Annotated in this window: 55 protein-coding genes, 1 pseudogene and 1 riboswitch; of the genes and pseudogenes, 35 read left to right on the plus strand and 21 right to left on the minus strand. The window is 71.5% G+C overall.

The window, feature by feature from the left end; genetic code table 11:
* Window positions 1-238: 238 nt before the first annotated feature.
* The 10 genes from ACIA8D_RS34870 to ACIA8D_RS34915 all read left to right on the plus strand — a co-directional run bounded on the left by ACIA8D_RS34870 (window position 239) and on the right by ACIA8D_RS34915 (window position 10375).
* The gene (locus ACIA8D_RS34870; protein WP_385768954.1) at window positions 239-847 is read left to right on the plus strand and encodes a CDP-alcohol phosphatidyltransferase family protein; all 609 of its coding nucleotides are present in this window, start codon (window positions 239-241) and stop codon (window positions 845-847) included.
* A 112-nt stretch (window positions 848-959) separates the two neighbouring features.
* On the plus strand, window positions 960-3455 hold the full coding sequence (locus tag ACIA8D_RS34875) for a sugar phosphate nucleotidyltransferase (RefSeq protein ID WP_399238261.1): 2496 nt from the start codon (window positions 960-962) through the stop codon (window positions 3453-3455).
* A gap of 88 nt (window positions 3456-3543) precedes the next feature.
* Entirely contained in the window at window positions 3544-4449 is a 906-nt protein-coding gene (locus ACIA8D_RS34880) for a DUF881 domain-containing protein (protein WP_399238262.1), read from the plus strand.
* On the plus strand, window positions 4446-4778 hold the full coding sequence (locus ACIA8D_RS34885; protein ID WP_266722032.1) for a small basic family protein: 333 nt from the start codon (window positions 4446-4448) through the stop codon (window positions 4776-4778). Before ACIA8D_RS34880 ends, ACIA8D_RS34885 begins: the two co-directional genes overlap by 4 nt.
* Before the next feature lie 5 nt (window positions 4779-4783).
* Window positions 4784-5752, plus strand: coding sequence for a DUF881 domain-containing protein (locus ACIA8D_RS34890; RefSeq protein ID WP_399238263.1), 969 nt, complete (start codon window positions 4784-4786; stop codon window positions 5750-5752).
* An 83-nt stretch (window positions 5753-5835) separates the two neighbouring features.
* Window positions 5836-6729 carry an FHA domain-containing protein gene (locus ACIA8D_RS34895; protein ID WP_399238333.1) on the plus strand — a complete coding sequence of 298 codons (894 nt, stop codon included), beginning with the start codon at window positions 5836-5838 and terminating at the stop codon, window positions 6727-6729.
* A gap of 27 nt (window positions 6730-6756) precedes the next feature.
* Window positions 6757-7485, plus strand: a complete 729-nt coding sequence (locus tag ACIA8D_RS34900; RefSeq protein WP_399238264.1) for a MerR family transcriptional regulator — start codon at window positions 6757-6759, stop codon at window positions 7483-7485.
* Window positions 7486-7571: 86 nt separating this feature from the next.
* The gene (locus ACIA8D_RS34905; RefSeq protein ID WP_005475662.1) at window positions 7572-8045 is read left to right on the plus strand and encodes a bifunctional nuclease family protein; all 474 of its coding nucleotides are present in this window, start codon (window positions 7572-7574) and stop codon (window positions 8043-8045) included.
* A 193-nt stretch (window positions 8046-8238) separates the two neighbouring features.
* Window positions 8239-8898: a MerR family transcriptional regulator gene (locus tag ACIA8D_RS34910; RefSeq protein ID WP_399238265.1), complete on the plus strand. Its 660-nt coding sequence runs from the start codon at window positions 8239-8241 to the stop codon at window positions 8896-8898.
* Window positions 8899-8944: 46 nt separating this feature from the next.
* Complete coding sequence (locus tag ACIA8D_RS34915; RefSeq protein ID WP_399238266.1) at window positions 8945-10375, plus strand: DNA polymerase IV; 1431 nt, start codon at window positions 8945-8947, stop codon at window positions 10373-10375.
* On the opposite strand, the gene ACIA8D_RS34920 is transcribed toward ACIA8D_RS34915, so the two are convergent.
* Window positions 10318-10692 carry a PRC-barrel domain-containing protein gene (locus ACIA8D_RS34920; RefSeq protein WP_399238267.1) on the minus strand — a complete coding sequence of 125 codons (375 nt, stop codon included), beginning with the start codon at window positions 10690-10692 and terminating at the stop codon, window positions 10318-10320. The genes ACIA8D_RS34915 and ACIA8D_RS34920 overlap by 58 nt on opposite strands.
* Before the next feature lie 123 nt (window positions 10693-10815).
* Window positions 10816-10912, plus strand: a riboswitch (glycine riboswitch).
* A 185-nt stretch (window positions 10913-11097) separates the two neighbouring features.
* Between ACIA8D_RS34920 and gcvP the strand changes: the two genes are divergently transcribed.
* Window positions 11098-13983 (plus strand): aminomethyl-transferring glycine dehydrogenase, encoded by a 2886-nt coding sequence (gene gcvP, locus ACIA8D_RS34925; RefSeq protein ID WP_399238268.1) that lies wholly within the window; start codon window positions 11098-11100, stop codon window positions 13981-13983.
* Window positions 13984-14034: 51 nt separating this feature from the next.
* Here gcvP and ACIA8D_RS34930 read toward each other — a convergent pair whose 3' ends face one another.
* Window positions 14035-14235 carry a DUF5999 family protein gene (locus tag ACIA8D_RS34930; RefSeq protein ID WP_326023112.1) on the minus strand — a complete coding sequence of 67 codons (201 nt, stop codon included), beginning with the start codon at window positions 14233-14235 and terminating at the stop codon, window positions 14035-14037.
* Window positions 14236-14593: 358 nt separating this feature from the next.
* Entirely contained in the window at window positions 14594-15184 is a 591-nt protein-coding gene (locus ACIA8D_RS34935) for a hypothetical protein (RefSeq protein WP_399238269.1), read from the minus strand.
* Between the two features lie 537 nt (window positions 15185-15721).
* Between ACIA8D_RS34935 and ACIA8D_RS34940 the strand changes: the two genes are divergently transcribed.
* Window positions 15722-17242, plus strand: coding sequence for a glutamate-cysteine ligase family protein (locus tag ACIA8D_RS34940; RefSeq protein ID WP_399238270.1), 1521 nt, complete (start codon window positions 15722-15724; stop codon window positions 17240-17242).
* 17 nt (window positions 17243-17259) lie between these two features.
* Here ACIA8D_RS34940 and ACIA8D_RS34945 read toward each other — a convergent pair whose 3' ends face one another.
* On the minus strand, window positions 17260-19023 hold the full coding sequence (locus ACIA8D_RS34945; RefSeq protein ID WP_399238271.1) for a substrate-binding and VWA domain-containing protein: 1764 nt from the start codon (window positions 19021-19023) through the stop codon (window positions 17260-17262).
* Window positions 19024-19234: 211 nt separating this feature from the next.
* Between ACIA8D_RS34945 and ACIA8D_RS34950 the strand changes: the two genes are divergently transcribed.
* Complete coding sequence (locus ACIA8D_RS34950) at window positions 19235-20014, plus strand: CPBP family intramembrane glutamic endopeptidase (protein ID WP_399238272.1); 780 nt, start codon at window positions 19235-19237, stop codon at window positions 20012-20014.
* Window positions 20015-20029: 15 nt separating this feature from the next.
* On the opposite strand, the gene ACIA8D_RS34955 is transcribed toward ACIA8D_RS34950, so the two are convergent.
* On the minus strand, window positions 20030-20839 hold the full coding sequence (locus ACIA8D_RS34955) for a PhzF family phenazine biosynthesis protein (RefSeq protein ID WP_399238273.1): 810 nt from the start codon (window positions 20837-20839) through the stop codon (window positions 20030-20032).
* A gap of 204 nt (window positions 20840-21043) precedes the next feature.
* Here ACIA8D_RS34955 and ACIA8D_RS34960 point away from each other — a divergent pair, with 204 nt between their 5' ends.
* The gene (locus ACIA8D_RS34960) at window positions 21044-21670 is read left to right on the plus strand and encodes a PadR family transcriptional regulator (RefSeq protein WP_399238274.1); all 627 of its coding nucleotides are present in this window, start codon (window positions 21044-21046) and stop codon (window positions 21668-21670) included.
* Window positions 21671-21776: 106 nt separating this feature from the next.
* Here ACIA8D_RS34960 and ACIA8D_RS34965 read toward each other — a convergent pair whose 3' ends face one another.
* Window positions 21777-22205: an SRPBCC family protein gene (locus ACIA8D_RS34965; RefSeq protein WP_399238275.1), complete on the minus strand. Its 429-nt coding sequence runs from the start codon at window positions 22203-22205 to the stop codon at window positions 21777-21779.
* Between the two features lie 221 nt (window positions 22206-22426).
* Between ACIA8D_RS34965 and ACIA8D_RS34970 the strand changes: the two genes are divergently transcribed.
* The 3 genes and pseudogenes from ACIA8D_RS34970 to ACIA8D_RS34980 all read left to right on the plus strand — a co-directional run.
* On the plus strand, window positions 22427-22939 hold the full coding sequence (locus tag ACIA8D_RS34970; RefSeq protein ID WP_399238276.1) for a Clp protease N-terminal domain-containing protein: 513 nt from the start codon (window positions 22427-22429) through the stop codon (window positions 22937-22939).
* Between the two features lie 141 nt (window positions 22940-23080).
* On the plus strand, window positions 23081-24043 hold the full coding sequence (locus ACIA8D_RS34975; RefSeq protein ID WP_399238277.1) for an EamA family transporter: 963 nt from the start codon (window positions 23081-23083) through the stop codon (window positions 24041-24043).
* A gap of 273 nt (window positions 24044-24316) precedes the next feature.
* Window positions 24317-24868 (plus strand): annotated as a pseudogene (locus tag ACIA8D_RS34980) (EamA family transporter); the annotation flags it as partial.
* 16 nt (window positions 24869-24884) lie between these two features.
* On the opposite strand, the gene ACIA8D_RS34985 reads toward ACIA8D_RS34980, so the two are convergent.
* A complete protein-coding gene (locus ACIA8D_RS34985) occupies window positions 24885-25535 on the minus strand; it encodes an FMN-binding negative transcriptional regulator (protein WP_399238278.1) in 651 nt (216 codons plus the stop codon).
* A complete protein-coding gene (locus ACIA8D_RS34990) occupies window positions 25535-26221 on the minus strand; it encodes a pyridoxamine 5'-phosphate oxidase family protein (protein ID WP_399238279.1) in 687 nt (228 codons plus the stop codon). Before ACIA8D_RS34990 ends, ACIA8D_RS34985 begins: the two co-directional genes overlap by 1 nt.
* A gap of 37 nt (window positions 26222-26258) precedes the next feature.
* Here ACIA8D_RS34990 and ACIA8D_RS34995 point away from each other — a divergent pair, with 37 nt between their 5' ends.
* Complete coding sequence (locus ACIA8D_RS34995; RefSeq protein ID WP_399238280.1) at window positions 26259-27593, plus strand: aminotransferase class I/II-fold pyridoxal phosphate-dependent enzyme; 1335 nt, start codon at window positions 26259-26261, stop codon at window positions 27591-27593.
* A 287-nt stretch (window positions 27594-27880) separates the two neighbouring features.
* Here the strand turns inward: ACIA8D_RS34995 and ACIA8D_RS35000 are convergent, their stop codons facing one another.
* Window positions 27881-28834 carry a DMT family transporter gene (locus ACIA8D_RS35000; RefSeq protein WP_399238281.1) on the minus strand — a complete coding sequence of 318 codons (954 nt, stop codon included), beginning with the start codon at window positions 28832-28834 and terminating at the stop codon, window positions 27881-27883.
* A gap of 75 nt (window positions 28835-28909) precedes the next feature.
* Here ACIA8D_RS35000 and ACIA8D_RS35005 point away from each other — a divergent pair, with 75 nt between their 5' ends.
* On the plus strand, window positions 28910-29827 hold the full coding sequence (locus ACIA8D_RS35005) for a LysR family transcriptional regulator (protein ID WP_399238282.1): 918 nt from the start codon (window positions 28910-28912) through the stop codon (window positions 29825-29827).
* A 2-nt stretch (window positions 29828-29829) separates the two neighbouring features.
* Here the strand turns inward: ACIA8D_RS35005 and ACIA8D_RS35010 are convergent, their stop codons facing one another.
* Window positions 29830-30309: a pyridoxamine 5'-phosphate oxidase family protein gene (locus tag ACIA8D_RS35010; RefSeq protein WP_399238283.1), complete on the minus strand. Its 480-nt coding sequence runs from the start codon at window positions 30307-30309 to the stop codon at window positions 29830-29832.
* A 211-nt stretch (window positions 30310-30520) separates the two neighbouring features.
* Here ACIA8D_RS35010 and ACIA8D_RS35015 point away from each other — a divergent pair, with 211 nt between their 5' ends.
* The gene (locus tag ACIA8D_RS35015; RefSeq protein WP_399238284.1) at window positions 30521-31162 is read left to right on the plus strand and encodes a cysteine hydrolase; all 642 of its coding nucleotides are present in this window, start codon (window positions 30521-30523) and stop codon (window positions 31160-31162) included.
* Window positions 31163-31177: 15 nt separating this feature from the next.
* On the opposite strand, the gene ACIA8D_RS35020 is transcribed toward ACIA8D_RS35015, so the two are convergent.
* A complete protein-coding gene (locus tag ACIA8D_RS35020; protein WP_399238285.1) occupies window positions 31178-31636 on the minus strand; it encodes a Rieske (2Fe-2S) protein in 459 nt (152 codons plus the stop codon).
* Window positions 31637-31766: 130 nt separating this feature from the next.
* Here ACIA8D_RS35020 and ACIA8D_RS35025 point away from each other — a divergent pair, with 130 nt between their 5' ends.
* The 7 genes from ACIA8D_RS35025 (at window position 31767) to ACIA8D_RS35055 (ending at window position 37890) form a co-directional block, all read left to right on the plus strand.
* Window positions 31767-32576, plus strand: coding sequence for a HipA family kinase (locus ACIA8D_RS35025; RefSeq protein WP_399238286.1), 810 nt, complete (start codon window positions 31767-31769; stop codon window positions 32574-32576).
* On the plus strand, window positions 32573-32968 hold the full coding sequence (locus tag ACIA8D_RS35030) for a DUF3037 domain-containing protein (protein ID WP_399238288.1): 396 nt from the start codon (window positions 32573-32575) through the stop codon (window positions 32966-32968). The genes ACIA8D_RS35025 and ACIA8D_RS35030 overlap by 4 nt, the downstream gene beginning before the upstream one ends.
* A gap of 167 nt (window positions 32969-33135) precedes the next feature.
* Entirely contained in the window at window positions 33136-33897 is a 762-nt protein-coding gene (fabG, locus tag ACIA8D_RS35035; protein ID WP_399238289.1) for a 3-oxoacyl-ACP reductase FabG, read from the plus strand.
* A gap of 17 nt (window positions 33898-33914) precedes the next feature.
* Window positions 33915-34682, plus strand: coding sequence for an SDR family oxidoreductase (locus ACIA8D_RS35040; protein ID WP_399238290.1), 768 nt, complete (start codon window positions 33915-33917; stop codon window positions 34680-34682).
* A gap of 220 nt (window positions 34683-34902) precedes the next feature.
* Window positions 34903-36432, plus strand: a complete 1530-nt coding sequence (locus tag ACIA8D_RS35045) for an ABC transporter substrate-binding protein (protein WP_399238292.1) — start codon at window positions 34903-34905, stop codon at window positions 36430-36432.
* Between the two features lie 103 nt (window positions 36433-36535).
* Window positions 36536-37219: a uracil-DNA glycosylase gene (gene ung / locus ACIA8D_RS35050; RefSeq protein WP_399238293.1), complete on the plus strand. Its 684-nt coding sequence runs from the start codon at window positions 36536-36538 to the stop codon at window positions 37217-37219.
* 119 nt (window positions 37220-37338) lie between these two features.
* Entirely contained in the window at window positions 37339-37890 is a 552-nt protein-coding gene (locus ACIA8D_RS35055; protein WP_399238294.1) for a hypothetical protein, read from the plus strand.
* 27 nt (window positions 37891-37917) lie between these two features.
* Here the strand turns inward: ACIA8D_RS35055 and ACIA8D_RS35060 are convergent, their stop codons facing one another.
* A complete protein-coding gene (locus ACIA8D_RS35060; protein ID WP_399238295.1) occupies window positions 37918-38403 on the minus strand; it encodes a hypothetical protein in 486 nt (161 codons plus the stop codon).
* A gap of 151 nt (window positions 38404-38554) precedes the next feature.
* On the minus strand, window positions 38555-39160 hold the full coding sequence (locus tag ACIA8D_RS35065) for a TetR/AcrR family transcriptional regulator (protein ID WP_399238296.1): 606 nt from the start codon (window positions 39158-39160) through the stop codon (window positions 38555-38557).
* A 96-nt stretch (window positions 39161-39256) separates the two neighbouring features.
* Here ACIA8D_RS35065 and ACIA8D_RS35070 point away from each other — a divergent pair, with 96 nt between their 5' ends.
* Entirely contained in the window at window positions 39257-40543 is a 1287-nt protein-coding gene (locus ACIA8D_RS35070) for an FAD-dependent monooxygenase (RefSeq protein ID WP_399238297.1), read from the plus strand.
* Window positions 40540-41442 carry a Gfo/Idh/MocA family protein gene (locus ACIA8D_RS35075; protein ID WP_399238298.1) on the plus strand — a complete coding sequence of 301 codons (903 nt, stop codon included), beginning with the start codon at window positions 40540-40542 and terminating at the stop codon, window positions 41440-41442. Before ACIA8D_RS35070 ends, ACIA8D_RS35075 begins: the two co-directional genes overlap by 4 nt.
* Before the next feature lies 1 nt (window position 41443).
* On the opposite strand, the gene lnt is transcribed toward ACIA8D_RS35075, so the two are convergent.
* Together lnt and ACIA8D_RS35085 are read right to left on the minus strand one after the other, a co-directional pair.
* Window positions 41444-43036 (minus strand): apolipoprotein N-acyltransferase, encoded by a 1593-nt coding sequence (gene lnt, locus ACIA8D_RS35080; protein WP_399238300.1) that lies wholly within the window; start codon window positions 43034-43036, stop codon window positions 41444-41446.
* A gap of 99 nt (window positions 43037-43135) precedes the next feature.
* Window positions 43136-43612 (minus strand): nuclear transport factor 2 family protein, encoded by a 477-nt coding sequence (locus ACIA8D_RS35085; RefSeq protein WP_399238301.1) that lies wholly within the window; start codon window positions 43610-43612, stop codon window positions 43136-43138.
* Window positions 43613-43712: 100 nt separating this feature from the next.
* Between ACIA8D_RS35085 and ACIA8D_RS35090 the strand changes: the two genes are divergently transcribed.
* Window positions 43713-44381: a maleylpyruvate isomerase N-terminal domain-containing protein gene (locus ACIA8D_RS35090; protein WP_399238302.1), complete on the plus strand. Its 669-nt coding sequence runs from the start codon at window positions 43713-43715 to the stop codon at window positions 44379-44381.
* Window positions 44382-44450: 69 nt separating this feature from the next.
* Window positions 44451-45191, plus strand: a complete 741-nt coding sequence (locus tag ACIA8D_RS35095; protein WP_399238303.1) for an SDR family oxidoreductase — start codon at window positions 44451-44453, stop codon at window positions 45189-45191.
* Between the two features lie 48 nt (window positions 45192-45239).
* On the opposite strand, the gene ACIA8D_RS35100 is transcribed toward ACIA8D_RS35095, so the two are convergent.
* The gene (locus ACIA8D_RS35100) at window positions 45240-45413 is read right to left on the minus strand and encodes a hypothetical protein (protein WP_399238304.1); all 174 of its coding nucleotides are present in this window, start codon (window positions 45411-45413) and stop codon (window positions 45240-45242) included.
* A 99-nt stretch (window positions 45414-45512) separates the two neighbouring features.
* Window positions 45513-46364, minus strand: a complete 852-nt coding sequence (locus ACIA8D_RS35105; RefSeq protein WP_399238305.1) for a helix-turn-helix transcriptional regulator — start codon at window positions 46362-46364, stop codon at window positions 45513-45515.
* 101 nt (window positions 46365-46465) lie between these two features.
* Between ACIA8D_RS35105 and ACIA8D_RS35110 the strand changes: the two genes are divergently transcribed.
* Entirely contained in the window at window positions 46466-47173 is a 708-nt protein-coding gene (locus ACIA8D_RS35110) for an SDR family NAD(P)-dependent oxidoreductase (RefSeq protein ID WP_399238306.1), read from the plus strand.
* Window positions 47174-47177: 4 nt separating this feature from the next.
* Here ACIA8D_RS35110 and ACIA8D_RS35115 read toward each other — a convergent pair whose 3' ends face one another.
* The 3 genes from ACIA8D_RS35115 to ACIA8D_RS35125 form a co-directional block, all read right to left on the minus strand.
* Complete coding sequence (locus ACIA8D_RS35115; RefSeq protein WP_399238308.1) at window positions 47178-48110, minus strand: NADP-dependent oxidoreductase; 933 nt, start codon at window positions 48108-48110, stop codon at window positions 47178-47180.
* 82 nt (window positions 48111-48192) lie between these two features.
* Window positions 48193-49068, minus strand: coding sequence for an undecaprenyl-diphosphate phosphatase (locus tag ACIA8D_RS35120; RefSeq protein ID WP_399238310.1), 876 nt, complete (start codon window positions 49066-49068; stop codon window positions 48193-48195).
* 156 nt (window positions 49069-49224) lie between these two features.
* Window positions 49225-50211 carry an ArsR/SmtB family transcription factor gene (locus ACIA8D_RS35125; RefSeq protein WP_399238312.1) on the minus strand — a complete coding sequence of 329 codons (987 nt, stop codon included), beginning with the start codon at window positions 50209-50211 and terminating at the stop codon, window positions 49225-49227.
* Between the two features lie 318 nt (window positions 50212-50529).
* Here ACIA8D_RS35125 and ACIA8D_RS35130 point away from each other — a divergent pair, with 318 nt between their 5' ends.
* A complete protein-coding gene (locus tag ACIA8D_RS35130; protein ID WP_399238314.1) occupies window positions 50530-51759 on the plus strand; it encodes an MFS transporter in 1230 nt (409 codons plus the stop codon).
* On the opposite strand, the gene ACIA8D_RS35135 is transcribed toward ACIA8D_RS35130, so the two are convergent.
* A complete protein-coding gene (locus ACIA8D_RS35135; RefSeq protein WP_399238315.1) occupies window positions 51689-52402 on the minus strand; it encodes a TVP38/TMEM64 family protein in 714 nt (237 codons plus the stop codon). The two genes, ACIA8D_RS35130 and ACIA8D_RS35135, sit on opposite strands and share 71 nt — an antisense overlap.
* 87 nt (window positions 52403-52489) lie before the next feature.
* Between ACIA8D_RS35135 and ACIA8D_RS35140 the strand changes: the two genes are divergently transcribed.
* Both ACIA8D_RS35140 and tuf read left to right on the plus strand, forming a co-directional pair.
* The gene (locus ACIA8D_RS35140; protein WP_399238316.1) at window positions 52490-53197 is read left to right on the plus strand and encodes a DNA alkylation repair protein; all 708 of its coding nucleotides are present in this window, start codon (window positions 52490-52492) and stop codon (window positions 53195-53197) included.
* A gap of 280 nt (window positions 53198-53477) precedes the next feature.
* Complete coding sequence (gene tuf, locus ACIA8D_RS35145; protein WP_399238317.1) at window positions 53478-54653, plus strand: elongation factor Tu; 1176 nt, start codon at window positions 53478-53480, stop codon at window positions 54651-54653.
* The last annotated feature ends 100 nt before the right edge of the window (window positions 54654-54753 follow it).

Raw genomic sequence — 54753 nt, forward strand, 5'->3', positions numbered from 1 at the left:
ACCCGGAAGCTAAGCCTCACAGCGCCGATGGTACTGCAGGGGGGACCCTGTGGGAGAGTAGGACGCCGCCGAACTAATTTTAAAGAAAAGCCCGGGCCGGGATACGGTCCGGGCTTTTCTGTGTTGGGGGGGGGCGTTGCCGTGTCCGGCGTTACGGCGCCCCCGTAGCTCAGGCCTCCCGACACTGAGGGTAAAGTCAGGGGGCATCGTTGGTTCGTTCCCCACAGGAGGCCCCCGGGTGGAGGTCCAGGAGACCCGTGTTCAGACGGACAGGGTCCTCACCATCCCGAACATCCTCAGCATGGCGCGTCTCGTCGGCGTGCCCCTCTTCCTGTGGCTCATCCTGCGCCCTGAGTTCGGGGGCCCCAAGAGTGACGGCTGGGCGCTGCTCGTGCTGGCTCTCAGCGGCATCAGCGACTATCTCGACGGGAAGCTCGCGCGGCGCTGGAATCAGATCAGCAGCCTCGGCCGACTGCTCGACCCGGCTGCTGACCGGCTCTACATTTTGTCCACGTTGGTGGGTTTGACCTGGCGTGACATTCTGCCCATTTGGTTGACCGCCGTACTTTTGGCGCGTGAACTGCTTCTTCTGGTGATGGTGGGGATCCTCAGGCGCCATGGCTATCCGCCGCCCCAGGTGAACTTCCTCGGGAAGGCAGCGACCTTCAACCTGATGTATGCGTTCCCCTTGCTGCTTCTCAGTGACGGAACGGGTTGGATCCACGAACTCGCTGCTATTTTCGGATGGGCGTTCGCTGGATGGGGTACGACGCTGTACTGGTGGGCAGGGATCCTCTACGTGGTTCAAGTCCGCCGGCTTGTCCGGGCGGACTCCATGGCCGATTGAGCTCGCCATTGCGCGTTGGCAGAGGCCAGATGGCCCGCCGTGACGAGTGCGGGCCATTCCGGGCGGGCGAAGTCGGCTAGACCGTCGTCTCTTCAAGGAGGACGCTTCCGACATGAAGGCCGTCGTGATGGCCGGAGGCGAAGGCACACGCCTTCGCCCCATGACCTCGAGTATGCCCAAGCCGCTCCTGCCTGTGGCCAACCGGCCGATCATGGAGCATGTGCTCAGGCTGCTCAAGCGGCATGGGCTCAGCGAGACCGTGGTCACCGTGCAGTTCCTGGCTTCACTCGTCAGGAACTATTTCGGTGACGGTGAAGAGCTGGGGATGGAGCTCACCTACGCCAACGAGGAGAAGCCACTCGGCACTGCCGGCAGCGTGAAGAACGCTGAGGAAGCGCTGAAGGACGACTCTTTCCTTGTCATCTCGGGTGACGCACTCACCGATTTCGACCTCACCGAGCTCATCGATTTCCACAAGGAGAAGGGCGCGCTCGTCACCGTCTGTCTGACGCGTGTGCCCAATCCGCTGGAATTCGGTATCACCATCGTCGACGAGGAAGGAAAAGTCGAGCGCTTCCTCGAGAAGCCGACCTGGGGGCAGGTCTTCTCGGACACGGTGAACACGGGCATCTATGTGATGGAGCCCGAGGTCTTCGATTACGTCGAGGCCGACACGTCAGTGGACTGGTCCGGAGATGTCTTCCCGCAGCTGATGAAGGAAGGCAAGCCCATCTACGGCTACGTCGCCGAGGGCTACTGGGAGGACGTCGGCACACACGAGAGCTATGTGAAGGCCCAGGCGGACGTCCTCGAAGGAAAGGTCGACGTCGAGCTCGACGGGTTCGAGATCTCGCCGGGTGTGTGGGTGGCCGAAGGTGCGGAGGTGCACCCGGACGCCGTGCTGCGCGGACCGCTCTACATCGGCGACTACGCCAAGGTCGAAGCGGACGTGGAGATCCGGGAGCACACCGTCGTCGGCTCGAACGTCGTCGTGAAGAACGGTGCCTTCCTGCACAAGGCTGTCGTGCACGACAACGTCTACATCGGGCGGCACTGCAATTTGCGGGGCTGCGTGGTCGGCAAGAACACCGACATCATGCGGGCGGCGCGGATCGAGGACGGCGCCGTCATCGGCGACGAGTGCCTCGTCGGTGAGGAATCGATCGTCCAGGGCAATGTGCGGGTCTACCCGTTCAAGACGGTCGAGGCCGGCGCCTTCGTGAATACGTCGGTGATCTGGGAGTCACGCGGGCAGGCCCATCTGTTCGGGGCCAGGGGTGTCTCCGGGATCCTGAACGTCGAGATCACGCCGGAGCTCGCCGTGCGGCTCGCGGGGGCGTACGCGACGACGCTCAAGAAGGGGTCTACCGTCACGACCGCGCGTGACCACTCCCGTGGTGCGCGGGCGCTCAAGCGGGCCGTCATCTCCGCGCTGCAGGCCAGCGCCATCGACGTACGGGACCTGGAGAATGTGCCGCTGCCCGTGGCGCGGCAGCAGACGGCGCGGGGCGGTGCCGGCGGGATCATGATCCGGACGACGCCCGGGGTGCCGGACTCCGTCGACATCATGTTCTTCGACGAGCGTGGGGCCGATCTGTCGCAGGGCAGTCAGCGCAAGCTGGACCGGGTGTACGCGCGGCAGGAGTACCGCAGGGCGTTCCCGGGTGAGATCGGTGATCTGCACTTCCCGTCGAGCGTCTTCGACTCGTACACGGGATCGCTGCTGCGGAACGTCGATACGACGGGGGTCGCGGAGGCCGGGCTGAAGGTGGTCGTCGACGCGTCGAACGGGAGTGCCGGGCTCGTGCTGCCCAGCCTTCTCGGGCGGCTCGGTGTCGACTCCCTGACGATCAACCCGGGGCTCGATGAGTCGCGGCCGACCGAGACCGCCGATGCCCGCAGGTCCGGGCTCGTACGGCTCGGGGAGATCGTGGCCTCGGCGCGGGCTGCGTTCGGGGTGCGGTTCGATCCAGTCGGGGAGCGGCTCTCGCTCGTCGATGAGAAGGGGCGGATCGTCGAGGACGACCGGGCGTTGCTCGTGATGCTCGATCTCGTCGCCGCGGAGCGCAGGAGCGGGCGGGTGGCGCTGCCCGTGACGACCACGCGTATCGCCGAGCAGGTCGCCGCGTATCACGGGACGCAGGTCGAGTGGACGACCACGTCGCCCGACGACCTGACGCGGGTGGGGCGCGAGGACGGGACGATCTTCGGTGGGGACGGGCGGGCCGGGTTCATCATTCCCGAGTTCAGCAGCGTGTTCGACGGGGCCGCGGCCTTTGTGCGGCTCATCGGGCTCGTCGCCCGTACGCAGTTGACCCTCAGCCAGATCGACGCGCGGATTCCGCGGGCGCATGTGCTCAAACGGGATCTGGCGACGCCGTGGGCCGTCAAGGGCCTCGTCATGCGCCGTGTCGTGGAGGAGGCGGGCGAGCGGTCGGTGGACACGACCGACGGTGTGCGGGTCGTGGAGGCCGATGGGCGTTGGGTGATGGTGCTGCCCGACCCGGCCGAGGCCGTCACCCACCTGTGGGCCGAAGGACCGGACGACGCCTCCGCCCAACAGCTGCTCGACGAGTGGTCGGCCGTGGTGGACAGCGCCGGCCGTTGACCCGGATACCTGCTGTCCGGCGCCCATTTCGGGCGTCGGACAGCAGGGCAGTGGGGTCGTTGGGTGGTAGTGCCCACGACGTGCGACGATGTGCGGCATGCCGCAGCAGCCCCCCAAACGGAGCACCCCAGAGCGCCCCTCGCGCCCCGACGCCTCCATGTCGCTGCTGACCAACGTCATGGATCACAGCCTGGACGACGGGTATGCGGAGGCCACCGCGCGCAAAGAGGCGCTGGGGCAGAGCGGTTTGCCGAAGACGCTGCGGGCGAAGCTGGGGCTCGCCGCGGGACTCGTGCTCGCCGCGCTGGTGGTGACGGTGGGCGCGGCACAGGCTCGCGTCACCGCGCCGGTGGTGGCCAAGGAGCGCGAGGAGCTCATCGACCGCATCGACCAGGAGACCAAGTCCGCCGACGAACTGGAGGGACAGGTCGACTCGCTGCGCGGGCGCGTGGGGGAGATGCAGCGCGAGGCGCTGAAGAAGCACGGTGGCGAGCAGGCGGAGTTGGCGGGGGTGCTCTCGGGCGCCGTCGCCGTGCACGGCCCCGGCGTGAAGCTCGTCGTCGACGACGCCAAGTCGGCCACCACGGGCGACGGGAGCGGGCCGCGCGAGAGCAACGGCTTCTCCGACACCGGCCGCGTGCGCGACCGGGACATGCAGCGCGTCATGAACGGTCTCTGGCAGTCCGGTGCGGAGGCCATCAGCATCAACGGGCAGCGCCTCACCTCGCTGTCCGCGATCAGGGCCGCGGGTGACGCGATACTGGTCGACAACAAGCCGCTGGTGCCGCCGTACACGGTGCTCGCGGTAGGGGATGGGCAACGGCTGAGCACGCGGTTCCAGAACAGCCCCGACGGTCTCTATCTGCACGCGCTGCAGGAGAACTTCGGGGTCAGGACCAGTATTTCGGCCCAGGACGACATCAAGCTTCCTGCCGCACCCAGCGTGATCGTACGTACAGCACAGCCGAGAGCAGAGCAGAAGGGCACATCGTGATCGCCGTACTGGGCCTCGTCGTGGGAGTCGTGGTCGGTCTTTTCGTCCGGCCCGAGGTTCCGGCGGTCGTTGAGCCTTACCTTCCTATCGCCGTCGTCGCGGCGCTCGACGCGGTGTTCGGCGCGCTGCGCGCCATGCTGGACGGGATCTTCGACGACAAGGTGTTCGTCGTCTCGTTCCTGTCGAACGTCGTCGTGGCCGCGCTCATCGTCTTCCTGGGCGACAAGTTGGGCGTCGGCGCGCAGCTGTCGACCGGTGTCGTCGTGGTGCTCGGCATCCGCATCTTCTCCAACGCCGCCGCGATCCGGCGGCATGTGTTCCGGGCGTGAGGCCGATGAGCAACGACGAGAACGCCGAGAGCGCTGAGAACACTGAGAGCGTCGAGAACGGCAAGCGCGTGCAACCGGACGGCCAGGCCGAGCAGTTGCGCAAGGAGCTGTCGGCCGAGCTGCCCCCCGAGGTACCGGCCAAGAAGCCCGACACGGTGAATCCGGAGCCGGAGGCGGAGCGGGAGCCCGCGCCGGAGCCCGAGGCCGTTGAACCGGGGCCGGTCGCGCCGGATGTCCGGGAGCCCGAACTGACCGGGCGGCAGCGGCTCGTGAAGGGTCTGTGGCCGCCGCGCGCGTCGCGCGCCCAGCTCATCATGGCCGTGCTGCTGTTCGTCCTGGGGCTCGGGCTCGCCATCCAGGTGCGGTCCACCAGCGACAACAGCGCTCTGCGCGGTGCGCGTCAGGAAGATCTCGTTCGCATCCTCGATGAACTGGATGATCGAACTCAGCGTCTTGAGGATGAGAAGCAAGGTCTCGTGGACCAGCGCACCGAGCTGGAGAACAGTTCGGACCAGGCCGACGAGGCCCGCAAGCAGACGGCCGAGAAGCAGAAGCAGCTCGGCATTCTGGCGGGCACGACGGCCGCGCAGGGCCCCGGGATCACCATGACCGTCACCGACACGAAGGGGGCCGTGGAGGCGGACATGCTGCTCGACGCGGTCCAGGAGCTGCGCGCCGCAGGCGCGGAGGCGATCCAGGTGAACAATGTCCGCATCGTGGCGAACACGTATCTGACGGACGGCAGCGGCGGGAAGGGGATCAGCGTGGACGGACACGAGATCAGCCGTCCCTACCGGTTCAAGGTCATCGGCAAGCCGCAGGACCTGGAGCCGGCCCTGAACATCCCCGGGGGTGTGGTGCAGACGCTGGAGAAGGAGCAGGCCACGGTGGCCGTGAGCCGCTCGAGCAAGATCGTCGTAGATGCCTTGCGATCCGCGCAACGGCCTGATTACGCTCGGTCGTCCTCGGAGTGAAGCCGGGGGTGCATGGTGGATACCGTGCGAGGGCATGACGTTGCGGGGGGTCGCCGCAGCAAGGGTGGTGTGCGTGGTGGAAACTGTTTGGCGGATACGGACGTTGTGAGGGTGTCCGTGTCAATGATGTACGCGATGTACGCCGATGTGTGCAGTCAGGGTTCGTCCTGCCCCACGGGCGGGTCTGTTTCGGTCAAGGGGAATCGCCCGTGAAGTTGTTTGCGAAGTTGTTCGGCAAGAGCGCGCGTGAGGACAACCGCCATCGTGCGTCGCGCCAGTCAGACGTGCCCGAGACCCAGGTGGGTGAGCGCCCGCTGTTCCGGGACCAGGTCGCCGGAGACAATTCGGGCGGACAGGGCGCGTCGTCTGTTGACCCTTCCGGTTCCGGCCGCATAGGTTTCGGAGAACCGTCAACCTCAAGTACGGGTGGAGAGTTCGGCATGTCGGCCCTGGTGTGTACGAGGTGCGGAAACCGGAACGCGGAGAACAGCCGGTTCTGCTCCAACTGCGGTGCGCCGCTGCGTGGCGGTGCGGCGCCGGAGGGGCCGTCGGAGACGACGTCCACCATCTCCATCTCCGGCCTCGAGTCCTACGACCCGGAGGCGACGGGCCAGACGCAGCTTCCGGCCCTCTCGCCCGAGGCGCAGGCGGCGGTCGACGCGCTGCCGCTGGGCTCGGCGCTCCTGGTGGTGCGGCGCGGTCCGAACTCGGGCAGCCGCTTCCTCCTGGACGGCGAGCTGACCACCGCGGGGCGCCACCCGCAGAGCGACATCTTCCTGGACGACGTGACCGTGTCGCGCCGCCACGTGGAGTTCCGTCGCCTGCAGGACGGCTCGTTCACCGTCGCCGACGTCGGCAGCCTCAACGGCACGTATGTGAACCGTGAGCGCATCGACTCGGTGACGCTGAACAACGGGGACGAGGTGCAGATCGGCAAGTACCGGCTGGTGTTCTACGCGAGCCAGCGTGGTATCTGATCCGTCCGCGACCCTTCAGGAAGGTCCATGCTGCACACGACGAGTGGCGGTACCCCCGGGGGCACCGCCACCACGGACAGTCGGCTGATGAGCATCGGCACCGTACTTAACGTGCTCCGAGAAGAGTTTCCCGAAGTCACCATCTCCAAGATCAGGTTCCTGGAGTCCGAGGGCTTGGTCGAGCCGCGGCGCACGCCGTCGGGGTACCGGAAGTTCAGCCCGGACGACGTCGAGCGGCTCGCCCACGTCCTGCGCATGCAGCGGGACCACTACCTGCCGCTGAAGGTCATCAAGGAGCAGCTCGACGCCCTGGAGCCGGGCGAGAGCCTGACCGTGCCCGCGCCGGGAGGCCCCGGCGACGCGGAGGACGGCGCCGACGTGCCCACGGCCGCGCGGGTCGGCCGGGACGAATTGCTGGCGGCCGTGGGCGTCGAGGAGCACGAGCTCGACGAATGGGAGTCGTACGGGCTCCTCACCCCCCTGCCCGACGGTGGCTACGACGCCTCCGCCGTGTCCGTCGCCGAGCTCATCGGCGAGCTGGCCCGGTTCGGGATCGGACCGCGGCACCTGCGGGTCATGCGGGCCGCCGCGGACCGGGAGGCGGGCCTCGTGGACCAGGTGGTGGCCCCGCTCAAGGTGCACCGCAACCCGCAGACGCGGGCGCATGCCGAGGCCCGTGCCAAGGAGCTGGCCGGCCTCACCGTGAAACTGCACTCGGCACTTGTGCAGACCGCCCTCGGGGTGCGTCTGCCCTGATCGTGGGCGCGGGTGAGCACCGATGGCCCGGTCCTCGGTGGGTGCCCGACTACCCAAACCGGCCGGGCACGTCCTAGGGTTGCTGTGTGAACGAGCTCGACGTCGTAGGTGTCCGGGTCGAAATGCCCTCCAACCAGCCGATCGTGCTCCTGCGTGAAGTGGGAGGCGACCGGTACCTCCCCATCTGGATCGGACCGGGGGAGGCGACCGCGATCGCCTTCGCCCAGCAGGGCATGGCGCCCGCGCGTCCGCTGACGCACGACCTTTTCAAGGATGTCCTTGAAGCGGTCGGCCAGGAGCTCACGGAAGTGCGCATCACGGACCTGCGCGAAGGCGTCTTCTACGCGGAACTGGTGTTCGCCAGTGGCGTCGAGGTCAGCGCCCGCCCGTCCGACGCCATAGCCCTGGCGCTGCGCACCGGTACGCCGATCTTCGGCAGTGACGGGGTACTCGACGACGCGGGGATCGCCATCCCCGACGAGCAGGAGGACGAGGTGGAGAAGTTCCGCGAGTTCCTCGACCAGATCTCTCCCGAGGACTTCGGCACCAACAGTCAGTGACCGCTCGTCCGGCGGCCGGGTCCGGCCGCCGAGTCGGCGGCGCCCTCAAGACATTCGGCTAGCCTTTCCCGGCGGTGGGTCACGGGAAACCACTCTTAGGGTGATTATCACTCGGCGTGCCTAGTGTGGCGTTCGTTGACGCACCCCCTGTGACTGCCTACCGTCGACAAGGCAGGTCAATGAGGAGGTCGGCGTGAGAAGCAGCGGCGACGGTACGGCGACGGGCGGTCCGTACCTTCCCCCGAGCTCTCGACAGGGCTCGAGCAGGGGGTACCCCCTCCACGGCAGCGCGGCCGATCACACTCCGCAGCGCCCGCAGGCCGTGCCTGCGGTGGCGGGGAAGAGCGGCGAGGCCGCTTCCGAGCAGCTCGGATACCGGGGGCCGACGGCATGCGCCGCGGCCGGCATCACCTACCGGCAGCTCGACTACTGGGCCAGGACCGGCCTCGTCGAACCCAGCGTGCGTTCCGCGTACGGATCGGGGACCCAGCGGCTCTACAGCTTCCGGGACGTGGTGGTCCTCAAGGTCGTCAAGCGGTTCCTGGACACGGGTGTCTCGTTGCAGAACATCCGGACCGCCGTGCAGCACCTGCGCGAGAGCGGTCTGCGTGACCTGGAGCGGATGACGCTCATGAGCGACGGCGCGACGGTCTACGAGTGCACGTCGCCGGACGAGGTCCACGATCTGCTCCAGGGCGGCCAGGGCGTCTTCGGGATCGCCGTCGGCGTGGTCTGGCGGGACGTGGAGGCGGCGCTCTCGCAGTTGCACGGCGAGCGTGTGGACACCGGCGAGACGATCGTGCCGGCGAACCCCACGGACGAGCTGGCGAGGCGGCGCGGCAGGGCCGTGTGAGGTCCGTACGGCCGCGTTGTCAGTGGCGTAGGGCAGCATCGGTGGTGTGAGAACCGCGCCCACGATCCTGCATCTCGACATGGATGCCTTCTACGCCTCTGCTGAGCAGGCGGCGAAGCCGAGCCTGCGCGGGAAAGCGGTCGTCGTGGGCGGGCTCGGACCGCGCGGTGTGGTGGCCACGGCGTCGTACGAGGCGCGGAAGTTCGGGGTGCACTCGGCGATGCCGATGGGGCAGGCGCGCAGGCTCGCCCCGCATGCCGCGTATCTGGTCCCGCGCTTCCGGCTCTACCGGGCGATCAGCGAGCAGGTGATGGGGCTCCTGGGCGCTCTCTCGCCGCTGGTGGAGCCCCTGAGCCTGGACGAGGCGTTCGTGGATCTGGAGGCCGGTGAGGCGGCCTGGGACGCCGCTTCGGCCGAGGCCGTGGGGCGGCGGCTGCGGGCCGACATCCGGCGTGTGACCGGGCTGACCGGGTCCGTGGGGCTCGCCGCGTCAAAGATGCTGGCGAAGATCGGTTCGGAGGAGGCCAAGCCGGACGGGCTGGTGCTGATACGCCCCGGCACCGAGCGCGCGCTGCTCGGGCCGCAGTCCGTGCGGATCCTGCCGGGGGTCGGGCCCGCGACGGCGGATCATCTGCGCCGGGCCGGGATCCAGACCGTGGAGGAGATCGCCGGGGCCGGCGAGGACGAGCTGGTGCGACTCCTCGGGAAGGCGCACGGCAGCCATCTGTACGAGATGGCGCTGGCCCGCGACGAGCGGCCGGTCGTGGCCGAGCGGGACTCCAAGTCCGTATCGGTCGAGGACACCTACGACGTGGACATCCATGACCGGGTGCAGGTCCGGATGGAGGTGCGCAGACTCGCCGGCCGGTGCGTGGAGCGGCTGAGAGCGGCCGAGCGCTCGGGCCGGACCGTGGTGCTCAAGGTGCGGCGCTACGACTTCTCGACGCTGACGCGCTCCGAGACGCTGCGGGGACCGACGGACGATCCGGGGGTGGTGCGGGAGGCCGCGGCGCGGCTGCTGGAGTCCGTGGACACGACCGGCGGCGTGCGGTTGCTGGGTGTCGGGGTCAGTGGGCTCGCCGACTTCACGCAGGAGGACCTGTTCGCGCAGTTCGCCGCCGCGGAGGAGGCCGCTGCCGAGGAGCTGGAGGGGGAGAGCGCCGCGGCCGAGTCCGCGGAGGCGGCCGAGCCCGAGCCGACGCCCGTGGAGCGGAAGTGGCTGGCCGGGCACGATGTGCGGCATGCCGAGTTCGGGCCGGGCTGGGTGCAGGGGAGCGGGCTCGGGCGGGTGACCGTGCGGTTCGAGACGCCGTACGCGGTGGTGCCGGGGAGGGTGCGGACGTTTCGGGTCGATGATCCGGAGCTGGCGCCGGCGGAGCCGATGCCGCTGGTCGAAGACGCCGAAGGCGCCGAAGGGGATCAGGCCGGGTCGTCCTCCACGCCCGCGATCTTGCCGAACGTGACGTCGGGCGACTGAGGGGCCGTGATGTCCAGACCGTAGTGGTCGTAGAGCTGGAGTTCCTGTTCCGGGGAGAGATGGCGGCCCACGCCGAAGTCGGGGGAGTCCTTGATCAGGGAGCGCTCGAAGGGCACGTGCAGCGTGCCGTCCGTGAACTCGCTCGGCTCGAGCGGGACGAAGGCGTCGCGGCTGAACAGGCCGGTTCGTATCGCGGCCCACTCCGGGACGCCCGTGGCATCGTCCAGGTACACCTCGTCGATGGTGCCGATCTTGGCCCCGTTGCGGTCGAACGCCTTGCGGCCGATCAGATTGCGCGGATCGACATCGGTCTGCACGGGCCCTCCAACTGATCGCGATGATCGCAACTGGTCTGTAAGGACTACGAAAGAGCACATTACGGAAGGCGGCCACTCGGGGGCTCCGGCCAAGTAGCCGCTGGTAGGCTGGGAAACGGCTGCTGACCCCGTGCGGGAGAGTCCTCCGACAGTCGTCGGAAGGCGCCGAAGGAGCAAATCCTCCCCGGAATCTCTCAGGCCCACGTACCGCACGGACGAGGTCACTCTGGAAAGCAGGGCGGGGTGCACGGTTTCCGCTCTCACCGACGGTGCAAGCCGGTGTGTTCCGTGTTCTCGCGGGGTGGGCCGGTGAAGCTCTCAGGTTGAGATGACAGAGGGGGAGGCCGTCCGGGTACCCGCGCCGTGGTGCCCCTCGTAGGTCGCAATGACCAGGAGGCCTCCGCAATGACCGCCAACCGTATTCCGCTCTCCCAGCTGGAGCGAGGAATCCCCTTCGAGCAGCGCCACATCGGCCCCGATGACGCCGCTCAGGCCAAGATGCTCGCGCAGGTCGGCTACGGCTCGCTGGACGAGCTGACCGCGGCCGCGGTGCCCGATGTGATCAAGAGCGCCGAGGCGCTGAATCTGCCGGACGCCCGCAGCGAGGCCGAGGTGCTCGCCGAGCTGAAGTCCCTTGCAGAGCGCAACCAGGTGCTCGGCTCGATGATCGGCCTCGGCTACTACGGGACGTTCACGCCGCCGGTCATCCTGCGCAATGTCATGGAGAACCCCTCCTGGTACACGGCGTACACGCCCTACCAGCCGGAGATCTCGCAGGGCCGCCTCGAGGCGCTGCTCAACTTCCAGACCATGGTCGCCGAGCTGACCGGCCTGCCCACCTCGGGCTCCTCGCTGCTCGACGAGGGCACCGCCGCCGCCGAGGCGATGGCCCTCTCGCGCCGCGTCGGCAAGGTCAAGAACGGCGTCTACGTCGTCGACGCCGACGCGTTGCCGCAGACCATCGCCGTCATCGAGACGCGCGCCGAGCCGACCGGCGTCGAGATCGTCGTCGCCGACCTGAGCGAGGGCATCCCCGCCGAGGTCGCCGAGCGCGGCGTCGTGGGAGTGCTCGTGCAGTACCCGGGCGCCTCCGGCGTCGTGCGGGACATCAAGCCCGTGATCGACCAGGCGCACGAGCTGGGCGCCATCGTCACCGTCGCCGCTGACCTTCTTGCTCTGACGCTGCTGACCTCGCCCGGCGAACTCGGCGCGGACATCGCCGTCGGTACGACGCAGCGCTTCGGTGTGCCGATGGGCTTCGGTGGTCCGCACGCCGGATACATGGCCGTGCGCGAGAAGTTCGCGCGCTCGCTGCCGGGCCGCCTGGTGGGCGTCTCCGTCGACGCCGACGGCAACAAGGCGTACCGCCTCGCCCTGCAGACCCGTGAGCAGCACATCCGCCGCGAGAAGGCGACCAGCAACATCTGCACCGCGCAGGTGCTGCTCGCCGTCATGGCCGGCATGTACGCCGTGTACCACGGGCCCGATGGCCTCAAGTCCATCGCGCGGCGCACCCACCGCTACGCCACCCTGCTCGCCGCGGGGCTCACCGCCGGCGGCGTCGAGGTCGTGCACGGCGCGTACTTCGACACCCTCACCGTGCGGGTGCCCGGCAAGGCCGCCGGGGTCGTCTCCGCCGCGCGCGAGGGCGGCGTCAACCTGCACCTCGTGGACGCCGATCACGTCTCGATCGCCTGCGACGAGACGACCATGCGGGCCCAGCTGGGCGCCGTGTGGAGCGCGTTCGACGTCGAGGCCGACATCGAGGCGCTGGACGCCGAGGTCGAGGACACGCTGCCGGGCGGGCGGCTGCGCGAGGACGAGTACCTGACGCACCCCGTCTTCCACCAGTACCGCTCCGAGACCTCGATGCTGCGCTACCTGCGCTCGCTCGCCGACCGCGACTATGCGCTGGACCGCGGCATGATCCCGCTGGGCTCCTGCACGATGAAGCTCAACGCGACGACGGAGATGGAGCCGGTCACCTGGCCCGAGTTCGGCCAGCTGCACCCCTTCGTCCCCGCCGAGCAGGCGCAGGGCTACCTGACGCTCATCCGTGAGCTGGAGGAGCGGCTCGCCGAGGTCACCGGCTACGACAAGGTGTCGCTGCAGCCGAACGCCGGCTCGCAGGGCGAACTCGCCGGTCTGCTCGCGGTGCGCGGCTACCACCGGGCCAACGGCGACGAGCAGCGCACCGTCTGCCTCATCCCGTCCTCCGCGCACGGCACCAACGCCGCGAGCGCAGTGATGGCCGGTATGAAGGTCGTCGTCGTGAAGACCGCCGACGACGGCGAGGTCGACATCGAGGACCTGCGCGCCAAGATCGAGCAGCACGCGGAGCAGCTCGCCGTCCTGATGATCACGTACCCGTCGACGCACGGCGTCTTCGAGGAGCACGTCGCCGACATCTGCGCCGCCGTGCACGACGCCGGCGGCCAGGTCTACGTCGACGGCGCCAACCTCAACGCGCTGGTGGGCCTCGCCAAGCCGGGTCGCTTCGGCGGCGACGTCTCGCACCTGAACCTGCACAAGACGTTCTGCATCCCGCACGGCGGTGGCGGTCCGGGCGTCGGCCCGGTCGGCGTGCGCGAGCACCTGGCGCCGTACCTGCCGAACCACCCGCTGCAGCCGGCCGCGGGCCCCGAGACGGGCGTCGGCCCGATCTCCGCCGCGCCGTGGGGCTCCGCCGGAATCCTGCCGATCTCGTGGGCGTACGTGCGGCTCATGGGCGGCGAGGGGCTGAAGCGGGCCACGCAGGTGGCCGTGCTCTCCGCGAACTACATCGCCAAGCGGCTCGAGCCGCACTTCCCGGTGCTCTACAACGGTCCGGGCGGGCTCGTCGCGCACGAGTGCATCGTGGACCTGCGCCCGATCAGCAAGGCGACGGGCGTGAGCATCGACGACATCGCCAAGCGGCTCATCGACTACGGGTTCCACGCGCCGACCATGTCGTTCCCGGTCGCCGGGACGCTGATGATCGAGCCGACCGAGAGCGAGGACATCGACGAGCTCGACCGCTTCTGCGACGCGATGATCGCGATTCGCGGCGAGGTCGAGCGGGTCGCCTCCGGCGAGTGGCCGGCGGACGACAACCCGCTGCGGAACGCTCCGCACACCGCCGGGATGCTCGGCGGCGAGTGGGAGCACGCGTACAGCCGGGAAGAAGGTGTCTTCCCGGCCGGGGTGGTCGCTTCGGACAAGTACTGGCCGCCGGTGCGGCGTATCGACCAGGCGTTCGGCGACCGGAACCTGGTGTGTTCCTGCCCGCCGCTCGACGCCTACGAGGGCTGATCCACTCGGGGCTGCGCGGCCGTCGGTCGCGCAGCCCCGCTCAGCCGCTTGCTACGCCGCCGTCACCACCGTGCCCAGTGGGCGGTGCGGGGCGATGATCCTGCCACTGGGCAGCAGCTCGCCGGTGTCCTCGAAGAGCAGGACCCCGTTGCAGAGGAGGCTCCACCCCTGCTCGGGGTGGTGAGCCACAGGGAGCGCGGCTTCCCTGTCCTCGGATTCCGCTGTCGGGCAGGCTGGCTGGTGCTGGCACATGGATGGGATCTTTCGCTGCGAAGTGATCTCGATGACGTGGGCTGTGCTTGCTGTGCTGGTGGTGCCGGTCGTGCTGCGGCTTGAAGGCTTGTTCATGGCCGCCCCCCGATTTCGTGAGTTCCGGAACCCAGTGTTGCCCTGTGGGCGTCAATCCGCAGGGATTTCCTTGCAGCGGTCCTTATGGGTGTCAGACGCATCACCCGTGCGGACGGTTCAGTCCAACTCGACTCTCCCTTCGGGTGGTTAGGAGTGGTCGGTACGGGCTAGTCCGCTCGGGCAGGGGTGTGCCCCGCGACCGGACGGCGGACGGTGCGGGGCACAGGAGTGCGCGACAGGGGCCGTCGGCGGGCCCGGTCGCTCAGGCGAGCAGGCCGGCGGTGGCCGGGGCCGGCGTCAGTCGGTGCGTGAGGACCGGCAGGAGTTCGGCCACCCGGTGCGGGCGGTGCGGGGCGATGCCGGGCGGCGCGGGGGCCAGCGGGACGAGGATGTCGTCGGCCGCCGGTTGGCCGCTCGCCGGGTCGGCGGTGCGCTCGCCGTGCAGCCACAGCGTCAGCATGTAGAGCTCGGGCACCGAGAGCAGCCGCGGCTGATAGGCCTGCGGCAGCGACTCCGCCTGGCGCAGGGCCCGTTCGGTGGACCGGATGTAGGGGCCCTCGAAGAAGTGCGAGAAGGCCCAGCCGTCCGGCGTGAGCATGGTGTCGGCCGCGGCCACCGCGCGCTCCCCGCAGCGGATCAGGAAACGCCAGCCGGTCAGGCGGGCCCTGGACGGCCCGGTGGTCTCGGTGATGTGGTCCAACACATGGAGTGGCAGCGGGAGTTCGGGGGTGGCGGGTCCCTGGGCGGCGCGCAGGGACGGGGTGCGTGCCTCGCGGACGGCGGTGGGGGAACCGAGGGCCGCGAGAACGCTGCGCAGGGCGGGCGCGGGAGCCGGTGGGACGTGCAGCGGCATGGTGGGTCGCCTCTCATTCGACAGGCATGTGATGCGAGGGCGGTGCGGGACGAGCGGACGGCGCTGTCTGCTGCGGGTGCACAGGGGTACACGGGACGGAGGGGGCGGGGGGCCGGTCCGAACCCGGGCCGCGGGCGCCAACTCTCTGTCTCGCCAGCGGAGTTTATACGATGCGTGTTCACGGAGTGTTTCGGCTAGCACGCCGTCCGGATTACGCAAGGTGCTATTCGGGCGCGCTTCTCATGGGGTTTTGTGGGCGTTCTCCCCATTTTCGTCGGGGCCGCCACGCGTGACCTCGGCGTCTTTCGGTCGAGCGGTCGGCGCGTTCTTGTCGGCGTTTTTCACCAGGGCCGCGGACGACGGAATCTGCGGCCTGCCGCATGCCTGAGGAATGTGCCCGCGGGTAACCACGCTTGAGCGTACTGCTCCGTGGGCGCGCGCGGGGCGTTACGGATCACTTTGCCGGGGCATCATCCACCGTGACACGCGGCCGGGACGGAGCATCAACGGGTCGCCCGTGCGAGGAGGGACGCTTCCATGGGGGAGAAGGTCGTTGCGGGCGCGGTCGGTCTTGCCGATCCGCGGCGCTATCGGGAGAAGCTCAAGGAGTGCCTGGAGGGGTTCGCGCGACTGCTGGAAGAGAAGCGCTTCGACCGTCCGCAGAATCTCATGGGTCTCGAGATAGAGCTGAATCTCGCCGGGCCCGACGGGCTGCCGAGAATGATGAATGCGGAAGTTCTGGAGCGCATCGCGAGCCGCGATTTCCAGACCGAACTCGCGATGTTCAATCTCGAAGTGAACATTGCCCCGCACCGGCTCGGCGGCCGCGTTCTCGACCAGCTCGCCGAGGAACTGCGCACGGGGCTCGGATATGCGCACCGGAAGGCCAACGAGGTCGACGCGGGCATTGTGATGATCGGCATCCTGCCGACGCTCGCGGCGGACGACCTGGTCTCCGCGAACCTGTCGGACGTCGACCGCTACACCCTGCTCAATGATCAGATCACCGCCGCGCGCGGCGAGGACTTCGTGCTCGACATCGCCGGTGTCGAGCGGCTGACCTGCACGTCCTCCTCGATAGCGCCCGAAGCCGCGTGCACGTCCGTGCAGTTGCACCTCCAGGTGACGCCGGGGCGTTTCGCCGATGTGTGGAACGCGGCGCAGGCGGTCGCCGCCGTGCAGATAGCGCTCGGCGCCAACTCGCCCTTCCTGTTCGGCCGCGAGCTGTGGCGGGAGTCGCGGCCGCCGCTGTTCCAGCAGTCCACCGACACCCGGCCGCCGGAGCTCGCGGCGCAGGGCGTGCGGCCGCGGACCTGGTTCGGGGAGCGCTGGATCGATTCCGCGTACGACCTCTTCGAGGAGAACCTCAGGTACTTTCCGCCGCTGCTGCCGATCCTCGACGACGAGCAGCCGCTCGACCTCATCGCCAAGGGCGACACCCCGAGCCTCGCCGAACTCGTCCTGCACAACGGCACCGTGTACCGCTGGAACCGCCCCGTGTACGGCATCGCGGACGGCGTCCCGCATCTGCGCGTCGAGAACCGGGTGCTGCCCGCGGGGCCGACCGTCACGGACGTCATCGCCAACACCGCCTTCTACTACGGCGTCGTGCGCGCCCTGGCCGAGGAGCAGCGGCCGGTGTGGTCGCGGCTCCCCTTCGCGGCAGCCGCCCGCAACTTCGACACCGCCTGCCGGTACGGCATCGACGCGCGCCTGGAGTGGCCGCGCAGGGGCCGGTTCGGCGGCACGGAGCGGGTGCCGGCCGTGAACCTCGTACGGGACGAGCTGCTGCCGCTCGCGGCGGCCGGGCTCGACGCGTGGGGCGTGGAGCCGGCCGACCGGGACCTGTACCTGGGGGTGATCGAGGAGCGGTGCAGGCTGCGGATGAACGGTGCGGCGTGGCAGTCGGCGACGTATCACCGGGCCCTGGAGAGCGGTCTGGCGCGGGACGCGGCGCTCGCGGCGACCACGCGCCGGTACTGCGAGCTGATGCACGGGGGCCGGCCGGTGCACGACTGGCCGGTCGGGCTGCCGGAGCCGGCCGTTCCGCTGGGCTGAGGAGGTCGGCGGCCGGCTCAGTTGCCCTTGGCGCCCGCCTCGATGATGGCCTTCAGGATGACCTGCTGGATGTCCGCGGGGTCGCTGACCTGGTGTCCCGAGCCGCCCGTCGCCTCGGCGACCTGCTCGACCTCCCGCTTGTCGGTGTCGGGCCCCACGGCGATGACGATCAGCGGGACGGGATGCTCGGGGTCGGCGAGGCCCTCGAGCTTCTTGATGAGGCTCGCGCGGGAGATCGACCCCTGATCCTCGTTGACGCCGTCCGTGACCATGACGACGGCGTTGAACCTGCCGCTCTTGTACGAGGACGCGGCCTCCTTGTACGCCGCGAGCGTGGTGTCGTACAGCCCCGTCGCCCCGCCGGGCACCGGTTGCAGCGAGGTGAACGCCGCCGACAGGCGGTCGCGCTGGGTGCCGGAGCCGACGTGGTCGCCGAGGCGCTCGGTCGGCACGAGCTTCTTGTAGTCGCGCTCGTCGTCGAGGAACGTGGCGAACTCCCACAGACCGATCTCGTCCTCCGGCGTGAACGTGGACAGGGCGGCCAGCATCGACGCCTTCGTCACCTCCATGCGGGACTCGCCGCGGCTGGGCACGATGTTCCCCATCGAGGCCGACGCGTCCACGACCGTGGTGAGACGGGCGCTCTGCACCGTGATCGTCCACATCCCGAGGGTCTCCTCGAGCTGCTCCTTGGTCGGCGCCTTGGCCGCCACGCGCGCGTACGGCTGCGGGGAGCGGCCGCCGGCCCGTGAGACGACCGTCGCGGGGGACCGGCCGCTGTCCGTGCGGAAGCCGTGCCGCTCCAGGATCGAGCGGCCCTCGGGCGCGCCGAGCAGCGTCACGAAACGGACGGCGGCCCGGCTCTCGTCGGTGCTCAGCCGGTCCTCGTCGACCAGCGAGAACGGGTAGTCGAGGGCGGGCGAGCCGTCCTTCGGATAGAAGAGATCGAGCGAACCCGCCTTGCCCGCCTCCTTGTTGTGCGCGTAGGCGGCCTGCTCGGACAGGATCAGCGCCTCGTTGCGCCGCGGGTTGCCCTGCTCGGTGCCGGAGCCGTCGCGCGGCACCGTGTCCATGAGCTGCGCGTCGCTGTCGGACGTGCGCTGCGAGAGGCTCTTGGCCATGGACGCGGCCTGGGTGCCGTCCCCCTTCTTGGAGGTGGCAGCCAGCTTGGTGAGCGCGAGCAGTCCGCTGGCGCTGCGGGCGGGGTCGGCGGCGCCCAGGCGCAGCTTGTCGTCCCGCATGGCGGCGCCCGTCAACTGGGCCCAGGTGTACGTCTTGCGCGGCCAGCCGAAGGACTTCGCGGCCGCGGGCACCATGCCCACGCCGACCGGTGAGGAGGCGACGTTGCCGGCCGGTGTGACCTTGGTGTCGCCGGTGCTCGTGGTGACGCGCTGCACCCAGACGTCCGAGTCCGGCACCCAGACCTGGAAGTCCGCCGCGCCCTTGTCCGCGCGCAGGGTGTCGGCCACCTTGTAGGCGTCGCGCGCGGTGACGGCGACGTCGAGGCAGTTGCCGTCGGAGGTGAGCTTCTCGCGGCGGGCGTGCTCCGCGGCCTCGCGCAGCGCCGGGGCCATGTCCGGGGAGGCGACCACGTCGAGATGCACCTCGTCCTCGCATCCGCCGCCGAGGCCGATCAGCTCGGGGCGGACCACCGCGACCGTGCCCGCCGTGGCCACGAGGACGAGGGTGGTCGCGATGGCCACGGTGCGCCCGCGCGAGCGGGGACGGGGTGCGGCGGCGGCCGCCCCGTACTCGTCGGGCATGCTGCTGTGACGTCCCATGGCGGTGGAGCCCCTCCCTGAGCCACAAAGGCAGTTGCGGTATAAGCGGTGGAGCAGTGGAGGGGAGCGGTGCGCCGAATTGCGTCGCCTCGGCCCCCTCGGCCTGTCGCACGCGATCTTCGTACCTGCATTCGAGACCCTAGCGGGGCGCTGTGACGGATGCGGCGGGATTACTCAACTGGAGGCAGGTGTGCAGGTGGAGGCGGAGCCGATGCCCGGTTCTTCTCCCGAGGGGCGGCTCTCACGGCGCTTTTTGCGGGACGAGACGCTGCTCGTTCTGGGGCTTTCGCTCGGTGCGAGCGGTGTGTCCGCACTCATCAGCTTCGTCGGCTCCGTCACGAAACCGGGCGGCCTCAAGGACCAGGCCGCGACGCTCAACGCCTCGGCGGCGCCCGGCCGCCCGTGGCTCGACCTCGCCTGGCAGCTGTTCGGCATCGCCAGCGCCTTCGTACCGGTCGTACTCGTCGCGCACCTCCTGCTCAGGGAGGGCGAGGGGATGCGCACGATCGGCTTCGACCGCGGGCGCCCGTGGTTCGACACGGGCCGGGGCGCCGCGGTGGCCGCCGTCATCGGCAGCACGGGGATCGCCTTCTACCTCGCCGCGCGCGGCCTCGGCTTCAACCTCACCGTGGTGCCGGAGGCGCTGCCCGACGTGTGGTGGAAGTTCCCGGTGCTGATCCTCTCGGCGGTGCAGAACGCCGTACTGGAGGAGGTCATCGTCGTCGGGTATCTGCTGCGCAGGCTCGGGCAGTTGGGGTGGACGCCCGGGACGGCGCTCGTCGCGTCGTCCGTGCTGCGCGGCTCGTACCACCTGTACCAGGGCATCGGCGGGTTCTTCGGGAACCTTGCGATGGGCGTCGTCTTCGTCTTCCTGTACCGGCGCTGGGGGCGGGTCGGGCCACTGGTGGTGGCCCATTCCCTGCTCGACATCGGGGCGTTCGTCGGATACGCGGTGCTGGCGGGCAAGGTGGACTGGCTGCCCACCGCGTAGCCCACGCGGCTCGCGCTACGCGTGGAGTTCGCCCTCGATGGTCGTGACCGCGCGGCCGGTCAGGAGCGTGCGCTCACCACGCAGGGCGACGCGTACGAGACCGCTGCGGGCGGAGGCCTGCAGTCCGGTCAGCTCCTCGCGGCCCAGGCGCTCCGCCCAGAACGGGGTGAGCGCCGTGTGCGCGCTCCCGGTCACCGGGTCCTCGTCGATGCCGACGCCCGGGAAGAAGCAGCGCGACACGAAGTCGTAGCCCTGGGCGGGGTCCTCGGCGCGGGCCGTGGCGATGGTGCCGCGCCGGGAGAGGTCCACGAGCGCCTTGTGGTCGGGGGTGAGCGCCCGCACCGTCTTCTCGTCGGCGAGTTCCACGAGCAGGTCGCCGACCGAAGGGCCCGTGTCGCGCACGGAGAGCGGCTCCGCGCCCAGGGCCTCGGCGAGCCCGGCGGGGGCCGGCTCCTCGGTGAGCGGCGCCGTCGGGAAGTCGAGGGTCAGCGAACCGTCCTCGCCCGGTGTCGCCACGAGCACGCCGCTGCGCGTCGCGAAGCGCACGGGGCCGCGCGTCACCCCGGTGGAGTGCAGCACATGGGCGGTGGCCAGCGTCGCGTGCCCGCACATGTCGACCTCGGTGGCGGGCGTGAACCAGCGCAGCGCCCAGTCGGCGTCCCCGCTCTCGGGGAGCGGGTGAGCGAAGGCCGTCTCGGCGTGATTGACCTCAAGGGCGACGTTCTGCAGCCAGGCGTCGTCCGGGAAGGCGTCCAGGAGCAGGACGCCGGCGGGGTTGCCGGCGAAGGGCCGGTCGGTGAAGGCGTCGACGATACGAATACGCATGCCAGAGACGGTAATTGCCCCCACTGACAACGGCCCAAGGCCAATCCGGCGCGGCTGGCCTGTTTTCCCGGAGCCGCCGCTCCCGCTTCCCGTCGCGGCAGAGGCTTGCCATCCGAACAGTCCCGATATATCGTTGAGGCATTGCGATCGGTTGATGATCGCGTTCCATGAAACCCGCGATCAGTTGTGAAAGGACTGATTCCCATGCGTAACCACGGACACGAACACGGACATGGCAACTTCGGCCCCGGCCACCACGGCAGGGGCGGATTCGAGCGCGGCGGCTTCGAGGGTCGGCGCGCGGCGTTCGGGCCCTTCGGGCCCGGCTTCGGTGGCCCCGGTGGCCCCGGCCCCTGGGGGCGCGGCGGCCGCGGCGGCGGGCCTCGCGGACGGGCGCGGCGCGGTGACGTGCGCGCCTCGATCCTGGCCCTGCTGAAGGACCGGCCGATGCACGGCTACGAGATGATCCAGGAGATCGCCGAGCGCAGCGGCGGCGCGTGGAAGCCGAGCCCCGGCTCGGTCTACCCGACGCTGCAGCTGCTCGAGGACGAGGGTCTGATCGCCAGCGCGAGCGAGGGCGGCAAGAAGCTCTTCTCGCTCACCGACGACGGCCGTACCGCCGCCGAAGAGGGGCCCGAGGCCCCTTGGGAGGAGGCCGGTCGCGGCGTCGACTGGGAGGCCATGAACGAGATCCGGCAGGCCAGCTTTGGTCTGATGGAGGCGTTCGGCCAGGTCTGGAAGACCGGTGACAAGGAGCAGCGCGACAAGGCGATCTCCGTCATCAACGACGCGCGCAAGAAGCTGTACCTGATCCTCGCCGACGAGGGCTGAGTCCCGTGTGGGCCCGGACAGGCCACAGAGCGCGGAAGAGGCGCCCCGTACGAAAGGTGCGGGGCGCCTCTTCGCGTACGTACGCAGTACGTACGAAGGTCAGGGGTCAGGCCACCAGTCCGTTCAGCTTGCGCAGCGACTCGTCGAGCGCGGCCGTCGCCGAGTCCTTGAGCTTGCCCGCCATCAGCGAGACCGCCGCCCCGGTGAACTCGCCCTTGATGCGGGCCGTGGTCGCGTCGCCGTCCGGCGCGAGCGAGTAGTGCATGAACAGGTTCACGCCCATGGGTCCCTTGCCCCTGATGGCGAAGGTGCGGGCCGTCTCCAGCTCCTCGATGGTCCAGGTGACCTCGGCCGGGAAGCCCATGAGCTTCATGTTCTCCTCGAACTGTCCGCCCACTTCCAGTGCGGCGGGTCCGCCCTTCGGGAAGTCGGTGTGGGTGGCGTTCCACTTCCCGTACGAGGAGAAGTCGGTGAGCTGCGCCCAGACCTTCTCCGCGGGCGCTTCCATGCGTGCTTCCGCGCTGACTTCGGCCATGTGGCCACCCCTTTGAGTCGAGAGCCATGACGGGCTTCGGTGTCGCGTCGTCGCGGAAAGTAGCCGTGTGGCCTCGAACATTCAATACTGATGACCCGTCAGTTCCTGATCGACGGATTCCGGTCCCCTCGGGGGGTGGTGGCTCGATCTCATCCGTAAGGAGGAGATGTTCTTGATCAGTGCCCAACTTGTGTCGGACAGGAAAATGCTCCCAGCCGTGGATGTTCCTTTCGGTAGTTCCTGATGGGGTTAATGGTGTGCATAGTTCAACCCCGCCCGAGACCGACGCCCAGCTCAGCGACGAGCTCGCGGCGGTCGTCGCGGGCGCCCGGCGGCGCGCCGTGCGGGACGGGGACCGGCAGATCGACACCGCGCACCTACTGCACTCCTTGCTCGAGTCGGATCCCGACGTGCGGGCCGCGTTCCCGGAAGGCGCGCAGGTGGCGCGGCTGCTCGGCTATCTCGTACAGCGCAGCATCGGCTACGGGCTGCGCTGGCAAGGCTCGGTGGAGGACTCCGGGGCCGTGCCCCTCGTGCCCTCGGCCCCCGGGTGGTCGCCCGTCGCGGCCGCCGCCATGGAGGCGGGCGTGGAGCGGGCCGTGTCGCGCGGGTACGAGCGGGCCCGTGGCGTCGACGTGCTCGCCGCGCTCGCGGCGGATGCGGAGTGCCGGGCGGTCGAGGTGCTCGGCAGGGCCGGCGTCGATGTGGAGCGGCTGCGGCAGCGGGTCAACTGACGCCGTAAGCGAGGAAGAGTCCCGCGTCCATCCCGTGAGACAGGGGTCAACGGGGATGACGCTCCTGACGCGCCCTGCCATGATGTGCGCGTGCACGAGTCATTGGGGTCTTCGGGGAAACAGGCAACCCGCGGGCGCGGCATGGGACTGGGCCTCGCCCTCCTCTCCGCGCTCGCGTTCGGCGGTTCCGGGGTGGCCGCCAAACCGCTGATCGAGGCGGGCCTCGACCCGCTCCACGTGGTGTGGCTGCGCGTCGCGGGCGGCGCCCTGGTCATGCTGCCGGTCGCCTGGCGGCACCGGGCGCTCGTGCTGCGCAGGCCCGCGCTGCTCGCCGGGTTCGGGCTGCTCGCCGTCGCGGGCGTCCAGGCCTGCTACTTCGCCGCGATCTCCCGCATCCCTGTCGGAGTCGCCCTGCTCATCGAGTACTTGGCGCCCGCGCTCGTACTCGGCTGGGTCCGCTTCGTGCAGCGCAAGCCCGTGACGCGCGCGGCCGCGATCGGCGTCGTGATCGCCGTGGCCGGCCTCGCCTGTGTCGTCGAGGTGTGGTCGGGGCTCGGCTTCGACGTGCTCGGCCTGATCCTCGCGCTCGGCGCGGCCTGCTGCCAGGTCGGCTACTTCGTGCTGTCCGACCACGGTGGCGACGCGGCGGAGTCCGGGGCCGAGGTGCCCGACCCGTTCGGGGTGATCGCGTACGGGCTGCTCATCGGCGCCGCGCTGCTCACGGTCGTCGCCCGCCCCTGGGGCATGGACTGGTCGGTGCTCGCGGGCAGCGCCTCCATGGACGGCACGTCCGTCCCCGCGTGGCTGCTGCTGTGCTGGATCGTGCTGCTCGCCACGGTCGTCGCGTACGTCACCGGGGTGGTCTCGGTGCGCATGCTGTCGCCGCAGGTGGCCGGGGTCGTGGCCTGCCTGGAGGCGGTCGTCGCGACCGTGCTCGCCTGGGTGATGCTCGGTGAGCACCTGTCGGGCCCGCAGTTGTTCGGCGGGGCGATGGTCCTGGTGGGGGCGCTCATCGCGCAGTCGTCGAAGTCGGTGGCCGCGTCGCCGGAGCCGTCCGAGGCCGCACCGGAAAACGTGTTGTCGCGGTCGGGCGGGGCTGTCTAGCCATGCTGGGCATGCACGCACACACGCTCGTCCTCCCGCCCCCGGCCGGCTGAGGGCTGCCCGGCCGTCGTGGCCGGGCCCGGTCCGCCGGGGATCTCGCCACCGTGGGACCGCCATCTGAAGGTGCACCGCCATCTGAAGGTGCACCGTCACCTGTAGGTGCCGGTCGACAACGTGCTGCCTGAGTGATCCCCCCCCCGGACCGTGCAGGGCCCTGCCGCGGGCGGCGCTTCCCGGAGGGACACGGCCGTCCGCTCACGACGGTCCGTGTTCCTGGCCCTCGGTGTCTGCGGAGGGCCGCTCTCCGTGCTGTCCGTGGCCGGGGCGCTCGGCGGACTCGCGGTCCTCGTCCTGGGCGGCGGCGGCGCTGCGGGGCGCCCGATCGGGGTGATGTGGGCGCTGCTGTCGGCGGCCGGGTATGCCGTGATGACGCTGCTCACCCGGTGGTTCGGGCGGCACGGTGCGGGAGGCGGCGGGCTCGGTACGACCGTGGGCACGTTCGCGGGCGCCTCGCTCGCGCTGCTGCCGCTCGGCGCGGTCGAGGGCCTGGTGCCGCACACCGGCCACCATCTCGCCGTGCTCGGCCTGTTGGCGTACATCGCCTCGGTGCCAACGGCGCTCGCGTACGCCCTGTACTTCGCGGGCGCGGCGGTCGTGCGCTCCGCCACGGTCTCCGTGATCATGCTGCTCGAACCGGTGAGCGCCGCCGTGATCGCGGTGACACTGCTCGGCGAGGACCTCACGGCCGCGACCGTCGCGGGCACCGCCCTGATGCTGGCGGCGGTGACGGGCCTCGCCGTGGCGGAGGCCCGGTCGACCGCCTGATCCCTACGAAAAGTGGCTACGCGGGCTGGTGGCGCCGCCGTCGCTGCGTGGCGAGGGCGGCGGCGTCGCGCGGGTCGCCGCGCTCGGCGAGGCCCGCCGCGATCCTGTCCTGGACCTCCTCGGGCTTGTGCCCGGCGTACTTGAACTTGGCCCGCACGTCGGTCACCTGGAGCAGCAGGCCCCGGATTCCCGGCAGCATCCGGCCGTAGGGGGCCTCGTCCGCGGCCACCGGCACCGAGAGGCCGGGCGGCTGGAAGTGGCCCACCTGCCGGTTCAGGAGCTCCGCCTTCTCCTGCGGATCGTCCACTACGCGCGCGGTGCAGCGCAGTTGGACGGCGGCGTAGACGCTGGTCGGCGTGCCGTGCTCCGGCGGGACGTCGGGCGGCGCCTGCCAGGGGCCCGGCACGAACGCGTAGTCGTCGACGACGCTCAGCAGCACCTCCGGGTTGGCGTCGAGCGCGGGCCACAGGGGGTTGGGGCGGGCGAGGTGGGCGACCACCACGCCGAACTCGCCCGGTCCCTGCGGGTCGTACGCGAAGTGCAGGGGCTGTACGAAGGGAGGTTCGCCGTCGAGGCCGTTGACGGCGAGCTGGCCGAAGTCGTGGGCGGCGAGCCACTGTTGCCACTCGGCCGAGTCGCGCGCCGCGTCCCAGGGGTGGATCAGCATCACAGCCCCTTGAGGTACGGGGGGACGTCGATGCCGGTGGCGAGGTCGTCCGAGGGAAGCAGCTCGCCGTAGCCGCGCTGGACCGGGACCACGCCCGCCCAGTGCGGCAGGTCCATGTCCTCGGGCTCGTCGTTCGGGCCGCCTTCGCGGACCTTCGCCGAGACCTCGGAGAGGTCGATGCGCAGGACGGCGGTCGCGGCGAGCTCCTTGGCGTTCGCGGCCCGCGAGTCGGCGGCGCGGCCCGCCACCACGTGGTCGACGATCGCGTCCAGGGCGAGCCGCTTCTCCTCGGCGTCCGTGACCTGGTGGGCAGTGCCGTGCACCACCACGGAGCGGTAGTTGATGGAGTGGTGGAAGGCGGAGCGGGCGAGCACCAGGCCGTCCACGTGGGTCACGGTCACGCAGACCGGCAGGCCGGGGTCCTGCTGCCCCTTGTCGCCCGCCATCCGCAGCGGGCGGGAACCGGTGGAGCCGTGCACGTAGAGCCGCTCGCCGACGCGGGCGTACAGCGTGGGCAGCACGACGGGGGCGCCGTCGCGGACGAAGCCGAGGTGGCAGAGGTAGGTCTCGTCGAGTATCGAGTGCACCAGGGCGTGGTCGTAGGCCGCGCGCTCCTTGGCGCGGGTCGGGGTCGTGCGGTCCGTGGGCGCGTAGGAGGTGGCCGACTGTTCCTGGGTGACGCTCATGTTGCGAACTCCATTGCACTAGTACATAATGCTGTTTGTGCTAGGAGAGTATCGAATCAGTGGGCGTGGCGCAGCAGAGATCTGTGCCAGCGTCGAGCGTGGTGTGATCGCCGGGGACCTGGAGCCGGGGCAACTGCTGCCTCCCATGCGGGAGTTGGCGGACCGGCTCGGGGTGAATCCGAATACGGTCGCGGCCGCGTACCGGTCGCTGCGTGAGCGCGGGGTCATCGAGACGGCCGGGCGGCGCGGCAGTCGGGTGCGCCCCAAGCCGGCCATCACCGCGCGCGAGGCCATCCGCGTGGACGTGCCGGAGGGCGTGCGGAACGTGTCGGACGGCAATCCCGACACCGCGCTGCTGCCCTCGCTGGCCGAGGCGTTCACGGCGGCTGCGGGTGTCGCCGACAAGGAGCCGGTGCTCTACGGGGACGACTCGCTGGAGCCGGGGCTGGTGCGCCGCGCGCGGGCCGACCTCGACGCGGACGGGGTGCCGGACGGGCCCGTCGCCGTGACGTCCGGTTCGCTCGACGCCATCGAGCGGGTGCTCGCCGTGCACCTCAAGCAGGGGGACGCGGTCGCCGTGGAGGATCCAGGCTGGGGCAGCATGCTCGACCTCGTGCCCGCGCTCGGGCTGCGGACGGTGCCGGTGGGGGTGGACGACGAGGGGCCGCTGCCGGACGACGTGGAGCGGGCGCTGGCCGCGGGGGCCCGGGCGCTCGTGGTGACGGACCGGGCGCAGAATCCGACCGGGGCCGCGGTGGGGGCGGGCCGGGCGAAGGCGCTGCGCGCGATCCTGGGTGCGCATCCGGAGGTGCTGCTCATCGAGGACGACCACGGTCACGGGATCGTCGATCTGCCGCTGCACCCGCTCGCCGGGGCCACGCGGCAGTGGGCGTTCGTACGTTCCGTGGCCAAGGCCTACGGGCCCGACCTGCGGCTCGCCGTGCTCACGGGGGACGCCGGGACGGTCGACCGGGTGCGGGGGCGGCAGCGGCTCGGTCCCGGCTGGGTCAGCCGTATCACGCAGCGGGCCGTGGCCGGGCTGTGGGAGGCGGGCGCCGTGGACGCGGGGGCGGTCGCGGCCTCGTACGGGGAGCGGCGTGCCGCGCTTGTCGCTGCGTTGGCTGAGCGGGGGGTGGTTGCGCACGGCCGCAGCGGGATGAACGTGTGGGTGCCCGTGCCGGACGAGACCGGGGCGGTGGCGCGGCTGTTGCATGCCGGGTGGGCGGTGGCGCCGGGGGCGAGGTTCCGGATGGAGGCGGGGCCGGGGGTGCGGATCACGGTGTCCCGGTTGGGGGTGGGGGAAATCGGTGCGGTGGCGGACGCGGTGGTGGCGGCGGTGGGCGCGCCGGAGCCACGGAGGCATTACGCGTGAGGCGGGCCGTGGCGGGGTGGCGCCCTGCGGTTCCGTTGCGCGGCACCGGGGCGCCGCCTTGCCCACCCTGCCGCCCAAGGCGGCAGATTGCCCAAGGCGGGGTGACGGTCGACCGCCACGGGCGTGGAGGCGCCGGCGGCAGATCGCCATGGGGCGTCGGCGGCGGGTAGGCAATATCAAGCCCCTGCGGCGATTGAGCAGCGGGGGCCGGGGCGGAGCCCCGTGGCGTGGGAGCGGGTGACGTGACAGGTGCGGGGACCCGCCCCACTACTCCCGCACCCGCCCCACTACTCCCGCACCCGCACCCGCACCCGCGGACGCGACTGCGTAAGCGCCGCACCCGCCAAAACGATCACCGCCCCGATCGGCGTCGACCAGGAGAGGGACTCGCCGAGGACCGCGACGCCCGCCGCCGTCGCGATGACCGGGACGAAGTACGTGACCATCTGCGCCGTCGTCGGGCCGACCTCGGACACCAGCCCGTACTGGATGAGGAACGCGACGCCCGTACCGAGCGCGCCGAGCGCCGCGATCGCGAGCAGCGGGACCATCGGGAAGTGCGTCGGCCAGGCCGTGAACAGCGGGGTGACGAGCGCGAGCTGGACCGTGGCGAGCAACAGCTGCGCCCCGATCATCGACACGTTCGACTCACCCGTGTTCGCCAGCGTGCGGCGGACGTAGATCCAGCCGATGGGGTAGGAGAGCGAGGCCAGCAGGGCCATCGCCGTGCCCGCCACGTCCAGTCCGTGGAAGCCCTGCCAGACGCCGAGGACCGTCAGGACGCCGAGGAAGCCGATGCCCAGGCCCGCGACCCGGCGCCGCGTGGGCCGGTCCTCGGAGAGCGCGACCAGCGAGAGCGCCATGCCCCACAGCGGAGACGTCGCGTTGCAGATTCCGGCGAGCGTCGACGGGATCGTCTCCTCGGCGAACGCGAAGAGCGAGAACGGCAGCGCGTTCAGGAAGAGCGCCGCGACGGCCAGGTGCCCCCAGGTGCGGATCCCGCGGGGCAGCCGCTGCCGCTTGACGACCATGGCCACCAGCACGACCGCGGCGCCGAACAGCAGCCGCCCGAGCGTGACCTGGAACGGGGCGTAGCCCTCGGTGCCCACCTTGATGAGCAGGAAGCTGAAGCCCCAGATGAGGGCCAGGATGCCGAAGCGGATGCGCCAGTCGAGGGCGCGGCGCGGGGTGGCGACAGTGGTCGCGGTCGCGGTGGCGCGGGAAGCGGTCGTCGTGCTCATGGGGTCCAGATTGACTCCCCACATCTTCGTAGCACAAGCGAGATTGTTTTCCGAGTACCTATTAGCATCACTTACATGTTGAACCTGGAGCGCCTACGGGTCCTGGACGCCCTCGCCCGGCACGGATCGGTGAGCGGCGCGGCCGAGGGGCTGCACGTCACCACGTCCGCCGTCTCGCAGCAGATGGCCAAGCTGGAGCGCGAGGCGGGGCAGCAGCTGCTCGCCAAGCGCGGGCGCGGCGTGCGGCTCACGGACGCGGGCCGGCTGCTCGCGGAGCATGCGGCACGCATTCTGTCGCAGGTCGAGCTGGCGCAGTCCGATCTGGAGGCGCAGCGCGGACAGGTCGTGGGGGAGCTGCGGCTGTCCGCGTTCCCGACCGCCGCGCGTGGGCTGTTCCCCGGCGCGCTCGCCGCGCTGCGCGCCGAACACCCCCAGCTGCGGGTGCGGTCCCAGGAGCTGGAGCCCGAGGCCGCGGTGGCCGAGGTGATCCGCGGAGACCTCGATCTCGCCGTCGTCCTCGACTGGTACAACAAGCCGATGCCCATGCCGGACGGCTTGGTCAAGGCGAGCATCCTCGACGATCCGGCCGATGTCGCCATGCCGGCCGGCCATCCGCTCGCGGACCGCGAAGAGGTCGGTCTCGAGGACTTCGCGGACGACGAGTGGATCACCTGGGGGCAGGGCGAGTTCTGCCACGAGTGGCTGATGTTCACGCTGCGCGCCAAGGGGGTCGAGCCGCAGGTCGGCCACCGCGCCGCCGAGACGCACACCCAACTGGGCCTGGTCGCGGCCGGGTTGGGTGTCTGCGTCGCACCGCTGCTCGGCCGGGACCCGATGCCCGAGGGTGTGGTGACGGTGCCGGTGCGGCAGAAGGTGCGACGCCATGTGTACGTCGTATGGCGCGCGGACGCGGACCGGCGGCCCTCGATCCGCGCGGCGGTGCGGGCACTGCAAAAAGTGGGGGCGGATCTCGGGCGGCTCGCCGAGGGGTGACGTCAGGACCGGCCCGGATCGGCCAGCTTCCGGAAGTCCCACGACGTGATCTTGTCCGGGGTGAGCCGCGCCCACGCGTGCCGGCCGTCATAGACCATCTCGGTCATCCCGAAGTTCTTGTGCGCGAACAGCTGCTCGGGCGCGTCGAGTTCGGGGCACGGCTCACCGGTGCGCGGCGCCTCGCCGACGAACTCGACGCGCCCGGACAGCTCGACGCCGCGCAGCTCCCCGTACTCCTCGCCCGCGTCGACCACCACCGCCACCCGGCCGTCGACCCGCAGATCGGCCCAGCGGCGGCTGCGGGACAGCGAGTAGAGCCACAGCGACGTGCCGTCCCAGGCGAACCAGAGCGGGCTGACGTGCGGCGTACCGTCCGCGCCCACCGTGGCGACGCGGCACGTGCGCTGCTCGGCGAGGAACGCGTCGCGCTCCTCGGGCGACATCATGATCTTCCGGCCGCGGCGCTGGGTGGCGGTGGTCATTCGGGCTCCCTTGTTCGGCGTTCGACGTGCGGCCGACGCGCGTACGAGCTGAGTGCGACGCGCGCACGGCGTACGTCCCCGACCTGCGTCTGACGTGCTGTCAGGAACGCAGCATGCGACCTCTTCCCTGTGCACGCAATGGTGGCTACCCTCCAGCAGCCCGCAAAGCAGCTCGGCAAGCAGCCGGGAACCCGACAGGCAGGGGGCGGTCGTGCCGTCGAACGAGAAGCGCAGGAAACTCGCCGAGCTGCTCGACCCGGCGAGCACGGTACTGCTGACCGTCGAGTGTCAGCAGGGCGTCGTCGGCGCGGACAGCGCACTGCCCGAACTCGCCGAGGAGGCGCGGTCGTCCGGCGCCCTCGACAACGTGGCGCGGCTGGTGGCGGCGGCCCACGAGAGCGGGGTCCAGGTCCTGCACGCGGTGGCCGAGCGGCGCCCGGACGGCCGCGGGGCCAGCCGCAACGCCCGCCTCTTCCGCGCGACCGAACGCCTGCCCGTGAAGCAGCTCTCCGGAACCGACGCCGTTCGCGTCGCCCCGCCCGTCGAGGTCGCGGACGAGGACCTCGTCGTACGCCGGCTGCACGGGCTCTCCCCGATCGCCGGCACCGACGTGGACCCGCTGCTGCGCAACCTCGGTTGCCGGACGCTCGTCGTCACGGGTGTCTCCGCCAACATCGCCGTCCCGAACGCCGTGTTCGACGCGGTGAACCTCGGGTACACGGTGGTCGTGCCCCGGGACGCCGTCGCGGGGGTGCCCGCCGACTACACCCCCGCGATGATCGACAACACGCTCGCCCTGGTCGCCACTGTGACGGCGACGCCGGACGTGCTCGACGCGTGGAAGCGCCGATAGCCCGCGGACCGCGCGCTACGCGAGCTCGATCGAGTCGCCGCTGACCTTGAGCTGCCGCTCCTCCAGGGGCTGCGTGGCCGGCGGATGCGCCACACTGCCGTCCTTGATGGAGAACTTGCTGCCGTGGCACGGGCAGTCGATGGTGCCGTCGGTCACCTTGTTCACCTTGCAGCCCTGGTGCGTGCAGACGTTGGTGAACGCCTTGAACTCGCCGGACTTGGGCTGCGTCACCACTACTCCCGCGTCGGCGAAGATCTTTCCGCCGCCCTCCGGGATGTCCGAGGTCTTGGCGATCGCCTGGCCTTTCTTCTCACCGCCGCCCGAGGACGCGTTGCCCGCGGGCTGCGACGTGCCGTCGTCCGAGCTGCCGCACGCGCTCAGCGCCGCGGCGATCCCGGCGGCGCCGACCGCCGTGACGACGGTGCGGCGCGACGGAACGTGGCTCGTGGGTGCGGGCTCCTGCGAAGCGGTCATGAGGTGAAGGTCCCTTCATGGGTGGGTCGGGTCGGTCGAGGGGACGTGCTGGATCCCGTGGGGGTTTTCCTGAGGTACGTACGGTGATCCCTGGACGTTCAACGCCATCCTGATCTCATAACCTGGGCGCATGCTCACCGAAGTCACCGTGACCCGCTATGTCACCCCATTGAGGGAAGGCGGCTCGCTGCCGGGTCTCGTCGAGGGCGACGACCACGCCCCGTACGTCATGAAGTTCACCGGCGCGGGCCAGGGCCGCAAGACGCTCGTCGCCGAAGTGATCTGCGGCCGGTTGGCGCGCGCGCTCGGGTTTCGCGTGCCGGGGCTCGCCGCGCTGGACCTCGACCCGGTGATCGGCCTCGGCGAGCCCGACCAGGAGGTGCAGGAACTGCTCAAGGGGAGCGGCGGCACCAACCTCGGCATGCGGTTCCTGCCGCGGGCGCTCGGCTTCGACCCCCTCGCGTACGTCGTCGATCCGGTGGAGGCGGGCCGGATCGTCTGGTTCGACGCGCTGATCAACAACGTCGACCGGTCCTGGCGCAACCCCAACATGCTGGTCCAGGGCGGCGAGCTGTGGCTCATCGACCACGGGGCCAGCATGATCTGGCACCACAACTGGCGCGGCGCGCCCGCGTGGGCGGACAAGCCGTACGACGCGAGCGACCACGCCCTCGCTCCGTTCGGGCCCGACATCGAGAAGGCCGCCGCAGAACTCGCGCCGCGCGTCACCGAAGCGCTGATCGCCGAGGCCGCCGCCGACGTGCCGGACGTGTGGCTGACGGACGAGCCCGGATTCGACACCCCCGACGCGGTGCGGCGCGCCTATGTGGAGACGCTGCGCGCGCGTGCCGCCACGATCCACGAACGTGTCACGCTGCCCGCCGGTGGCGTCCGGCCCGCCGGAACCCCCGGCTGGGTGACCGAAGGAGCGAGCCGATGACCGCCCCGACGACCGAGCGCCATGTCTTCGAGTACGCCCTGCTGCGCGTCGTGCCGAGCATCGAGCGCGGGGAGCAGATCAACGCGGGTGTCGTCGTGTACTGCCGCGCCAAGTCCTTCGTCACGGCCCTCACCCACCTCGACGAGAAGCGGTTGCTGGCCCTCGACGCCGAGGCGGACGTGCGGGGCGTGCGCGCCGTCCTCGCCGCCGTCGAGCGGCACTGCCGCGGGGGAGACGACGCGGGGCGGGCCGCCGAGGACGATGCAGGGCGCCGCTACCGCTGGCTCGTCGCGCCGCGCTCGACCGTGGTGCAGCCCGGCCCCGTGCACACCGGCCTGACCGCCGATCCGGCCGCCGAGGCGGAGCGCCTGCTCGACCTGCTGGTGCGCTGAACGCCCAGGTCGGAGCCGTAAGAAGGGTCCTAGTGATCAGTGGCACCTGGTCGGCACGTTGACACCGGGTGCCAGGGCTTCTAGCGTCACACGCACAGGGTACTAAGCGGTTGCTCACCCGTACCGGGTGCGGCGGCCGCACCTCTAGGGCGAGGAGACCGAAGAGCATGTCCACCACTGAGCAGCGCGTAGCGATCGTCACGGGAGCCGCGCGCGGCATCGGCGCCGCCACCGCGATCCGTCTGGCCGAAGAGGGCCGCGCCGTCGCCGTGATCGACCTCGACGAGGCCGCCTGCAAGGACACCGTCGAGGCGATCACCGCCGCCGGTGGCAAGGCGCTCGCCGTCGGCTGCGACGTCTCCGACGAGGCGCAGGTCGAGGCCGCGGTCGCGCGCATCGCCGAGGAGCTCGGCGCCCCCACGATCCTCGTGAACAACGCGGGCGTCCTCCGCGACAACCTGCTGTTCAAGATGAGCGCCACCGACTGGGACACGGTCATGAACGTGCACCTGCGCGGCGCCTTCCTGATGACCAAGTACGTCCAGAAGCACATGGTGGACGCGAAGTTCGGCCGCGTCGTGAACCTGTCCTCGTCCTCGGCGCTCGGCAACCGCGGCCAGGTCAACTACTCGGCAGCCAAGGCCGGTCTGCAGGGCTTCACGAAGACCCTCGCCAAGGAGCTCGGCAAGTTCGGCGTCACCGCCAACTCCGTCGCCCCGGGCTTCATCGTCACCGAGATGACCAAGGCCACGGCCGAGCGCGTCGGCATGGGCTTCGAGGACTTCCAGGCCGCCGCCGCGACCCAGATCCCGGTGCAGCGCGTGGGCCGCCCGGAGGACATCGCCAACGCCATCGCCTTCTTCACCGGTGAGGCGGCCGGCTTCGTCTCGGGCCAGGTCATGTACGTGGCCGGCGGCCCGCTCAACTGAGGCCGGGGGCAACGGACATGACCACTTCTGAACTCCCGGAGCTCTCCGGCAGGGTCGCGCTCGTCACGGGCGCGAGCCGCGGCATCGGCTACGGCGTCGCCGAGGCCCTGATCGCGCGCGGCGACCGCGTGTGCATCACGGGGCGCGGTGAGGACGCCCTCAAGGAGGCCGTCGAGCAGCTCGGCTCCGACCGCGCGATCTACGTGGCGGGCAAGGCGCACGACGAGGCCCACCAGGCCGCCGCCGTCGAGCGCACCATGGAGGCGTTCGGCCGCGTCGACTTCCTCGTCAACAACGCCGGTACGAACCCGGTGTTCGGCCCGATCGCCGACCTCGACCTGAACGTGGCGCGCAAGGTCTTCGAGACCAACGTCGTCTCCGCGCTCGGCTTCGCGCAGCAGACGTGGAAGGCGTGGCAGAAGGAGAACGGCGGCGCGATCGTCAACATCGCGTCCGTGGCGGGCGTCTCCGCCTCGCCGTTCATCGGCGCGTACGGGGTCAGCAAGGCCGCCATGGTCAACCTGACGCTCCAGCTCGCGCACGAGTTCGCGCCGCAGGTGCGGGTCAACTCGATCGCCCCGGCGGTCGTGAAGACCAAGTTCGCCGAGGCCCTGTACGAGGGCCGGGAGGCCGAGGTCGCGGCCACGTACCCGATGGGCCGGCTCGGTGTGCCGGAGGACATCGGGGGCGCCGCGGCGTTCCTGACCTCCGAGCAGTCCGCCTGGATCACCGGTCAGAACCTCGTCGTGGACGGCGGCAAGTTCCTCAACGCCGGCGTCGAGTAGGTCGCGGGCGGCCGCGGGCCGGTCCGGTCCCGAGGTCAGATTCCGGACGTTGGCCGACAACGTCCGACAAACGTCCTCGCTCGTGAAGTGCCCCGTCGTTTCAACCAGTTGAACCGGCGGGGCGCTGCGATATTGTCGCCCGACCTGGCATGGCTGATCGAGGAGCGAGCGCGTGTTCAACCGGTTCCCTGCCCCTCGCGCGTGGGCGGCATTGGCGTCGATGACCCTGCTCACAGGGTGCGGGCTGATGAATTCGGGCGAGGGTTCCGACGAGCGGCCCATCTCCGTGGGCACCACCAGTGTGCCGAGCACGCTGGATCCCGCGATGTCCTGGGACGGCTCGTGGGAGCTGTTCCGCAACGTCTACCAGACACTGGTGTCGCTGCCGTCGGGCGCCGCCGAACCGCAGGCGGACGCGGCCGAGTGCCGGTTCGAGGACTCCGCCAACCGCGTCTACCACTGCGAACTGCGGGAGGACATGAAGTTCTCCAACGGGGACGCGCTCGACGCGAAGGCCGTCAAGTTCTCCATCGACCGGGTCCGCAAGATCGGCGGGGGCGGCGGACCCGCGGGCCTGCTGGGCAGCCTCGACCGCGTGGAGACGCGTGGCGACCGAGGCGTAACGTTCCACCTCACCAAGCCGGACGCCACCTTCCCGTTCGTGCTCTCCACTCCCGCCATGTCGATCGTCGACCCCTCCGCGTATCCGGCCACGTCCGCGCGCACGGACGGCAAGGTGACCGGTTCGGGGCCGTACGTGCTCAAGTCGTACGCCGACGGCAGCAAGGCCGAACTCGTCCGCAACGACAACTACCAGGGCTTCGCGGAGCGCAAGAACAACGCGGTGACGATCCGCTACTTCAAGACGTCGGCCGCCATGGTCGGCGCCCTCAAGGCGAAGAAGATCGACGCGACGTTCCGCGGTCTCGCCGCCGACGACATCGTGAAGCTCCAGGACAAGCAGAGCGCCAACGGCCTGCAACTCGTCGAGGGCGCGGGCATGGAGATCAGCTACGTGGTCTTCAACCCGAAGGACCCCTGGGCGGGCAAGAGCGCGGTGCGCCGGGCGGTCGCCCAGGTCGTGGACCGCGGTGCCATCGCGGACAAGGTGTACGCGAACACCGTCGAGCCGCTGTACTCGATGGTCCCCAGGGGCCTCGCGGGCCACACCACGGACTACTTCGACGAGTTCGGGGAGCCGAGCCCCGCGAAGGCGGCCCGGATCCTCTCCAAGGCGGGCATCAACGCGCCCGTGCCGCTCACGCTCTGGTACGCCTCCGACCGTTACGGCTCCGCCACCGCGCCCGAATTCGCCGAGATCAAGCGGCAGTTGGAGGCATCGAAGCTCTTCAAGGTGACGCTCAAGAGCCGTCCCTGGAAGTCGTTCGAGCAGGGGTACAAGAAGGGCGAGTACCCGGCGTTCGGGCGCGGCTGGTTCCCCGACTTCCCCGACGCGGACAACTTCATCGCGCCCTTCGTGGGCGAGAAGAACGCCCTGAGCACGCCGTACGTCTCGCCCGAGATCACCGACAAGCTGCTGCCGCTGTCCCGCAAGCAGAAGGACCGCGGCGTCGTGGCGCGGCAGTTCGAGCAGGCCCAGCACATCATGGTGCGCGACGCGCGGCTGCTGCCGCTGTGGCAGGGCAAGCAGTACATCGCGGCGAGCGAGGAGATCTCGGGCGGCGAGCGGGCCCTCGACCCGTCGACGATCATGATGATGTGGGAGCTGCACCGCAAGACGAGCTGGTGAACCGGCCTTCTTGATCCCTCCCGGGTGCGGGCGTCGATTGTCAGTGGGCGCCGGTAGGTTTCTGGGTGTTGAAGCACTTGCCCGTACCCCGGAGGTTGTTGACGTGACCGACACCGCGATGCTGCCCGAGTCCTGGCGCGGCGTCCTCGGCGACGAACTGCAGAAGCCCTACTTCAAGGAGCTGACCGAGTTCGTCGAGGAGGAGCGCGCGAAGGGCCCCGTCTACCCGCCGCGCGAGCAGGTCTTCGCCGCGCTCGACGCGACGCCCTACGACAAGGTCAAGGTGCTCGTCCTCGGCCAGGACCCGTACCACGGCGAGGGCCAGGGGCACGGCCTGTGCTTCTCGGTGCGGCCCGGGGTGAGGACGCCGCCCTCGCTGCGCAACATCTACAAGGAGATGCAGGCCGAGCTCGGCACCCCGATCCCGGACAACGGCTGTCTGATGCCGTGGGCCGAGCAGGGCGTGCTGCTGCTCAACGCGGTGCTGACGGTGCGGGCCGGCGAGGCCAACTCGCACAAGGGCAAGGGCTGGGAGAAGTTCACGGACGCCGTGATCCGCGCGGTGGTGGACCGCCCCGACCCGGCGGTCTTCGTGCTGTGGGGGAACTACGCGCAGAAGAAGCTGCCGCTCATCGACACCGAGCGGCACGCGGTGGTGAAGGGTGCGCACCCCTCGCCGCTGTCGGCGCGGAAGTTCTTCGGCTCGCAGCCGTTCACGCAGATCAACGAGGCGATCGCCGCCCAGGGGCACACACCGATCGACTGGACGGTCCCGGACCTGGGCTGAGCGGGGTCCGGCTCGCGGGGAGCCGCGCCTGAGCTGGATTGTCAGTGCCGCCGGTTAGCGTCGTCGGATCGGACATCGTGGTCGGACGCGCCGGGCGGCCGGGGCTTGGAGGAGACAGAGTGGCACAGCAGCGTGAACAGGCGGCGGACGACGCCATGATGAGCCGCATCGGGCAGGCGGTCATGCTGCACCACGGCGGCGACCGCGAGGAGGCGCAGGGGCGCTTCCTCGGTCTGTGGGCGGAGATCGGGGAGGACGGGGACCCGCTGCACCGCTGCACGCTCGCCCACTACATGGCCGACACCCAGGACGACCCGTCCGACGAGCTGGCCTGGGATCTGCGCGCGCTGTCCGCCGCCGACTCCCTCACCCAGGAGCGGCTCGCCGAGCACGAGTCGTCGCTTGCGCTGCAGGCGTTCTACCCCTCGCTGCATCTCAACCTGGCGGCGGACTACGTGAAGTTGGACCGCCCGGGGGCGGCCCGCAGCCACCTGACGCGGGCCCGCGCGGCGGCGGGCGCGCTGGGGGACGACGGGTACGGGGACGGGGTGCGGGCCGCCCTCACCCGGCTCGAGGAGCGGGTGGCCACGATGGGGGCGGGGCCGACCGAGCCGAGAGAGGGGCACGGGCCCGGCGGGGAGCCGCTGGGGCCGCCGCGGACCGGGTCGTAGGGGCTTTCCGGTGCGGCGTCGGTACGGTCAGCCGCCGTATGTGTCCCGGCAGGCGGCCGCCTGAGGGCTGTCCCGGTCCCAGCCGCCGTAGCGGCGGCCGAGGGCGCAGACATCGGTCCGGGCGGGGGCCTTCGGGGGTTTTCCGGCCTTGTGGTGCTCGGGGGCGCTGCGGGGTTCGGGGACGGTGGTCCGGCGCGGAGCAGGCACGACTTTCGGGGCCGGGGGCGGGGGAGTGGGGGCGTCGGTCCGCTGCGGTTGCCCGGCGGGGCGCTCCGGTGTGCGGTGGGGTGCGGTCGGCTTCATCCGCTCCAGGGCCTCGCGGGCGGGAGCCTGAACGACCGGGCCGTCGGGGTGGCCCTCGGGGTCGGGGCGGGAAGCCGCGGCGGAGGCCGTGGGGGAGGGTGCCTTCGGGGTGGCCGGCGGGCGCACGCTGACGCAGCCGGAGGCGGTGGCTGCGGTGGCGGCGGCCGCCGCGAGCAGCAGGATCGTGGTTGAGCTGGGCGTTCTGGGCACGGGGCCACTGTGTGGGGTGGCGGGGGTGTGGTGGGGGTGATCGGGGGAGGTTTGCCCCGCATGGGTGACGGTGGCTCCGCCGGGGGTGGGAGTGGTGGTTGACGTCGCGGGGCCCTGCCCCGGACCCCGCTGCTCAATCGCCGCAGGGGCTCTATGCGGCCAGCATTCCCCGTAGCAATTCCCCGTAGCCCTCGCGGAGTTCGGGGAGGGTGAGGGGTGTGGTGTGGAAGGCGCCTGCTACGCAGGAGAACATGATGCCCTCCGTCCAGGCCACCAGGGACAGGGTGTGGCGCTCGGGGGAGTGTGAGCCGGCCGAGCGGAGCAGTGTGGTGAGTGGTTCGCGGAACTGGCGGCCCGTTTCGTCGAAGAAGGCGCGCAGCTCGGGTCTGCGGGTCGCCTCCAGGGCCAACTCGTAGCGGCAGACGAGTAGTTGGGGGTGGCGGTCGAGGTAGCGGTGCAGGGCGAGTGCCATGCCGTCGACCAGGGAGGCGAGGCCGCCCGCGGGGTCCGGCAGTTCGTCGACCGAGAGCACCTGTGCCTCGCGCACCGCGAGCCGCCGCACCGCCGTCTCCAGGAGGGCGAGCCGGGTGCGCGCGTGGTTCGACGTCGAGCCCTGGGGCAGCCCCGCCGTCTCGTCGACCGCGCGGTGGGTCAGCCCGCGCATGCCGCGCTCAGCGAGCAGTGTCAGGGCGGCGTCGGCGATCCGGTCGGCCCGGGGGAGGGCGGCTTCGGCGTGTGGGGTGTCGGGGCGGTTCATGGGGGCAATCTACCGCGATCACTACGGCTGTAGTACGGTCGAATCAGGTAGCCACTACAGGTGTAGTGGCCCGTTTCGTACTCCATGGGAGGCGTCATGTCCCGACAGGCCCAGTCCCGTGCCGTGGTCGTCGGAGGCGGGATCGGCGGGCTCACCGCCGCGCTCGCGCTCCGGCTGCGCGGCTGGCAGGTCACCGTTCTGGAGCGGGCGGACGGGCTCAGGCCCGTGGGCGCGGGGATCTCCCTGGCGCCCAACTCCCAGCGTGCCCTCGATGTCGTAGGGATCGGCGCCGAGATCCGTGCCCTGGAGGCGTGGGAGGGCGACGGCGGGCTGCTCACGCCGAAGGGCCGCTGGCTCTCGCGGGCCGACCCGAAGCTCGCGGCCGAGCGCTTCGGCGGCTCCATCGTGCTGCTGCACCGCGCGACCCTGATCGACAAGCTCGCGGGTCGGCTGCCCGCCGACGCCGTGCGCACCGCGTCCGAGGCGCGGCTCGTCGACGCCGGAGACCCGGACGACCCGGCACGCCCGGCGCGCGTCAGCACCCCGGAGGGCGACCTGGAGGCGGAGCTCGTCGTCGGTGCGGACGGCATCAACTCCGCCGTGCGCGGCGCGCTGTTCCCCGAGCACCCCGGCGCCGAGTACACCGGCTTCACCACCTGGCGCGTGCTCGTGCCGCCGCTCGGCCGCCCCTTCACCCAGCACGAGACCTGGGGCCCCGGCCGGCTCTGGGGCACCCACCCCTTCGCCGACGGCACGGTCTACGCGTACGCGGCGGCCATGGCCCCGGCCGGGCAGCGGGCGCCGGGCGGCGACGAGAAGGCGGAACTCCTGCGCCGGTACGGCAGTTGGCACGACCCGATCCCCGCGATCCTCGACGCGGTCGAGCCCGGCCAGGTGCTGCGCCACGACGTCCACCAGATCGCCCGCCCGCTGCCCGCCTACCACCGCGGCCGCGTCGCCCTGCTCGGCGACGCCGCGCACGCCATGGCGCCGACCCTCGGCCAGGGCGGCAACCAGGCCATCGAGGACGCGGTCGTCCTCGCCCATCACGCGGCTCCCGGCGCCCCGCTCGACCTGCCCGGCTACAGCGCCGCACGGCTGCCCCGCACCACGTCGATCGCGCGCAGGGCGATGACCGTCAGCCGCGTCAATCTCACCGCGAACCGGCCCCTGATCGCCCTGCGCAACACCGCGATCCGCGCCGTCGGCGCGCTCGGCCCGGCCTTCCTGCTGCGCGGCATGGACGGCATCGCGGACTGGCGCCCGCCCCAGCGTGAGCCGTATGTCGGTGCTCCCCCGTATGCTGCCCAGACCCGGCCGGGGACCCGTACGGCCCGGACACCGCAGGACAGGACACCGCAGGACAGGAGCACTCAGACGTGAAAGTCGGCGTCATCGGACTCGGCGACATCGCCAAGAAGGCGTACCTGCCCGTGCTCGGCGCGCAGCCCGCGCTCGAACTGCACTTGCAGACGCGGACGCCCGCGACCCTGACCGAGGTCGGGGACCAGCTCCGCGTTCCCGCGCCGCAGCGCCACGCCGACCTCGACGCGCTCCTCGCGCAGGGCCTCGACGCGGCGCTCGTGCACGCGCCCACCGCCGCCCACCCGGAGATCGTCACGCGGCTCCTGGAGGCGGGCGTCGCGACATACGTCGACAAGCCGCTCTCCTACGAACTCGCCGAGTCCGAGCGGCTCGTGCGGCTCGCCGAGGAGCGCGGCGTCAGCCTGGCCGTCGGCTTCAACCGCCGCTACGCGCCCGGGTACGCGCAGTGCGTCGAGCACCCGCGCGAGCTGATCCTGATGCAGAAGAACCGCGTCGGGCTTCCCGAGGAGCCGCGCACGATGGTCCTCGACGACTTCATCCACGTCGTCGACACGCTGCGTTTCCTCGCGCCGGGCCCGGTCGAGGACGTGACCGTGCGGGCGCGCGTCGCGGACGGTCTGCTGGAGCATGTCGTCCTCCAGCTCGCGGGCGACGGCTTCACCGCGCTCGGCGTCATGAACCGGCTGAGCGGCTCCACCGAGGAGATCCTCGAGGTGTCCGGGCAGGACTCCAAGCGGCAGGTGCTGAACCTCTCCGATGTGGTCGACCACAAGGGGCAGCCCACGGTTCGCCGGCGCGGGGACTGGGTGCCGGTCGCTCGCCAGCGGGGCATCGAGCAGGCTGTTCTCGCGTTTCTGGACGCTGTGCGGGCGGGCAAGGTGGTGAGCGCGCGTGACGCGCTCGCCACGCATGAGCTGTGCGAGCAGGTTGTGCGTGAGGTGCTGCGGCAGGTGTGATTCAGCGGGGCTCGAACGTACCGTTCAGGCCGCGACGGCGTTGCGGACTCGGGGCGCTGCCCCGGACACCGCTGCTCAATCGCCGCAGGGGCTTGAGTGCCGCCAGTACCACCAGCGCCGTGACCGACGCATGCACCGGCCAGTCGCCGTACCGTACGTACAGCGTGGTGCCGCGAGCCGTCGGCACGTCGTAGACGCGGGCCGCGCTCGCCGACGTGCCGAGCCAGGCGCCGGTGCGCGCCCCGTCCGGGCCGTACACCGCGGACACCCCGGTCAGCGTCGCGTGCACCATCGGGCGGCCCGTCTCGGCGGCCCGCACCGCCGCGAGCGAGGCGTGCTGCTCGGGCGCCCAACTGTGCTGGAACGTCGACGTCGAGGACTGCGCGAGCAGCACCTGCGCCCCGTCCTGCGTCAGCTTCCGCGTCATGTCGGGGAACGCCGACTCGAAGCAGACCAGCGGCCCGACCCGCAGCGTCCGCTCGCCGTGGCGCACGTCCATCACGACCTGCCGCGTGCCCCGCATCCGGTCCTCGCCCGCCGCCTTGCCGACCGAGGTGGCCCAGCCGAGCAGCGAGCGCGCGGGCACGTACTCGCCGAAGGGGACGAGCCGCATCTTGTCGTAGTGGTCGCCCGTGAGACCGTTCCCGCCGACCAGCACGGAACTCTTGTATATGCCCTGGCCGGAGCCGTCCGCGGCGCGGCGCCGCGCGTCGACGTTGACGAGGATCTCCGCGTCCACCTCGCGGGAGAGCGCGGCGAGGCGGCGGGCCAGGTCGGGGCGGCGCGGCAGGTCGTAGCCGACGCTGCTCTCGCCCCAGACCACGAGGTCCACGTCCCGGTTCGCCAGCTGCCGGGTCAGCGCCACCTGCCGGTCGAAGCGGGCCCCGATGCTGCCGATGCCGTCGACCACGCCCGGCTGCACCACCGCGATCCGGGACCGCCCCTCCGGCTCCGGCTTCGGCGCCCACGCCCAGGCGGCCCCGGTGACCGTGACCGTCGCGACGAGGCCCGCCACCGCCGGAGCGCGGGCACCGCGGGCGACGATCAGGAGCGTCACGCCGGTGTTCACCGCCACCACGAGCAGGCTCAGCAGCCAGACACCGCCCACCGACGCGAGCCGCAGCGCGGGCGTCACCTGCCACTGGCTGGAGCCGAGCAGCCCCCACGGTCCGCCCAACCCCTGCCAGGAACGGACCAGTTCGACCATCAGCCATGCCGAAGGGACGGCGAGGAGCGCGGTCGCTGCCTGCCCGGGCGTCGGCCGGCCGTGCAGGAGGTGGTGCAGCAGCCGACCCCACGGCGCCCACAGCGCGCCGAGCAGCGCCGCGAGGACGAGCGTGAACACATGCAGGCTCGGCAGCAGCCAGTGGTGCACCGCGAGCATGAACCCGAGCCCGCCGAGCCAGCCGTCGAGCGCCGCCCGGCGCGGCGTGCCGGCCGAGCGCGCGAGCAGCATCCACGGCACGAGGGCGACGTACGCGAACCACCACAGGGCGGGGGCCGGGAACGCGAGCGCGGGCAGGGCGCCCGAGCTGACCGCCGCGGCGCCGCGCCACCACCGTGACCCGTCGAGCCGCTGCCGCCATCGCTCCATGCGCCGCGCCTCCCGACTCGTACTCGTACGACCATCGCCCAGCGCTCTCCAGTGTGCGCGCCGCCGACGATCAACGACAGTGGGCGGAGGGGGAGCGGGTCAGCTGCCGGCCCCGACCTTCTGGGGGACGCGGCGCCACTTCTCGTAGACGGTGACGCGGTGCAATCGCCAGCCGCCGGCCGTCCGTACCAGGTCGAAGGCGTAGCGGCCGCCGCAGATGAAGTCGGGGGCCTGCGAGTCGCCGTCGCCCGCGAAGCGCATCGGGTTGAAGTAGTCGGCCCGGACCCGGCCGGTGTCGCCGATGTCGCGGTCGACGGTGTCGAAGCGCACCCGCCGGTTCACGATCAGGTGCTGGCGCATCGGGAACAGCTCCATGGTCTTGGACAGCCACTGCGTGATCTCCTCGGCGCTGCCCTCCACCCCTCCCGCCTCCCGGTAGTCGGCGCGGCCCTCCGGTTCGAACAGGGCGCGGTACGCCGCCCAGTCGCCGTCGTCCACGGCCGCGGCGTAGTCGGTCACCAACTCGTCGACGGCGAGCCGGTCGAGGACGGTCGCGAGTTCCACACGCTGCGTCATCGGCTCAGTCTCGGGCCCCGCGCGCACGGAGCCAAGAGGCGTGCGCCGCCGGGTCGAAAACTCCTGGGGAGCGCGGGGCGTGTGCTGTTACGGTCGCGCCATGTCAGCTGATCCGAACACGCAACTCCCGGCCGGGACACCAGGACCCGTCACGGCGGACGACGTAGCGCGGGCCGTCGAGCTCGCGGTCGCCGCGCTGCGGGCCGTCCCCGACGCGGACTGGAACGCCCCGGCGGGCTCGCTGGAGTGGACGTGCTGGGAGACCGGCGAGCACCTCGCCGACGACCTCTTCTTCTACGCCGCGCAGATCGGCTCGCTGCGTCCCCTGGCGGACGACCACGTGCGCTGGGGCTACAGCAGGCGCCGCCCCGACGGGCCGGACAACACGATCACGGTCGACATCGACGCGGGCCCGGCCGCCATGCTCGGGGCGCTGGAGGCGGGCGGCGGCATCCTCGCCGCGGTGGTGCGCACGACCCCGCCGACCGCCCGCGGACACCACGTGTTCGGGGCCTCCGACCCCGAGGGCTTCGCCGCGATGGGCGTCGTCGAGACGTTGGTGCACGCGCACGACCTCGCGCTCGGGCTCGGTGTCGACTTCACGCCACCGGCCGATCTGTGTGCGCGCACGCTGCACCGTCTCTTCCCCGACGTCCCCGGTGACACCGAGCCGTGGGCGACGCTGCTGTGGGCCACGGGCCGGGGCGAACTGGTGGGCAGGGAACGGCGCGGGAAGTGGCGCTGGTACGGTGCGCCCGGCGCGACATGATCTTCGTCCGCGTGGCCACCTCCCGGCCTGCCCGGTCGGGGGGCCCGCACTTCTGACCAGGAGGCCCGCTTGAACCGCCCCATCACGCTCGTCACCGGCGGCAGCCGGGGCATCGGCGCCGCCACGTCCGTGCGTCTCGCCCGCGACGGGCACGATGTCGCGCTGTCCTTCGTGAGCGACAAGGACGCCGCCGAGCGCACCGCGGAGGCCGTGCGCGCCGAGGGGGCCCGGTGCGTCGTCGTGCGGGCCGACACCTCACAAGAGGCCGATGTGGAGCGCCTCTTCGACGAGGCGGCCGACCGGCTCGGGCCGCTCACCGGCCTGGTGAACAACGCGGGCGTCACCGCTCCGGTCGGCCCGTTCGCCGAGGCGCGCACCGAGGACTTCCGCCGCGTCCTCGACGTCAACGTCCTCGGGGTCCTGATGTGCTGCCGCCGCGCCGCGCGCGACATGACGGCGGCGGGCGCGGGCGCCATCGTGAACGTGTCCTCCGGAGCCGCCACCCTCGGGAGCCCCGGCCAGTACGTGCACTACGCCGCGTCCAAGGCGGCCGTGGACACGATCACCCTCGGCCTCGCCAAGGAGCTCGGCCCGGTGGGCGTGCGGGTCAACGGCGTCGCGCCCGGCATCGTCGACACCGAGATCCACGCGACGAGCGGTACGCCCGACATCGCCCGGGAAGCGGCGCCCGGCATCCCGCTGCGGCGCCCGGGGGCGGCCGACGAGATCGCGGCGGCGATCGCCTGGCTGCTCTCACCGGACGCGTCGTACGCGACGGGGACCGTGCTGAGGGTGGCCGGGGGCCGCTGAGAGCCGGCGCGGACCGGGTGGTTGGACCGGATGGTTGGACCGAGTGGTTCAGGCCGCCTTCACGACCTCCGCGCGCACCGCGGCCGCCCACTCCGTGACCAGCAGCGCGTACTCGGCGCGCTGCTCGCCGGTGAGCCGGCCTCCTGTGCGCAGCCACAAGCCGCGGATCTGCTCGTTGACTTCCTCGGCAGACCGCTCAGGACCAGAACTGACGGGCGGCATGTGCCAAGGCTACGTTCGGCGCACGCGATTGGGAACCCTGAGCGAGCGGTACTGAGCATCAAGTGACCGATGCTGTAAAGGAGTTGCCGCTGGGCCTGGTCAGGCGCCGACCATGGCCGGCAGCACCGCCGTCGCGAGCAGCGTCAGCCGGTCCGCGTCCGGGGTGCCGGGCTCGGCCGTGTAGAGCATGACGCGCAGGTCGTCGCCCGCGACCGTGAGGATGTCGCAGTCCAGCGTCAGCGGGCCGACCTCCGGGTGGTCGACCGTCTTGCGCGCGGCGGCGTGCCGGCCGACGGCGCCCGAGTCCCACAGCTCGGCGAAGCGCGGGCTGCGCGTGCGGAGTTCGTCGACGAGGGTGTGCAGGCGCGGGTCCAGCGGGTAGCGGCTCGCGGTCGTACGCAGGTCCGACACCAGGGCCGTCTCCACGGCCTGCCGCTCGTCGGGCGTCTGGCGGACCCGGCTGGTCGGCCCGAGGAACGTCCACCACACGCCGTTGCGTCCGTGGCCGCCCCACTCAGGACGCTCGCCGAGCAGCGCCATGTACAGCGGGTTCGCCAGCAGCAGCGTCCACGCCGCGTCGAACACGGCGGCCGGTGTCCCGGGCAGCCGGTCCAGGAGCCGGCGCACACCGGGGGTCAGCCGGGCCGGCACCGTCTCCAGGCCCGGCGGCGCGAGGCCCGCGAGCCGGAAGAGGTGCTCACGCTCGGTGTCCGTGAGCCGCAGTGCGCGGGCCAGCGCCTCCACGACCTGGTCGGAGGGGTGGGTGGCGCGGCCCTGTTCCAGCCGGGTGACGTAGTCCGCCGAGATCCCCGCGAGCAGTGCCAGCTCCTCGCGGCGCAGCCCCGCGGCCCGCCGCGGCCCCACGGAGACGATCCCCGCGGCGCCGGGCGGGACCCGGTCCCGCCAGCGCCGCACCGTGTCACCGAAGTCGCCGAGCTCCGCATGTGCCATGCCACCACTGTGCCCCGTCCGGCCCGGATCTTCCTGGTATCACCGGTCCCAGGAAGACGGGACGGCTGGTCGCGGGGCCGACCCCGGCGCAGCCTGGACGCATGACCACCACACTCATCACCGGCGCCAACAAGGGCCTCGGCCGCGAAACCGCCCGCCGCCTCGTCGAGGCCGGTCACACCGTCTACGTCGGCGCCCGCGACCCCGAGCGCGGCCGCGCCGCCGCGACGGAGCTCGGCGCGCGGCACGTCGTCATCGACGTCACCGACGACGCCTCCGTCGCGGCCGCCGCGAAGACGATCGAGGCCGAGGGCGGCCTCGACGTACTGATCAACAACGCCGGCATCGAGGGCCGCACCGACGGCAACGGCATCGTGCTCCCTGCCGACGAGACCGTGGACACCCTGCGTCCGCTGTTCGAGACGAACGTGTTCGGTACCGTCCGCGTCACGCACGCCTTCCTGCCGCTGCTGCGCCGCTCCGCCGCCCCCGTCGTCGTCAACGTCAGCAGCGGCCTGGCCTCGCTCGCCGGGGCCACCGACCCGGGGAACCCGGCGGCCGCCTACCCCGGCCTCGCCTACCCGGCCTCCAAGACCGCCGTGAACATGCTGACGGTGCAGTACGCGAAGGCGTTTCCGGAGCTCCGGATCAACGCGGTCGAGCCCGGCTTCACCAGGACCGACCTGAACGGCAACACGGGTGTCCAGACCGTCGAGCAGGGCGCCGAGATCATCGTCCGGATGGCGCGGATCGGCGCGGACGGGCCGACCGGCACGTACGTCTCCGCCGAGGGACCGCTGCCCTGGTGATCGCCTAGGGCCTGTCCTGCGGCCGCAGCACGATCTTGCCGTGCGTGTGCCGCTCCTCCAGCTCACGGAACGCGTCGCGCACCTGCTCCAGCGGGTAGCCGCGGGCGATCGGCACCTCCAGCTCTCCGCGCGCGGCCAGCCGGGCCAGCTCGCCGAGCACGACCGCGCTGGCCGCCGCGCCCTCCCCGTACGTCCGGGCGCCGACCCGGCCCGCGACCGCCCAGTCGCGGATGGTGTTGATGCGCTCGGGTCGCACCCCCAACTCCACGGCGAGCTCGACGTATCCGGTGCCGTACGTGTCGATGAACGCGTCGACGCCGCGCTCGCCCGCGGCTTGCAGGATCCGCTCCCGCACCCCGTCCCCGTACGCGAGGGGGAGCACGCCCTTCTCCTTCAGCCAGCCGTGGTTGGGCTCGCTCGCGAGACCGATGACGGTGGCGCCCTTGAGCCGCGCGAGCTGGACGGCGAACGAGCCGACGCCGCCCGCGGCGCCTGACACCACCACCGTGTCGCCCGGGCGCGGGTCCACGGCCCACACACAGGCGTACGCGGTGGCCCCCGCGACGTACAGCGCGCCGGCCACGTCCCAGGGCAGCCCGGCGGGCCGGTGCACGAGGTTCACGTCGTCGACGGCGACGTACTCGGCGTGGCTGGCCCTGCGGTGCGTGAACCCGGCGACCTCGTCACCGATCCCGAAGTCCCTTACGTGCGAGCCGACTTCGACGACGACCCCGGCCAGGTCGCTGCCCTGCCCGGACGGGAACGCGGCGGGCCACCGCTCGTGCAGGAACCCCGTCCGAATGCTCACCTCACCGGGCTGGATCCCGGCCGCCCGCACCTCCACCAGCACCTGGTCGGCCGCCGGTACGGGCCGCGGCACGTCCTCGACCCGCAGCACATCGACCCCGCCGTACTCGTGAAACCGCACCGCTCGCATCGCACGCCCGCCCGTCCCGTCGGATCAACTCGGATGTGGGCCGCAACACTTGGGCCGACCGGTCTCTTCCCGGCGCGCCCCGTCAGCCCGCCGACTGCGCCGCGTGCGGGCTCAGTACGCCCACGCTCACCAGCACGAACAGGGCGATGCCGAGGGCGATGCGGTAGTAGACGAACGGCATGAAGCTGCGCGTCGAGATGAATTTCATGAGCCATGCGATCACCGCGTAGCCGACGCCGAAGGCGATCAGTGTGGCGAACACCGTTGGCCCCCAGGAGACATGGCCGCCCTCGCTCGCGTCCTTCAGCTCGAAGACCCCGGAGGCGAGGACCGCGGGGATCGCCAGGAGGAAGGAGTAGCGGGCCGCGGACTCGCGGGTGTAGCCGAGGAAGAGGCCGCCGCTGATCGTGGCGCCCGACCGGGAGACGCCGGGGACCAGGGCCAGCGCCTGGCACAGGCCGTAGATCAGGCCGTCCTTGACCGACAGGTCCTTGAGCTCCTTGCGCGGCTGCGCCGCCCGGTGCCGGCCGACCGCCTCGTCGCGGGCCGCGAGCCGGTCGGCGATGCCGAGGACGACACCCATCACGATCAGCGTCGTCGCCGTCAGCCGCAGATCGCGGAACGGGCCCTCGATCTGGTCCTTGAACGTCACGCCCAGGACGCCGATCGGGATCGAGCCGACGATCACCAGCCAGCCCATCTGCGCGTCGTGGTCGCCCCGCATCGTCTTGTCGGTGAGGGACCTGAACCACGCGGAGATGATCCGCGCGATGTCCTTGCGGAAGTAGATGACGACCGCCGTCTCGGTGCCGAGCTGGGTGATCGCCGTGAAGGCGGCGCCGGGATCGTGCCAGCCCGCGAACGCGGCCGTGAGACGCAGATGGGCGCTCGACGAGATCGGCAGGAACTCCGTGAGGCCCTGGACGAGCCCGAGAATGAAAGATTCGAACCAGGACATGAGGTGGGTACGCGATCCAGGTGCTCGGCGGAGCCGGCCGCGAAGGCGGGCCGGGCGGGGCGGTGCGCACAACCGTCGCAGCACGCCCGGGTGTTCGCGTGGGGCAGAGTAGCGTTCGAAGGTGAAGGGAGCACTACAGGGGAGTGAGCGCAAGGTTTACCGGCCCGGCCGCTGCGCCTCCCACAGCGCGTCTCCCGTCGGTGTTCGGACGTAGAGCACCGAGCGTCCGGCCCTGCGCCGCTGTACGAGGCCGGCCCCGTGCAGCACCTTAAGGTGCCGGCCCACCGAGCCGAGGCCCTGGCCGGTGAGGGCCACCAGCTGGCTCGTCGTCAGCGGCTGTTCGAGGAGGACGAGGACCTGGGCGCGGGCCGTGCCGAGGAGCGCCGCGAGCCCGCCCGGCGGCGCCGTCCTGTCCGCGTCGGCGAGGGCGCCCGCGCACGGGTAGATCACCGCGTACCGGTCGGCCGGGGCCCCGTCCGGCCAGGACACCCAGCCCTGTTTCGGAGTGACCGGGACGAACAGGAGCCGGGTGCCCGCGATGTTCCGTGGCGGGTAGTCGTGCGCGTTGATCCGCAGCCGCCCCTCGCCGAGCCAGCCCATCGTGGGGCGCATCCCGCCGAAGGCCGCCGCCCAGCCGCCCCGCGTCAACTCCCGCGTCCTGGCGAGGACATCGGCCTCGATGATCCGGCGGCGGCGCGGCCACTCGGGCAGCACCGTCTCCCGCCACACCCACGCGAGCAGCGCCGCCGCGCGTTGGGCCAGGTCGTCGGCGCGGGCGAGCGCGTCGGGCAGCGGGCCCGGCGACGAGACCGCGAGGTCCGCGCGGACCTCCGCCGGCGGCGTGGCGCGGATCCGTGCGAGGCCGTCCGCCAGATCGTCCTCGTGGACGCCGTCCGGCGTGGGCGTCATGAAGTCGGCGGTCCAGCGCGCCCCGAACGCGGCGTCCAGCAGCAGCGCCGTCGCCGGCTCGGTGGCCAGCCGCGCGCGGTAGGCGGGCAGATGGGTGTCCAGCCAGCGCCGTTCGCCGGGATGCGCCGCGACGGGGGCCGCCAGCTTCTTCAGGCTCGCGGTCGCCTCGGCGAGCCGCGACACGACGAACCGACTGCCCGCGAGCGTGTCCGCGTCGACCTGCCAGATGCCCACGGCTCCGCCCCCCTTCACGTATCGCCGGAGCCGCACCGGTCGGCGCGCCCGCGAGCCCCGCCGGTCCGCGAGCCTGCTGGGCATCTCGCCCCGCGAGCCCGCGATGCTCGCCGACGCGCCCGCCGGCCGTCGAGTCCGCGGCGCTTGCCGGTCCGCGAGTCCGCGGCACAGACCGGCCCTTGAGCCCGAGACGTTTCCGTGTGCGTCGGCGTCCGGCCGGTCCGCCCCACGGCCACGCCTGCCGCGGCGGCCCGACTGTCGTTTCGCCGGTGCGCGAAAGATTAACGTGCGTCCCGCCGCGCCCCGCAGCCTCCCCGCATGGACACCTACCGGGACCTGTTCCGCACGCCCGAATACCCCTCCCTCTTCGCCACCGTCTCGCTCCAGGTCGCTGGGCAGACGGTCGGCGGCCTCGCGCTCGGCTCGCTCGTCTACGCCTCGACGGGCTCGCCGCTGCTGTCCGCGCTCGCCATGTTCGGGTCCGCGCTCGCCCAGGTCGTGGGCGCGCTCACGCTGCTGTCCGCCGCGGACCGGGTGCCGCCGCGCGCGGCCCTCGCCGGGCTCGCGCTCTTCCTCGGCCTGGCCACGGCGGCGCAGGCGACGCCCGGTCTGCCGACGGCGGCCGCTCTCGCGCTCGTCCTGGTCCAGGGCGTGCCCGCCGCGCTCGGCGGCGGGGTCCGCTACGGCATGCTCACCGACATCCTCGCCCGCGACGGCTATCTGCTCGGCCGCTCCGTCATGAACATGAGCGCGGGTGTCTGCCAGATCCTCGGGTACGCCCTGGGCGGCCTGCTCGTCGCCGTCCTGTCGGCCCGCGGCACGCTCCTCGTCGCCGCGGGGCTCTACGCCCTCGCCGCGGTGGTCGCGCGGTGCGGCCTGTCCCGGCACCCGGCCCGCGCCGCCGGACGCCCGTCCGCGCGCGAGACGATGCGCGGCAACGCCGCCCTGTGGTCCTCGGTCCCGCGCCGGTACGTCTATCTCGCGCTGTGGGTGCCCAACGGGCTGATCGTCGGCTGCGAGGCGCTGTTCGTCCCCTACGACACCGGGCACGCGGGCGTGCTGCTCGCGAGCGCCGCCCTCGGCATGCTCGCCGGGGACGTCGTCACCGGCCGCTTCCTGCCGCCCCGGTGGCGGGCCCGGCTCGCCGCGCCGCTGCGGCTGCTGCTCGCCGTCCCGTATCTGGTGTTCGCGCTGCGCCCGGCCCTGCCGGTCGCCGCCGCCGCCGTCGTCCTCGCCTCGGTCGGCTTCTCCGCGAGCCTGCTGCTCCAGGAACGGCTGATGGCGCTGACTCCGGAGAACCTGAGCGGGCACGCGCTCGGCCTGCACACGGCGGGCATGCTGACCATGCAGGGAGTGGGCGCGGTGCTCGCGGGCGCGCTGGCCCAGGCGACCTCGCCCGCCACCGCGATGACGGTGTTCGCCGCGGCCTCTGTCGCGGTGACGCTGCGCCTCGGCAGGGGCCTCAAGGGGGACCCGGTCAGTCCGGCGCCCGCTTCCGCAGCTGATGCCGCTTGCACCACGCCACGACCGCGCCCGCGCACCCCGTGACGACGATGAAGCCCATCGCGATCAGGAAGATCGGTGACGTGGGCGTCGAGGCGCGGGCGCCCGCCACCACGTACGCCGCCGTGTTCGGGATCGAGCCGAGCGCCGTGGCCAGCAGGAACGGCACGATGCTCATCTTCGAGATCGACGCGCAGTAGTTCGCCGCCCAGAACGGGACGCCGGGGAAGAGCCGCGCCGCCAGCATCGACCGGAACGCGTGCTCGCTGAGCTGGCCGTCCGCCGCCTTCAGCCAGCGCCCGCGCAGCAGCGGACGCAGCGCGTCCTGGCCGAGCAGCCGGCCGAGCAGAAAGGCGAGCCCGGCGCCCAGCACCGTCCCGCCGAGCGCGCCGAGCAGCCCCAGCTGGGAACCGAACAGGGCGCCCGCCGCCAGATTGAGCAGGGGTCTCGGGACGAACGCGACCGTGCACACCCCGTACGCCACCGCGAACAGGACGACCGCCGCCGCCCCGTTCACCTGGGGCGGCCAGCCCTGCGTGATCAGCTGCTGCGGCTCGAAGAGCAGCACGCACGTCGCGCCCGCGGCCAACAGCAGCACCAGCAGCGAAAGCCGCGACCAGGGCGACAGCAGCGCCTGGCCGAAGCGGGCCGCGAACCCGGCGGGACGGGCGGGGACGGTCTCGAACATCCGGGGAGACTAACCGACCCCCACATAAGATCGCCGTAGGTTGTGTCTCACTTTCCCGGCTCTTGCCCTACTTGCGAGGAGCGTCACATGACCGTCGCCGCGCCCCGGCCCAGCGCCCTCGCCGACACGCTGCTCGCCCGGCTGCCCGAGGTGTACGGGGCCGCCGCCGACCCCGAGCGGGCCGCGCAGATGCGCGCGTACATGAAGGACGTGGCCCCTTTCCTCGGCCTCACGTCCCCCGTGCGCCGGGAACTGAGCAAGGCCGTGCTCGCCGGGACGCCGCGCCCCGACGAGCGTGACCTCACCGCCGTCGCGCTGTGCTGCTGGGCGCTGCCCGAGCGCGAGTACGCCTACTTCGCCATCGACTATCTGCGCCGCCATGTGCGCCGCCTCACGTCCGGCTTCCTGCCCGTCGCCCGCGAGCTGATCACGACCGTGCCGTGGTGGGACACGGTCGACCACCTGGCGGCGCACATCGTCGGCGGCCTCGTCGCCGTCGACCCGAAGCTGCGCGCCGACATGGACGCGTGGATCGAGGACGAGAACCTCTGGGTGGCCAGGACCGCGCTGCTCCACCAGCTCCGCCACAAGGACGCCACCGACACCGACCGGCTCTTCGCGTACTGCCTGCGGCAGTCAGGACACCCGGACTTCTTCGTCCGCAAGGCCATCGGCTGGGCCCTGCGGGAGTACGCCAAGACCGACGCCGACGCCGTACGTGCCTTCGTCGCCGCCCATCGGGGGAGCCTCGCACCGCTGTCGGTGCGCGAGGCACTGAAGAACGTGGGCGGGTAACTCCCGCCCGGGGTACGGAAAATCGTTCGACGCGGGGGCCCGCGTCGGAGAAGATCTGCCACATGTTCCGGCACGCCTTCCACGCAGCTACGTCCGCAGTCGCGGACGCTGCTCGGGCTGCCGCTCTCCTGACCGCGGCCGCGGCAGACGGCGCGCGAAGCTGACCCTCTCCGGACATTCCGGCGGACCCCGCACGGGGAGGGTCGGTCCGGCTCAGGGGTCCCCGCCTCGGTACCAGGAGGCTTCACTTTTCTTGTTCCGGAAAGGAACACGGCCTGCCATGCCCAAGACGGCATACGTGCGCACCAAGCCGCACCTCAACATCGGCACCATGGGTCACGTCGACCACGGCAAGACCACCCTCACCGCCGCCATCACCAAGGTCCTCGCCGAGCGCGGCGCCGGCACTTTCGTCCCCTTCGACCGCATCGACAAGGCGCCCGAGGAGGCGCAGCGCGGCATCACCATCAACATCGCGCACGTCGAGTACGAGACCGACACCCGGCACTACGCGCACGTGGACATGCCGGGCCACGCCGACTACGTCAAGAACATGGTCACGGGTGCCGCCCAGCTCGACGGGGCGATCCTTGTCGTCTCGGCGCTCGACGGGATCATGCCGCAGACCGCCGAGCACGTGCTGCTCGCGCGGCAGGTGGGCGTCGACCACATCGTTGTCGCGATCAACAAGGCGGACGCGGGGGACGAGGAGCTGACCGACCTCGTCGAGCTGGAGGTCCGCGAGCTGCTGTCCGCGCACGGGTACGGCGGCGACTCCGTGCCCGTCGTGCGGGTCTCGGGGCTCAAGGCCCTTGAGGGGGACCCGCGTTGGACGGCGTCCATCGAGGCGCTGCTCGACGCGGTGGACACGTACGTTCCGATGCCGGAGCGGTACGTGGACGCGCCGTTCCTGCTGTCCGTCGAGAACGTCATGACGATCAGCGGGCGCGGCACGGTGGTCACGGGCGCCGTCGAGCGCGGCCGGATCCGGGTAGGGGACCGGGTGCGCGTGTACGGCACCGCCGACGACCTCGAGACCGTCGTCACCGGCGTCGAGACCTTCGGCAAGCCGATGGAGGAGGCGCAGGCGGGGGACAACGTGGCGCTGCTGCTCCGCGGTGTCCCGCGTGACGCGGTGCGACGCGGGCACGTCGTCGCCGAGCCCGGCACGGTCAAGCCGGCCCGGCGCTTCACCGCGCAGGTGTACGTGTTGTCGGCGGCGGAGGGCGGCCGTTCCACGCCCGTCGCCACCGGGTACCGGCCGCAGTTCTACCTGCGTACGGCGGACGTCGTCGGGGACGTCGACCTCGGTGAGGTGGCCGTCGCGCGGCCCGGCGACACCGTCGGAATGACGGTCGAGCTGGGGCGGGACGTGCCGCTGGAGGCCGGCCTCGGGTTCGCGATCCGTGAAGGCGGGCGGACCGTGGGGGCGGGGACGGTTTCAGCGGTGCTGTGAGAGTGAGCGGGGGCCGGGGCCGGGCCGAAAGGCCGGGGCGCTGCCCCGGACCCCGCTGCTCAATCGCCGCAGGGGCTTGAGTGGTAGCGGCACAATGTGC

It is taken from the genome of Streptomyces sp. NPDC051684 (assembly GCF_044453445.1).
Classification (GTDB): domain Bacteria; phylum Actinomycetota; class Actinomycetes; order Streptomycetales; family Streptomycetaceae; genus Streptomyces.

Excerpts from the sequence above, each read along its gene's own strand:
- ACIA8D_RS34875 (WP_399238261.1), top strand. The coding sequence starts at position 960 with ATGAAGGCCGTCGTGATGGCCGGAGGCGAAGGCACACGCCTTCGCCCC.
- ACIA8D_RS34880 (WP_399238262.1), top strand. The coding sequence starts at position 3,544 with ATGTGCGGCATGCCGCAGCAGCCCCCCAAACGGAGCACCCCAGAGCGC.
- ACIA8D_RS34890 (WP_399238263.1), top strand. The coding sequence starts at position 4,784 with ATGAGCAACGACGAGAACGCCGAGAGCGCTGAGAACACTGAGAGCGTC.
- ACIA8D_RS34900 (WP_399238264.1), top strand. The coding sequence starts at position 6,757 with ATGCTGCACACGACGAGTGGCGGTACCCCCGGGGGCACCGCCACCACG.
- gcvP (WP_399238268.1), top strand. The coding sequence starts at position 11,098 with ATGACCGCCAACCGTATTCCGCTCTCCCAGCTGGAGCGAGGAATCCCC.
- ACIA8D_RS34930 (WP_326023112.1), bottom strand. The coding sequence starts at position 14,235 with ATGTGCCAGCACCAGCCAGCCTGCCCGACAGCGGAATCCGAGGACAGG.
- ACIA8D_RS34935 (WP_399238269.1), bottom strand. The coding sequence starts at position 15,184 with ATGCCGCTGCACGTCCCACCGGCTCCCGCGCCCGCCCTGCGCAGCGTT.
- ACIA8D_RS34940 (WP_399238270.1), top strand. The coding sequence starts at position 15,722 with ATGGGGGAGAAGGTCGTTGCGGGCGCGGTCGGTCTTGCCGATCCGCGG.
- ACIA8D_RS34945 (WP_399238271.1), bottom strand. The coding sequence starts at position 19,023 with ATGGGACGTCACAGCAGCATGCCCGACGAGTACGGGGCGGCCGCCGCC.
- ACIA8D_RS34950 (WP_399238272.1), top strand. The coding sequence starts at position 19,235 with ATGCCCGGTTCTTCTCCCGAGGGGCGGCTCTCACGGCGCTTTTTGCGG.
- ACIA8D_RS34955 (WP_399238273.1), bottom strand. The coding sequence starts at position 20,839 with ATGCGTATTCGTATCGTCGACGCCTTCACCGACCGGCCCTTCGCCGGC.
- ACIA8D_RS34960 (WP_399238274.1), top strand. The coding sequence starts at position 21,044 with ATGCGTAACCACGGACACGAACACGGACATGGCAACTTCGGCCCCGGC.
- ACIA8D_RS34965 (WP_399238275.1), bottom strand. The coding sequence starts at position 22,205 with ATGGCCGAAGTCAGCGCGGAAGCACGCATGGAAGCGCCCGCGGAGAAG.
- ACIA8D_RS34970 (WP_399238276.1), top strand. The coding sequence starts at position 22,427 with ATGTTCCTTTCGGTAGTTCCTGATGGGGTTAATGGTGTGCATAGTTCA.
- ACIA8D_RS34975 (WP_399238277.1), top strand. The coding sequence starts at position 23,081 with ATGGGACTGGGCCTCGCCCTCCTCTCCGCGCTCGCGTTCGGCGGTTCC.
- ACIA8D_RS34985 (WP_399238278.1), bottom strand. The coding sequence starts at position 25,535 with ATGCTGATCCACCCCTGGGACGCGGCGCGCGACTCGGCCGAGTGGCAA.
- ACIA8D_RS34990 (WP_399238279.1), bottom strand. The coding sequence starts at position 26,221 with ATGAGCGTCACCCAGGAACAGTCGGCCACCTCCTACGCGCCCACGGAC.
- ACIA8D_RS35000 (WP_399238281.1), bottom strand. The coding sequence starts at position 28,834 with ATGAGCACGACGACCGCTTCCCGCGCCACCGCGACCGCGACCACTGTC.
- ACIA8D_RS35005 (WP_399238282.1), top strand. The coding sequence starts at position 28,910 with ATGTTGAACCTGGAGCGCCTACGGGTCCTGGACGCCCTCGCCCGGCAC.
- ACIA8D_RS35010 (WP_399238283.1), bottom strand. The coding sequence starts at position 30,309 with ATGACCACCGCCACCCAGCGCCGCGGCCGGAAGATCATGATGTCGCCC.
- ACIA8D_RS35020 (WP_399238285.1), bottom strand. The coding sequence starts at position 31,636 with ATGACCGCTTCGCAGGAGCCCGCACCCACGAGCCACGTTCCGTCGCGC.
- ACIA8D_RS35025 (WP_399238286.1), top strand. The coding sequence starts at position 31,767 with ATGCTCACCGAAGTCACCGTGACCCGCTATGTCACCCCATTGAGGGAA.
- ACIA8D_RS35030 (WP_399238288.1), top strand. The coding sequence starts at position 32,573 with ATGACCGCCCCGACGACCGAGCGCCATGTCTTCGAGTACGCCCTGCTG.
- fabG (WP_399238289.1), top strand. The coding sequence starts at position 33,136 with ATGTCCACCACTGAGCAGCGCGTAGCGATCGTCACGGGAGCCGCGCGC.
- ACIA8D_RS35040 (WP_399238290.1), top strand. The coding sequence starts at position 33,915 with ATGACCACTTCTGAACTCCCGGAGCTCTCCGGCAGGGTCGCGCTCGTC.
- ACIA8D_RS35045 (WP_399238292.1), top strand. The coding sequence starts at position 34,903 with ATGACCCTGCTCACAGGGTGCGGGCTGATGAATTCGGGCGAGGGTTCC.
- ACIA8D_RS35065 (WP_399238296.1), bottom strand. The coding sequence starts at position 39,160 with ATGAACCGCCCCGACACCCCACACGCCGAAGCCGCCCTCCCCCGGGCC.
- ACIA8D_RS35070 (WP_399238297.1), top strand. The coding sequence starts at position 39,257 with ATGTCCCGACAGGCCCAGTCCCGTGCCGTGGTCGTCGGAGGCGGGATC.
- lnt (WP_399238300.1), bottom strand. The coding sequence starts at position 43,036 with ATGGAGCGATGGCGGCAGCGGCTCGACGGGTCACGGTGGTGGCGCGGC.
- ACIA8D_RS35085 (WP_399238301.1), bottom strand. The coding sequence starts at position 43,612 with ATGACGCAGCGTGTGGAACTCGCGACCGTCCTCGACCGGCTCGCCGTC.
- ACIA8D_RS35090 (WP_399238302.1), top strand. The coding sequence starts at position 43,713 with ATGTCAGCTGATCCGAACACGCAACTCCCGGCCGGGACACCAGGACCC.
- ACIA8D_RS35100 (WP_399238304.1), bottom strand. The coding sequence starts at position 45,413 with ATGCCGCCCGTCAGTTCTGGTCCTGAGCGGTCTGCCGAGGAAGTCAAC.
- ACIA8D_RS35105 (WP_399238305.1), bottom strand. The coding sequence starts at position 46,364 with ATGGCACATGCGGAGCTCGGCGACTTCGGTGACACGGTGCGGCGCTGG.
- ACIA8D_RS35110 (WP_399238306.1), top strand. The coding sequence starts at position 46,466 with ATGACCACCACACTCATCACCGGCGCCAACAAGGGCCTCGGCCGCGAA.
- ACIA8D_RS35115 (WP_399238308.1), bottom strand. The coding sequence starts at position 48,110 with ATGCGAGCGGTGCGGTTTCACGAGTACGGCGGGGTCGATGTGCTGCGG.
- ACIA8D_RS35120 (WP_399238310.1), bottom strand. The coding sequence starts at position 49,068 with ATGTCCTGGTTCGAATCTTTCATTCTCGGGCTCGTCCAGGGCCTCACG.
- ACIA8D_RS35130 (WP_399238314.1), top strand. The coding sequence starts at position 50,530 with ATGGACACCTACCGGGACCTGTTCCGCACGCCCGAATACCCCTCCCTC.
- ACIA8D_RS35135 (WP_399238315.1), bottom strand. The coding sequence starts at position 52,402 with ATGTTCGAGACCGTCCCCGCCCGTCCCGCCGGGTTCGCGGCCCGCTTC.
- ACIA8D_RS35140 (WP_399238316.1), top strand. The coding sequence starts at position 52,490 with ATGACCGTCGCCGCGCCCCGGCCCAGCGCCCTCGCCGACACGCTGCTC.
- tuf (WP_399238317.1), top strand. The coding sequence starts at position 53,478 with ATGCCCAAGACGGCATACGTGCGCACCAAGCCGCACCTCAACATCGGC.